This is a genomic window from Actinomadura terrae (assembly GCF_022751215.1).
Taxonomy (GTDB): domain Bacteria; phylum Actinomycetota; class Actinomycetes; order Streptosporangiales; family Streptosporangiaceae; genus Spirillospora; species Spirillospora terrae.
The window spans coordinates 452,702-510,372 of sequence record NZ_JAICDG010000003.1 but is presented as its reverse complement, the minus strand read 5'-3'; the positions used below and the strand labels follow the sequence as shown (position 1 = coordinate 510,372).

General features: G+C 71.6%; 49 protein-coding genes (1 of these 49 cut by a window edge). 24 read left to right on the top strand and 25 right to left on the bottom strand.

Going from position 1 to position 57,671, the window contains the following annotated elements:
* The first annotated feature begins 186 nt into the window (after positions 1-186).
* From K2F47_RS22200 to K2F47_RS22175, 6 genes are all read left to right on the top strand, one after another.
* Entirely contained in the window at positions 187-1,170 is a 984-nt protein-coding gene (locus K2F47_RS22200; protein WP_242906746.1) for an ABC transporter substrate-binding protein, read from the top strand.
* Positions 1,171-1,261: 91 nt separating this feature from the next.
* A complete protein-coding gene (locus tag K2F47_RS22195; RefSeq protein ID WP_242906745.1) occupies positions 1,262-2,002 on the top strand; it encodes an ABC transporter permease in 741 nt (246 codons plus the stop codon).
* A complete protein-coding gene (locus tag K2F47_RS41450; RefSeq protein WP_242906744.1) occupies positions 1,992-2,948 on the top strand; it encodes an ABC transporter permease in 957 nt (318 codons plus the stop codon). Before K2F47_RS22195 ends, K2F47_RS41450 begins: the two co-directional genes overlap by 11 nt.
* Positions 2,945-4,549, top strand: a complete 1,605-nt coding sequence (gene mdlC, locus K2F47_RS22185) for a benzoylformate decarboxylase (RefSeq protein WP_242906743.1) — start codon at positions 2,945-2,947, stop codon at positions 4,547-4,549. Before K2F47_RS41450 ends, mdlC begins: the two co-directional genes overlap by 4 nt.
* Positions 4,550-4,554: 5 nt before the next feature.
* Complete coding sequence (locus K2F47_RS22180) at positions 4,555-5,310, top strand: ABC transporter ATP-binding protein (RefSeq protein ID WP_242906742.1); 756 nt, start codon at positions 4,555-4,557, stop codon at positions 5,308-5,310.
* Between the two features lie 27 nt (positions 5,311-5,337).
* On the top strand, positions 5,338-6,480 hold the full coding sequence (locus tag K2F47_RS22175; protein ID WP_242907526.1) for an RNA polymerase sigma factor: 1,143 nt from the start codon (positions 5,338-5,340) through the stop codon (positions 6,478-6,480).
* Here K2F47_RS22175 and K2F47_RS22170 read toward each other — a convergent pair.
* The 8 genes from K2F47_RS22170 to K2F47_RS22135 form a co-directional block, all read right to left on the bottom strand.
* Positions 6,466-6,870, bottom strand: coding sequence for a hypothetical protein (locus K2F47_RS22170; RefSeq protein ID WP_242906741.1), 405 nt, complete (start codon positions 6,868-6,870; stop codon positions 6,466-6,468). The genes K2F47_RS22175 and K2F47_RS22170 overlap by 15 nt on opposite strands.
* Positions 6,871-6,889: 19 nt before the next feature.
* Positions 6,890-8,656 carry a bifunctional 3'-5' exonuclease/DNA polymerase gene (locus tag K2F47_RS22165; RefSeq protein ID WP_242906740.1) on the bottom strand — a complete coding sequence of 589 codons (1,767 nt, stop codon included), beginning with the start codon at positions 8,654-8,656 and terminating at the stop codon, positions 6,890-6,892.
* Positions 8,657-8,802: 146 nt separating this feature from the next.
* Positions 8,803-9,321, bottom strand: coding sequence for a DUF4234 domain-containing protein (locus K2F47_RS22160; RefSeq protein WP_242906739.1), 519 nt, complete (start codon positions 9,319-9,321; stop codon positions 8,803-8,805).
* 152 nt (positions 9,322-9,473) lie between these two features.
* Positions 9,474-11,027, bottom strand: coding sequence for a metallophosphoesterase family protein (locus tag K2F47_RS22155; protein ID WP_242906738.1), 1,554 nt, complete (start codon positions 11,025-11,027; stop codon positions 9,474-9,476).
* Positions 11,028-11,183: 156 nt separating this feature from the next.
* Positions 11,184-12,842, bottom strand: coding sequence for a monocarboxylic acid transporter (locus K2F47_RS22150; protein WP_242906737.1), 1,659 nt, complete (start codon positions 12,840-12,842; stop codon positions 11,184-11,186).
* Entirely contained in the window at positions 12,839-13,285 is a 447-nt protein-coding gene (locus K2F47_RS41445; RefSeq protein ID WP_308198440.1) for a DUF485 domain-containing protein, read from the bottom strand. The genes K2F47_RS22150 and K2F47_RS41445 overlap by 4 nt, the downstream gene beginning before the upstream one ends.
* A 506-nt stretch (positions 13,286-13,791) precedes the next feature.
* On the bottom strand, positions 13,792-14,721 hold the full coding sequence (locus K2F47_RS22140; RefSeq protein ID WP_242906736.1) for a diacylglycerol/lipid kinase family protein: 930 nt from the start codon (positions 14,719-14,721) through the stop codon (positions 13,792-13,794).
* Between the two features lie 4 nt (positions 14,722-14,725).
* Positions 14,726-16,297: an FAD-binding oxidoreductase gene (locus K2F47_RS22135; RefSeq protein WP_242907524.1), complete on the bottom strand. Its 1,572-nt coding sequence runs from the start codon at positions 16,295-16,297 to the stop codon at positions 14,726-14,728.
* Between the two features lie 50 nt (positions 16,298-16,347).
* Here K2F47_RS22135 and K2F47_RS22130 point away from each other — a divergent pair, with 50 nt between their 5' ends.
* The 4 genes from K2F47_RS22130 to K2F47_RS22115 all read left to right on the top strand — a co-directional run bounded on the left by K2F47_RS22130 (position 16,348) and on the right by K2F47_RS22115 (position 20,071).
* Entirely contained in the window at positions 16,348-16,953 is a 606-nt protein-coding gene (locus K2F47_RS22130; protein ID WP_242906735.1) for a TetR/AcrR family transcriptional regulator, read from the top strand.
* Positions 16,950-18,572 (top strand): glycerol-3-phosphate dehydrogenase/oxidase, encoded by a 1,623-nt coding sequence (locus K2F47_RS22125; RefSeq protein WP_242906734.1) that lies wholly within the window; start codon positions 16,950-16,952, stop codon positions 18,570-18,572. The genes K2F47_RS22130 and K2F47_RS22125 overlap by 4 nt, the downstream gene beginning before the upstream one ends.
* 46 nt (positions 18,573-18,618) lie before the next feature.
* A complete protein-coding gene (locus K2F47_RS22120) occupies positions 18,619-19,590 on the top strand; it encodes a ferredoxin family protein (RefSeq protein ID WP_242906733.1) in 972 nt (323 codons plus the stop codon).
* A 184-nt stretch (positions 19,591-19,774) separates the two neighbouring features.
* Positions 19,775-20,071, top strand: a complete 297-nt coding sequence (locus K2F47_RS22115; RefSeq protein WP_156215350.1) for a WhiB family transcriptional regulator — start codon at positions 19,775-19,777, stop codon at positions 20,069-20,071.
* Positions 20,072-20,323: 252 nt separating this feature from the next.
* Here the strand turns inward: K2F47_RS22115 and K2F47_RS22110 are convergent, their stop codons facing one another.
* The 3 genes from K2F47_RS22110 to K2F47_RS22100 all read right to left on the bottom strand — a co-directional run bounded on the left by K2F47_RS22110 (position 20,324) and on the right by K2F47_RS22100 (position 23,254).
* Positions 20,324-20,980, bottom strand: coding sequence for a phosphoribosyltransferase (locus K2F47_RS22110; RefSeq protein ID WP_242906732.1), 657 nt, complete (start codon positions 20,978-20,980; stop codon positions 20,324-20,326).
* Positions 20,981-21,051: 71 nt separating this feature from the next.
* Positions 21,052-22,038 (bottom strand): phosphotriesterase family protein, encoded by a 987-nt coding sequence (locus tag K2F47_RS22105; RefSeq protein ID WP_242906731.1) that lies wholly within the window; start codon positions 22,036-22,038, stop codon positions 21,052-21,054.
* Between the two features lie 55 nt (positions 22,039-22,093).
* Positions 22,094-23,254, bottom strand: coding sequence for a YihY/virulence factor BrkB family protein (locus K2F47_RS22100; RefSeq protein ID WP_242906730.1), 1,161 nt, complete (start codon positions 23,252-23,254; stop codon positions 22,094-22,096).
* A gap of 724 nt (positions 23,255-23,978) precedes the next feature.
* On the opposite strand from K2F47_RS22100, the gene K2F47_RS22095 reads away from it, so the two are divergent.
* From K2F47_RS22095 to K2F47_RS22080, 4 genes are read left to right on the top strand one after another with little or no spacing between them, the layout of a single operon-like run.
* Entirely contained in the window at positions 23,979-25,649 is a 1,671-nt protein-coding gene (locus K2F47_RS22095; protein ID WP_372490900.1) for a nitrite/sulfite reductase, read from the top strand.
* A 15-nt stretch (positions 25,650-25,664) separates the two neighbouring features.
* Entirely contained in the window at positions 25,665-25,829 is a 165-nt protein-coding gene (locus K2F47_RS22090; RefSeq protein WP_242906728.1) for an Insertion element protein, read from the top strand.
* Positions 25,826-26,536 carry a phosphoadenylyl-sulfate reductase gene (locus K2F47_RS22085; RefSeq protein ID WP_242906727.1) on the top strand — a complete coding sequence of 237 codons (711 nt, stop codon included), beginning with the start codon at positions 25,826-25,828 and terminating at the stop codon, positions 26,534-26,536. The genes K2F47_RS22090 and K2F47_RS22085 overlap by 4 nt, the downstream gene beginning before the upstream one ends.
* A complete protein-coding gene (locus K2F47_RS22080) occupies positions 26,533-27,279 on the top strand; it encodes a sirohydrochlorin chelatase (RefSeq protein ID WP_242906725.1) in 747 nt (248 codons plus the stop codon). The genes K2F47_RS22085 and K2F47_RS22080 overlap by 4 nt, the downstream gene beginning before the upstream one ends.
* Here the strand turns inward: K2F47_RS22080 and K2F47_RS22075 are convergent.
* Positions 27,276-28,007 (bottom strand): DUF1707 SHOCT-like domain-containing protein, encoded by a 732-nt coding sequence (locus tag K2F47_RS22075; protein WP_242906722.1) that lies wholly within the window; start codon positions 28,005-28,007, stop codon positions 27,276-27,278. The genes K2F47_RS22080 and K2F47_RS22075 overlap by 4 nt on opposite strands.
* A gap of 171 nt (positions 28,008-28,178) precedes the next feature.
* On the opposite strand from K2F47_RS22075, the gene K2F47_RS22070 reads away from it, so the two are divergent.
* On the top strand, positions 28,179-29,834 hold the full coding sequence (locus K2F47_RS22070) for an acyl-CoA dehydrogenase family protein (RefSeq protein ID WP_242906720.1): 1,656 nt from the start codon (positions 28,179-28,181) through the stop codon (positions 29,832-29,834).
* Here K2F47_RS22070 and K2F47_RS22065 read toward each other — a convergent pair.
* The 9 genes from K2F47_RS22065 to K2F47_RS22025 all read right to left on the bottom strand — a co-directional run bounded on the left by K2F47_RS22065 (position 29,773) and on the right by K2F47_RS22025 (position 42,981).
* Complete coding sequence (locus K2F47_RS22065; protein WP_242906718.1) at positions 29,773-30,165, bottom strand: hypothetical protein; 393 nt, start codon at positions 30,163-30,165, stop codon at positions 29,773-29,775. The genes K2F47_RS22070 and K2F47_RS22065 overlap by 62 nt on opposite strands.
* 111 nt (positions 30,166-30,276) lie before the next feature.
* Positions 30,277-30,834, bottom strand: coding sequence for a hypothetical protein (locus K2F47_RS22060; RefSeq protein ID WP_242906716.1), 558 nt, complete (start codon positions 30,832-30,834; stop codon positions 30,277-30,279).
* Positions 30,831-31,214 carry a hypothetical protein gene (locus K2F47_RS22055; RefSeq protein WP_242906714.1) on the bottom strand — a complete coding sequence of 128 codons (384 nt, stop codon included), beginning with the start codon at positions 31,212-31,214 and terminating at the stop codon, positions 30,831-30,833. Before K2F47_RS22055 ends, K2F47_RS22060 begins: the two co-directional genes overlap by 4 nt.
* 94 nt (positions 31,215-31,308) lie before the next feature.
* Positions 31,309-31,779 (bottom strand): hypothetical protein, encoded by a 471-nt coding sequence (locus tag K2F47_RS22050; RefSeq protein ID WP_242906712.1) that lies wholly within the window; start codon positions 31,777-31,779, stop codon positions 31,309-31,311.
* A 59-nt stretch (positions 31,780-31,838) separates the two neighbouring features.
* A complete protein-coding gene (locus K2F47_RS41440; RefSeq protein WP_242906710.1) occupies positions 31,839-39,473 on the bottom strand; it encodes an RHS repeat-associated core domain-containing protein in 7,635 nt (2,544 codons plus the stop codon).
* Positions 39,474-39,846: 373 nt separating this feature from the next.
* Positions 39,847-40,641 carry a transposase gene (locus K2F47_RS22040; protein WP_242906708.1) on the bottom strand — a complete coding sequence of 265 codons (795 nt, stop codon included), beginning with the start codon at positions 40,639-40,641 and terminating at the stop codon, positions 39,847-39,849.
* A 301-nt stretch (positions 40,642-40,942) separates the two neighbouring features.
* The gene (locus K2F47_RS22035; RefSeq protein WP_242906707.1) at positions 40,943-41,269 is read right to left on the bottom strand and encodes a histone-like nucleoid-structuring protein Lsr2; all 327 of its coding nucleotides are present in this window, start codon (positions 41,267-41,269) and stop codon (positions 40,943-40,945) included.
* Between the two features lie 195 nt (positions 41,270-41,464).
* Positions 41,465-42,346: a hypothetical protein gene (locus K2F47_RS22030; RefSeq protein ID WP_242906706.1), complete on the bottom strand. Its 882-nt coding sequence runs from the start codon at positions 42,344-42,346 to the stop codon at positions 41,465-41,467.
* Positions 42,343-42,981 (bottom strand): hypothetical protein, encoded by a 639-nt coding sequence (locus K2F47_RS22025; RefSeq protein WP_242906704.1) that lies wholly within the window; start codon positions 42,979-42,981, stop codon positions 42,343-42,345. The genes K2F47_RS22030 and K2F47_RS22025 overlap by 4 nt, the downstream gene beginning before the upstream one ends.
* A 170-nt stretch (positions 42,982-43,151) precedes the next feature.
* Between K2F47_RS22025 and K2F47_RS22020 the strand changes: the two genes are divergently transcribed.
* From K2F47_RS22020 to glgX, 6 genes are all read left to right on the top strand, one after another.
* Positions 43,152-43,985: an SAM-dependent methyltransferase gene (locus K2F47_RS22020; RefSeq protein WP_242906702.1), complete on the top strand. Its 834-nt coding sequence runs from the start codon at positions 43,152-43,154 to the stop codon at positions 43,983-43,985.
* Positions 43,986-44,105: 120 nt separating this feature from the next.
* On the top strand, positions 44,106-45,164 hold the full coding sequence (locus tag K2F47_RS22015; RefSeq protein WP_242906700.1) for a PP2C family protein-serine/threonine phosphatase: 1,059 nt from the start codon (positions 44,106-44,108) through the stop codon (positions 45,162-45,164).
* A gap of 200 nt (positions 45,165-45,364) precedes the next feature.
* The gene (locus tag K2F47_RS22010; protein WP_242906699.1) at positions 45,365-46,291 is read left to right on the top strand and encodes a hypothetical protein; all 927 of its coding nucleotides are present in this window, start codon (positions 45,365-45,367) and stop codon (positions 46,289-46,291) included.
* 151 nt (positions 46,292-46,442) lie between these two features.
* The gene (locus tag K2F47_RS22005; protein ID WP_242906698.1) at positions 46,443-47,006 is read left to right on the top strand and encodes a DUF4262 domain-containing protein; all 564 of its coding nucleotides are present in this window, start codon (positions 46,443-46,445) and stop codon (positions 47,004-47,006) included.
* Between the two features lie 39 nt (positions 47,007-47,045).
* Positions 47,046-47,633 (top strand): GNAT family N-acetyltransferase, encoded by a 588-nt coding sequence (locus tag K2F47_RS22000; protein ID WP_242906697.1) that lies wholly within the window; start codon positions 47,046-47,048, stop codon positions 47,631-47,633.
* A gap of 49 nt (positions 47,634-47,682) precedes the next feature.
* On the top strand, positions 47,683-49,785 hold the full coding sequence (glgX, locus tag K2F47_RS21995) for a glycogen debranching protein GlgX (RefSeq protein WP_242906695.1): 2,103 nt from the start codon (positions 47,683-47,685) through the stop codon (positions 49,783-49,785).
* A 21-nt stretch (positions 49,786-49,806) separates the two neighbouring features.
* Here glgX and K2F47_RS21990 read toward each other — a convergent pair whose 3' ends face one another.
* Entirely contained in the window at positions 49,807-50,205 is a 399-nt protein-coding gene (locus tag K2F47_RS21990; protein ID WP_242906693.1) for a hypothetical protein, read from the bottom strand.
* A gap of 155 nt (positions 50,206-50,360) precedes the next feature.
* On the opposite strand from K2F47_RS21990, the gene K2F47_RS21985 reads away from it, so the two are divergent.
* A complete protein-coding gene (locus K2F47_RS21985; RefSeq protein ID WP_242906691.1) occupies positions 50,361-51,122 on the top strand; it encodes a pyrimidine reductase family protein in 762 nt (253 codons plus the stop codon).
* Here the strand turns inward: K2F47_RS21985 and K2F47_RS21980 are convergent.
* Positions 51,104-51,802: a dihydrofolate reductase family protein gene (locus K2F47_RS21980; RefSeq protein WP_242906689.1), complete on the bottom strand. Its 699-nt coding sequence runs from the start codon at positions 51,800-51,802 to the stop codon at positions 51,104-51,106. The genes K2F47_RS21985 and K2F47_RS21980 overlap by 19 nt on opposite strands.
* Before the next feature lie 77 nt (positions 51,803-51,879).
* Between K2F47_RS21980 and K2F47_RS21975 the strand changes: the two genes are divergently transcribed.
* Entirely contained in the window at positions 51,880-52,971 is a 1,092-nt protein-coding gene (locus K2F47_RS21975) for an ATP-dependent DNA ligase (RefSeq protein ID WP_242906687.1), read from the top strand.
* Between the two features lie 64 nt (positions 52,972-53,035).
* Here K2F47_RS21975 and K2F47_RS21970 read toward each other — a convergent pair whose 3' ends face one another.
* A complete protein-coding gene (locus K2F47_RS21970) occupies positions 53,036-54,727 on the bottom strand; it encodes an alkaline phosphatase D family protein (protein WP_242906685.1) in 1,692 nt (563 codons plus the stop codon).
* A gap of 218 nt (positions 54,728-54,945) precedes the next feature.
* Between K2F47_RS21970 and K2F47_RS21965 the strand changes: the two genes are divergently transcribed.
* Positions 54,946-57,360, top strand: a complete 2,415-nt coding sequence (locus K2F47_RS21965; protein ID WP_242906684.1) for a HelD family protein — start codon at positions 54,946-54,948, stop codon at positions 57,358-57,360.
* On the opposite strand, the gene K2F47_RS21960 is transcribed toward K2F47_RS21965, so the two are convergent.
* Positions 57,351-57,671: the end of a sulfatase family protein gene (locus K2F47_RS21960; protein WP_242906683.1), read on the bottom strand. It continues 1,065 nt past the right edge of the window; only the last 321 of its 1,386 coding nucleotides appear in the window; its start codon lies off the right edge, out of view; it ends in the stop codon at positions 57,351-57,353. The two genes, K2F47_RS21965 and K2F47_RS21960, sit on opposite strands and share 10 nt — an antisense overlap.

Sequence of the window (57,671 nt, the reverse complement as noted above, 5' to 3'; positions counted from 1 at the left end):
ACCCGCAGGACACAAGACAGTCACGCAATCCGGAAGCAAACCACCCAAGACGCCCAACCCGCGATACTCTCCCCGAACGTGATCATCAGGCGCGGCGGGAACAGTGGCCACAGTCGTCCCCCCTGGCTCTTTCGCCCTGGTCAACCCGACCACGCCAGCATCTTCCCCTGATGAGATAGGAGTGCCATGAGGCAATCCGGACGTCGCTCTGCTCTCCTCGGTGCTCTTCTCCTGGTCGCCTCCCTCGCCGTCGGTTGCGGAGACTCCGACGACTCCTCCGGGAGTAGCAAGGGACTGGAAAAGAAGACACTGACGGTCGCGTCGCTGCCCCTCGTGGACGGCGCGGCCCTGCACATCGCGCAGAAGCAGAAGCTGTTCGAGGCCGAGGGCCTGAAGGTACAGATCAAGCCGGTCCAGCAGAGCATCCAGGCGCTGCCCGCCCTCGCCAAGGGCGACGTGGACGTGATCGCCGGCGCCAACTACGTCTCCTTCCTCCAGGCGAACGAGAAGGGCACGCTGAAGCTGAGCATCGTGGCCGAGGGGGCGACCCTCACCTCGAACATGATGAACGTGCTGGTCAAGTCCGACTCGAAGATCAAGACCGCGAAGGACCTCGAAGGCAAGAAGGTCGCGGTCAACATCCTCAACAACATCCAGTCGCTGACGCTGAACGCGATCCTCAAGGCGAACAACGTGGATTCCGCGAAGGTCAACTACGTGGCGATCCCGTTCCCGCAGATGGCCGCCGCGCTGGAGAAGGGCCAGGTGGACGCCGTCCACATCGTGGAGCCCTTCCTCTCCGACACCCAGAAGAAGCAGGGCGCGCGGGTGGCGGTGGACGGCGGCAGCGAGCCGGTGACCGGGCTGCCGATCAGCGGCTACGTCAGCACGCAGGACTTCACCAGCAAGAACCCCAAGACCGCGGCGGCGTTCCAGCGGGCCATCATGAAGGCGCAGGGCATCGCCACCGGCGACCGCAAGCGCGTCGAGGAGGTCCTGCCCGGCTACGCCCGGATCGACTCGCAGGTCGCCTCGGTCATCACCCTGCCCGGCTACCCGACCTCGCTGAACACCACCCGTATGCAGCGGGTCGTCGACCTGATGACCACCGCGGGCCTGCTCAAGCAGAAGCCCGACATGAAGACCATCCTCTTCCAGCCGACCGCCTGACGGCGGGACACCGGATTCACCCATGACACACCAGTCGACGTCGTCCCGCGGTCTCTCGCGCCCAGGCAAGTGGGCGCGGGGGGCCGTCGGGGTGGCGGTCCTGTTCCTCGCGAGCGAGGCCCTGGGGCGGGCCGACCTCGTGGACCGTTCCTACCTGCCCCCGGCCTCCACCGTGGTCGCCCGCGCGTTCGAGCTGTTCGGCGACGCGGAGTTCCTGCACAACGTGCGCGTCACGATCACCGCCTGGGGGCTCGGGCTCGGCTTCGCCATCCTGATCGCGGTGCCGCTCGGGCTGCTGTTCGGCAGCGTCCCGGCGATCAACACCGGCGCCCGCGCGATCGTGGAGTTCCTGCGCCCGATCCCCTCGGTCGCGCTCATCCCCCTGGCCGGGCTCGTGCTCGGCTCCGGGCTGGGCATGGAGGTGCCGCTCATCGTCTACGCGGCGAGCTGGCCCATCCTGTTCAACACCATGTACGGGCTCGACGACGTCGACCCCACGGCGAAGGAGACGCTGCGCACCTTCGGCTTCAGCCGCATGCAGGTGCTGCTGCGGGTGTCGCTGCGCAGCGCGGCCCCGTTCATCGCGACGGGCGTGCGGCTCGCCGCCTCGATCGCGCTGATCCTCGCGGTCGGCACCGAGATCCTCTCCGGCTTCGGCGAGGGGCTCGGCATGTTCATCGCCGACGCCGGCAACGTGCCGGACGGCACCCGCGACGTCCTCGCCGGGACGGTGTGGGCCGGCTGCCTCGGCCTCCTCAGCGACACGCTGCTCGTGCAGGCCGAGAACCGGCTGTTCCGCTGGCACTTCGCGCTCCGGAGCGGTGCCTCATGACCCGCGCTTCGAGCAGGACCGGCACTGCGAGCAGGACCGGCACTTCGGCGGGCCGGACCCCTACCCCGACGAGCGAGAGGAGTGGTGCCGCGTGACCACCGCGACCGCGACCGTGTCGTCCGCGCCGCGCGCCCGCGGCGGCGTCGCCGGGGCGCTGGTGCGGGGCGCCCTGCACCGCTGGCTGCCCCTCGTGATCCTCGTCGCCGCGTGGGAGGTCGCCACGCGGATCTCCGACAGCCCGTTCTTCCCGCCCCCGTGGGAGATCGCCAAGCACATGAAGGACCTGTGGTTCACCGGACCGGCGAGCCACCTGTTCCTCAACGGCGAGGCGACCGGCAACATCTTCCCGAGCCTCGGCCGGATGGCGCTCGGGCTGGCGGCGGCCACGGTCGCCGGGATCGTGCTCGGCATCGCGATCGGACGCTCCGAGCAGGCCCTCGCCTACCTCAACCCGATCATGCAGTTCGCGCGGGTGATCCCGCCGCCGACGCTGGTCCCGGTGTTCATCGTCCTGTTCGACCTCGGTACCCAGATGCAGGTCGCCTCCATCATCTTCAGCGCGATCTGGCCGGTCCTGCTGAACACCGCCGACGGCGTGCGGGCCGTCGACCCGGTGCAGATGGCGACGGCCGAGACGTTCCGGCTGACGGCGTTCGAGCGGATCCGGTTCCTGATCATCCCCTCGGCGCTGCCCAAGATCTTCGCGGGGCTGCGGCTCGCGCTGTCGCTGTCGCTGATCCTGATGGTCTTCTCCGAGCTGCTGCCCGGCACGAGCGACGGCGTCGGCTTCGAGCTGACCAACGCCACGAGCGTGTCCGACATGCCCACCATCTGGTGCGTCATCGTGCTCCTCGGCGTCCTCGGCTACCTGTTCAACACGATTCTGCTCGCGGTGGAGCACCGGGTCCTGTCCTGGCACCGCGGGGCGCGAAAGGCGGCTTCATGACGACCGGCTCCACCGTCCGGGACGCGGTGTTCGAGTTCTGCCGGCGGGCCGGGATGACCACGGTCTTCGGCAACCCCGGCTCGACCGAGCTGCGGATGTTCCGCGACTTCCCCGAGGACTTCGAGTACGTCCTCGCCCTCCAGGAGACGGTCGCGGTCGCCGCCGCGGCCGGGCACGCGCTCGGCACCGGCAACGCCGGGCTGGTCAGCCTGCACTCGGCGGGCGGGGTCGGGCACGCGCTCGGCGCCGTGTTCAACGCCTACCGCGACCGCGTCCCGCTCGTGATCTTCGCGGGGCAGCAGTCCCGCGACATGCTGCTGTCGCGCCCGTTCCTCGGCGCCGACGAGCCCGCGACGTTCCCCCGGCCCTACGTGAAGTGGAGCCGCCAGCCCGAGCGCGCCGAGGACGTCCCGGCCGCGCTGGCCGAGGCGTACCGGGTCGCGATGACGCCGCCGCGCGGGCCCGTGTTCATCTCCGTCCCCGAGGACGACTGGGACCGCCCGGCCGCGCCCGTCCCGCACCGCGAGGTCAGGTCCGCGTTCACCGCCGACCCGGCCGCGCTCCGCGAGGTCGCGGACGCGCTGAACGCCGCCCGCAACCCCGTGATCGTCGTCGGGTCCGGCGTGGACGACGAGGCCGCGCTGCCCCAGGTCGTGGAGTTGGCCGAGCGCCTCGTCGCGCCCGCGTGGATCAGTCCGCTGTCGGGCCGGTCCGGGTTCCCCGAGGACCACGCGCTGTTCCGCGGGTTCCTGCCCCCGGTCAAGGACCAGCTCGCCGCGCGCCTGGACGGGCACGACGTCGTCCTCGTCCTCGGCACGCAGGTGTTCACCTACCACGTCGCCAGCGAGGGCGACGTGGTCCCCGCCGGGGCGCGGCTGTTCCACCTCGACTGCGACCCCGCGCAGACGGCCTGGTCGGCGGTCGGGACCAGCCTGCTCACGACGCTGCGGCCCGCCCTGGCCGGGCTGCTCGACCTCGTCGAGAAGGCCGACCGGCCCGCGCCCGAACCGCGTCCGCGCCCCGACCCGCCGCGCGGCGGCGACCCGATCGACCCGGCGCTCGCCGTCGAGACCCTCCGCGACCTGCTGCCCGAGGACGCGGTGATCGTGGAGGAGATCCCGAGCCACCGCGAGCTGTTCCACGCCCGGATGCCGATCACCCGCTCCGGCGGCTTCCTCGCCTCCGGCAGCGGCGCGCTCGGCTGGGCGCTGCCCGTCGCGGTCGGCCGCGCGATGGCCGGGCACGGCGAGCGGATCGTCTGCGTCATCGGCGACGGCTCGATCATGTACTCGGTGCAGGCGCTCTGGACGGCCGCGCAGCTGCGCGTCCCGCTGACCGTCGTCGTCGTCAACAACGGCGGTTACGGGGCGATCCGGTCGCTCGGCCGCCGCATCGACATCGAGACGGTCCCCGGCGCCGACATCGCCGGCATCGACTACGCGGCCGTCGCCGCCGGGCTCGGCGTCCCCGGCCGGACGGTCGCCTCCACGACCGAGCTGGACGAGGCGCTCGCGCAGGCGCTCGCCCACGAGGGCCCCTACCTCGTGGAAGTCCAGGTCGAGCAAGGCGACCCCTCCCTCTACGAGCCCTGGGCGCGGTGATCAGAATGCTGGAGATTTCCGGGCTGGGCCACTCCTACGGTGGTTCCACCCCCGTCCTGAAAGGCATGGACCTCAAGGTCGCCGAGGGCGAACTCGTCACGATCGTCGGCCCGTCGGGCTGCGGCAAGTCGACGCTGCTGCGCTGCATCGCCGGGCTGATCGCGCCGAGCGAAGGCAAGGTCGTCCTCAACGGGACGCCCATCAACGGCGTCCCCGACGAGCTCGCGGTCGTGTTCCAGGACTACAGCCGCTCGCTGCTGCCGTGGCTGACCGTCCGCGACAACGTGGCGCTGCCGCTGCGGCGGCGCGGCGCGAACCGGGCCGAGCGGCGCGCGCAGGCGACCGAGGCGCTGAAGTCGGTCGGGCTCGCGGACGCGGAGTCCAAGTACCCGTGGGAGCTGTCGGGCGGCATGCAGCAGCGCGTGTCGATCGCCCGCGCGCTCGCCTACAAGCCGTCCTTCCTGCTGATGGACGAGCCGTTCGGGTCGGTGGACGCGCAGACCCGCGAGGACCTGGAGGACCTCGTCCTCCAGGTGCACCGCGCGCAGGGCATGACGATCCTGCTGGTCACCCACGACATCGACGAGAGCGTCTACCTCGGCGACCGCGTCGTCGTGCTGGCCCGCAACCCCGGCCGCATCCGGGACGAGCTGGCGGTCACGCTCCCGGCGGACCGCGACCAGATCGGCACCCGCGCCGACCCGGAGTTCGTCCGTCTCCGCGCCGAGGTGGGCGGCCTGGTCCGCGGCGTCGTCCACTAGCCTCGGCACGTGGACGACGCTCGGCACGTGGACGACGCGGAGCTGCGGCGCCTGGTGCCCGCGGTGATCGGCGTCCTCGTCCGGCGCGGAGCGGACTTCGCCTCGGCCGAGGACGCCGTCCAGGAGGCCCTGATCCGGGCCCTTTCCACCTGGCCGCAGGACCCGCCGCGCGATCCGAAGGGCTGGCTCGTCGCGACCGGGTGGCGCAAGTTCCTGGACGCCACCCGGGCCGCGGCGTCGCGGCGCGACCGGGAGCTCGCCGTGCAGGTCGAGCCGCCCGCCGGGCCGGCCCCGTCCACCGACGACACGCTCCGGCTCTACTTCCTGTGCGCGCACCCGAGCCTCCCGGCCGCCTCGGCCGTCGCGTTGACGCTCCGCGCGGTCGGGGGGCTGACCACCCGGCAGATCGCGGCGGCCTACCTCGTCCCCGAGGCGACGATGGCGCAGCGGATCAGCCGCGCCAAGCGCCGGATCACCGGGCAGCCGCTCGACCGGCCCGGCGACCTCGCCACCGTGCTGCGCGTGCTCTACCTCGTCTTCAACGAGGGCTACGGCGGGGACGTCGACCTCGCGGCCGAGGCGATCCGCCTCACCCGCCAGCTCGCCGCGCTGGCCGGCGAGCCCGAGGTCGCGGGGCTGCTCGCGCTCATGCTGCTGCACCACGCGCGCCGCGCCTCCCGCACCGGCCCGGAGGGGCTCGTACCGCTCGCCCGGCAGGACCGGACGCGCTGGGACACCGCCCTCATCGCCGAGGGCGTGGCGATCCTCCAGGCCGCGCTGGCCCGCGACCGGCTGGGCGAGTACCAGGCCCAGGCCGCGATCGCCGCCCTGCACGCCGACGCCCCCACCGCCGCCGAGACCGACTGGCCGCAGATCGTCGAATGGTACGACGAGCTGCTGAGGCTCACCGACAGCCCGGTCGTCCGCCTCAACCGCGCCGTCGCGGTCGGCGAGGCCACCGGGCCCCGCGCGGGCCTGGCCGCGCTCGCCGACCTCGCCCCCGACCTGCCCCGCCGCACCGCGGCCGCGGCCTACCTGCACGAACGCGCCGGCGACATCGCCCTCGCCGCCGACCTCTACGCCCAGGCCGCACGCGCCGCCACCACCGTCCCCGAACGCGACCACCTCACCCGCGAAGCCGCCCGCGTCCGCCAACTAGCCCGCCCCTGACCCAAGGCGACGCCGCATCCTCCGGAGCCAGGCGGGGCCACGTGTCCGCCGCGCGTTCGCGGCGCGGGTGGTCGGGCTGTGGTCGGGGGACCATGCGAAGAGGTGTTCCGCCAGGTCCGCGGGGGCGACGTGCAGGACGCGGCGGGCCATGTCGAACTCCTCGAAGAGGCCCGTGGCGAGCAGCGCGCGGGTGAGGGCCTCGTCGGCGTGCTCGACGGCGGCGCGCGGGCCGTCCGCGTCCAGCGTCGTGCGGAGCTGGAGGGTGTTGCCGGGGCCGTCCGAGGTATCGGGGCCGTCGAGGGCGGCGGCCAGCGCGCGGCGGGCGGCCTCCCGTTCGACCGTCTGGGCGCCCGCGTAGCGGACCTCGATCAGCACCGTGTAGGAGACCACGTCCCCACGATGCCACGGGTCACTTCGCGTCGGAGTAGCGGTCGACGGCGGCGGTCTCCATGGGGAACACGACGGAGGTGTCGCCGAACAGCAGGCGGCGGGCCTCCTCGGCGGCGGCGTGGACGGCGGCGGTCACCTCTCCCTCCAGCTCCGCCGGGGTGTGCACGATCACCTCGTCGTGCTGGAAGAACACCAGGCGCGGCGGGCCGAGCGCGGTGAGGCGGCGGCGCAGCGAGCCGAGCAGGGCCAGCGCCCAGTCGGCGGCGGTCGCCTGGACGACGAAGTTGCGGGTGAACCGGCCCCGGCCGCGCAGCGCCTGCGCGGCGGTCGCCTGCCTTCGCTCGCCCGCGTCGTCGTCGGGGTCGTCGGTGGCGGCGGTCAGCTCGCGCCAGCCGGCCGACGGCGGCGGGCAGGTGCGGCCGAGGCGGGAGCGGACGAGGTGCCCGTTCTCGCCCGCGCGGGCCGCGGCCTCCACGTACTCGAACGCGTCGGGGAAGCGGCTCTTCAGGACGCCGAGCAGGTGCACGCCCTCGCCCGTCCCGCCGCCGTACATGGCCGACAGCAGCGCGAGCTTGGCCTTGTCGCGTGGGCTGAGCGACTCGGGGTCGCGCCGGGAGCCCTGCTGGGGGGCCACAGCGCCGCCGGGGCGCTCCGGGCCGAAGGCGGGGGACAGCGCGGCGTACAGGTCGCCGTGGGCGGCGGCGTCGGCGAACGCGCGGTCGCCCGCGAGGGCGGCGAGCACGCGCGGTTCGAGCTGCGCCGCGTCGGCGACGACGAGGCGCCAGCCCGGGTCGGCGACGACGGCCCGGCGCAGGACGCGCGGGATCTGGAGCGCGCCGCCGCCGTTCGTCGCCCAGCGGCCCGACACCACGCCGCCGACCACGTACTCGGGACGGAACCGCCCCCCGGCGACCCAGGTGTCGAGCCATCCCCAGCCGTAGGCGGTGTGCAGGCGGGCGAGCTCCTTGTACTCCAGCAGCAGCGGCACGGCGGGGTGGTCGAGGCGCTTGAGCACGTGCGCGCGCGTCGAGGCGACGGGCAGCCCCGCCGCCGCGAACGCCTTGACGATCTGCGCCGGGGAGTCGGGGTTGACGTGCGCGCGGCCTTCAAAGCCGGCCCCGAAACCGGCACCGAAGGCGGCGTTGATCTGGTCGGCGAGCGCCTGGAGCCGGCGCGGCCGCAGCCCGCCGGACGGGCGGGGCCCGAGCAGTTCGGTGAGCAGCGCGTCGTGCTCGACGGCCGACCAGGGCAGCCCGTCGTGGCTCAGCTCGGCCGCGACCAGCGACCCGGCGGACTCGGCGGCGGCGAGCAGCGCGAACCCCTCCAGGGGGGCGATCGCCCGCTGCTGCGCGGCGTGGACGGCGACGACCTGCTCGATGTCGTCGGCGAGGTCGGGCGCGCCGGGGGCGTCGTCGCCGAACAGCGACGCCTGCGCGGGTTCCGCGCGCGGCGGCGGAGGGTCGGGCGGGACGGGGTCACCCCGCAGCCGCGCCCACGCGGCGCGGACCGAGCGCGGCTCCCCGTAGCGTCCCGCGTGGCCGAGCAGGAGCGTCTCGACGAGTTCGAGGTCGTGGCAGCGCGCCACCCGCACCCCGGCGTCCAGCAGCGCCGGGTAGAGCCGGGCGGTGGCGGGCCACACCCAGCGCGGCGCGTCGGACCGCTCCCGCGCGGCGATCTCGGCGACCAGGTCGGCCGCCCGCCACGCCGGGCCGGTGGGCGCGCCGTCCTCGGCGAAGGGCCGCAGCACTCCCCCGCCTCCGCCGTCGGCGGCCACCGCGATCCGCACCCCGCCATTGTGGCGGCCGCCTCCGACAGAATCGCGGACGGGCGCCGCGCGGACATGCGACGACCCCTCCGCGCCCGTGGGGGCGCGGAGGGGTTCGGCACGGATGGGTCAGGAGGCCAGGGCCGCGGCCTCTGCCGCCCGGAGGGTCAGGCGACCAGGGAGACCTGCTGGCCCGCCGGGGTGTCGCCGTAGCGGTCGACGACCTTGTTGAGCTGGAGCTGGTAGTACAGGACGCCGAAGCCGAGGATGCCGAGCAGGAAGCCCATGCCGCCGCTGCAGCTCGCGGGCAGCCCGGCGGCGCGCTGGGCCTCGGCGATGCGGCCGCCGAGCTTCACCCACATGACCAGCGGCCAGATGCCCAGCGTGATACTGCCGAACAGGATCGACAGCAGGGCGTTGGTCGCGGCGTTGTCGATGCGCCGGTCGTACTCGTGCAGCTCCTGGTGGACCTTGAAGAACCACACCATCCCGTAGATGCCGAACGTGATGATCGGCAGCCCGAGCCAGGCTCCGACGGGGTTGCGGCGCTTCATGTTGGCGCCGGCGCCGCGCGCGACGGGCGCCTGCTGCTGCTGGTGCTGCGGCGCCGGGGCGTAGCCGCCCTGGTACGCCTGCTGCTGCTGTTGCTGGTAGGGCTGGCCCTGGCCCTGCTGGGGGTAGCTCATCGCTCTCCTGAAGGACGCGGTCGTTTTCCGGCCGACCGTCCGTTACCGTTCACCCGTGTGGTGAGCCAAGACTGTAACGGTCGGGGACGCCGCCCGCGTCAAGATCACGATATTTGGCCGATATTCGCCGTCAAGATTATCCGATCTGAGACCTAGCGCAGCGGGATCGGCACCTCATCCTCGATGGGCGGTGACGTTTCGTGGTCGCCGCAGCCCGTGACGCCGAAGCATCGGATGCGCAGCTCGTGCTCCGTCACGTCCACCCGCAGGAAGTTCTTGAAAAAGGGCGGGGTGTCCCAGTCGGCCAGCTCCGACCGGAACCGCTGGGGGAGTTTGCGCACCGGAAGGCGGACGAAGCGCGGCCGGGGCCGGCCACCGCGCGGGACGCCGAGGAGCGCGGCGACGAAACGCGCGCGGGCCGACGGCGCGGGGCTGCCGTATCCGCGGCCCGGCTCGATGCCGAGGCGGTGCTGGACGGCGGCCGTCGCCTCCCGCGGGCTCAGCTCGAAGAGCCTCGGCAGCCGCAGCCACCGGCCGTAGAGCCTGCTGTAGCGCGAGAGGGAGTCGCCCCGGAGCGGGTAGCAGCGGAAGTCGGCCTCGTCCACGACGTGCGTGCGGGGGATGACGTGGGTCGCGTGCATGAACGCGCCGCCGCCGCCGGAGACGATGTAGTGCAGGACGCGGCCGTCGTCCAGCGTCACCGGGTAGTGCTGGTAGTTGTGGATGTCGCCGCCGATCGCCGCGACGTAGTGGTGCGCGGGGTCGCGGACGATCTCATCGACCGTCCCGCCGCCCTCGATCGGGCAGGGCCGGAGGTCGTCGTCCACGTAGAGCGGCTTGCCGGTGACCAGCATCTTGGGCTTGGGGCCCGCCGACACCTCGCGCAGCCACTCGCCCTGGTCGCGGTCGATGCGCCCGGTGATGCCGGTGTCGATGCCGACGATGCGCAGGGACGGGGTGTCGATCGCCCAGTACGGCCCCGGCTGGGCGGCCTGCTGGCCGGGCGCGCCCCGGTAGGTGCGCCGCGCCTCGGCGAGCACGCTCGGCTCGACCGTCCCGGACGCGCGCCAGAACAGGCGCGGCACGAAGGCCAGCGGCCCGCGCCACGGCGGCGGCGCGCAGTCGACGTCGAGGTCGCAGAACACGTGCAGGAAGCCGCGCAGCCCGTCGTACCAGTCGTGGTTGCCGGGGACGGCGTAGATGGGGGCGGGGTAGTCCTTGTAGGGCCGGAAGAACTTCGCCGGGTACTCCGCCGCGTCGCCCGCCGGGTAGATGACGTCGCTGGCGATGACCATGAAGTCGGTCCCGGCGGCGGCGTGCAGCAGCGGCGGGACGACCGCGTATTGCGACTTGTCGCCCTCGCCGGTGTCGCCGACGAGCACGAACGAGAACTCGGGCGAGGACCGGTGAACGGTGAACGCGGCGGGCGTCCCGCGTTCGCGGAGGGCGGTGACGCAGCGGCGGCGGATGGCGTCGGCCGGGTCGCCGAACAGGCGCGCGACCACGTCGTTGCGGGACCGCCACAGGATCTTCGGGCGGCGCCAGGAGAACCCCGGGACGCGGTCGGGCAGCAGCGAGTTGAACGTGCCCGGCGCGCCGCACTCCCACCCGGCCCCCGACTCGGACGTGCGCGAGTTGGCGGACGCCGGGACGCGCGGCCTTGGCACCGAGACGTCGTGCGCGGCGCCTTCCGCGGTGCCTTCCACTCCGTCGTCGGCCGCACCTTCGACGACGGCTTCCGCGGGATTCTCCGCACCGTCCTCTGCACGCAACAGAACACCTCCGGGGGCGGTGAGGGGGTGCTCACAGCCTGTCCCGGAGGTGTTCCGCCAGTCAAGCGACCCGGCCGAACCCGGCGGGGCTCAATGCGCGCCGGTTCCGGTCAGCGACCGGACCTCCAGTTCGGCGAACTTGTCGTCCGTGCGCTCCTTGGACAGGACGGTGCCGAGGTAGGCGCACAGGAAACCGATCGGGATCGAGATCAGGCCGGGGTTCTGCAACGGGATGGGCGCGACCGTGGTCTCGCTGAACAGCGCGTCCACGTTGCCCTTGGGCAGGGTGTCGGTCTTGCCGCCCCAGCAGATCGGGCTGAGCAGCACGAGCCCGACGGCCGCGACGAGGCCGCCGTAGATGCCCGCGACCGCGCCGACGGTGTTGAACCGCTTCCAGAACAGCGAGAACAGCAGCGTCGGCAGGTTCGCGGACGCGGCGATCGCGAACGCCAGCGCGACCAGGAACGCCACGTTCAGCCCGCGCGCGAAGATCGACAGGACGATCGCGACCGCGCCGATCACGACGGCCGCGTACCGGGCGGTCACGACCTCGTCCCGCTCGCTGGCCTTGCCTCGCTTGAACACGTTCGCGAACAGGTCGTGCGAGAACGAGGACGAGGAGGCGAGCGTGAGGCCCGCGACCACCGCGAGGATCGTCGCGAACGCGACCGCCGCGATGATCGCCAGGAAGATCGCGCCGCCGGTCGACCCCGCCCCGCCGCCGAGTTCCTGGGCGAGCTGCGGCGCGGCGGTGTTGCCGCCCTTGTCCTGCGCGGCGATCGCCTTGCCGCCGACCAGCGCCGCCGCGCCGAACCCGATGACCAGCGTCATCAGGTAGAACACGCCGATGATGCCGATCGCCCAGTTGACCGACGTGCGGGCCGCGCGGGAGGTCGGGACGGTGTAGAAGCGGATGAGGATGTGCGGCAGCCCCGCCGTCCCGAGGACGAGCGCGAGGCCGAGCGAGAGCAGGTCGAGCTTGGACCACACGGTGGTGGCGCCGTACTTCAGGCCCGGCTGGAGGAACTTGTCGCCCTTGCCGCTCTTGTCGGCGGCGTCGCTGAGCAGGTCCGACGGGTTGAAGCTGTACTTGGACAGCACCCAGACCGTCATGACGACGGCGCCGGTCATCAGCATGACCGCCTTGACGACCTGGACCCAGGTGGTGCCCTTCATGCCGCCGACGGTCACATAGAAGATCATCAGCGCGCCGACGGCGACGATCGTCCAGATCTTGGCGGCCTCGCCGTCGACGTCCAGCAGCAGGCCGACCAGCGCGCCCGCGCCGACCATCTGGGCCAGCAGGTAGAAGATCGACACGACGATCGTGGAGATCCCCGCCGCCGCCCGGACGGGCCGCTGCTGCATCCGGAACGCCAGCACGTCGGCCATCGTGAACCGGCCGGAGTTGCGCAGCATCTCGGCGACCAGCAGCAACGCCACCAGCCACGCGACCAGGAAGCCGATGGAGTACAGGAAGCCGTCATAGCCCGACAGCGCGAACAGGCCCGCGATGCCGAGGAACGACGCGGCGGACATGTAGTCGCCGCTGATCGCCAGGCCGTTCTGGAGCGGGGTGAACGCGCGCCCGCCCGCGTAGTAGTCGGCGGCGGTCTTGTTCTGCCGGGACGCCCAGAGCGTGATCCACAGGGTGAGCGCCACGAAGAGGGCGAACAGCACCAGCGAGATCGTCCGGTGCTCGTTGTCGGAGGCCGCCAGCACGGGGGCGGCGAGGTGCTGGGGGCTCACGCGCCGCCCTCCTCGGACTCGTCCTTCTTCGTCTCGTCCTTCTTGAGGCCCTTCGCGGCGGTCGCGCCCGCGCCGGTGCCCGCGCCGCCGGTGCCGGTGCCCGTGCGGGTGTCGCGCACGGAGGCCGCCAGCGGTTCGAGCGTGCCGCGCGCGTACCGCTCGTACAGCCAGGCGATGAGGAACGTCGAGACGAACTGGAGCAGGCCGAAGACCAGCGCCACGTTGATCTCGCCGAACAGCTTGTGCCCCATGAAGCCGCGCGCGTAGGCCGACAGCACCACGTAGAGCAGGTACCAGATCAGGAACGCCACCGTCATGGGGAAGACGAAACGGCGGAAGGCGAGGCGTAGCCGTTCGAACTCCGGCGACTGCCTCATCTGCGCGTAGGCCGCGTTGTCGAGCCCGCCTGAAGCGGACCCCGGCCCTGATGACTCGGTTGTCACGACCACCTCCGCCAAACGATCACACTGCGAATCTCACCGAGAATCGCGGCCACGATGCCCTACGAAGTTGGCCGATGCAGGCCAGATGGCCGAGAAGGTGGCGGAGGTGTGAGAACGGATACCCGCCCGATGCGACCCCGATGCTAGACCGTGATCCACATCACAAGATCGATGCGGTATGGGCCGCCCGCGCGACGGGGGCGGCGAGGCTCCGGATCGGGACGGGCCGGACATGCCGGACGCGCGATGCGCGCGCGGCTCCACGGGCCCGGAAAGTCGTGGGCGCCGACGCCACCCCCAGGGACGCCGGCGCCACCACGACGAGGGCGTCCGTGGTCATCATGAGTCCCCCCAGAACGGCGAACAGTCGCCTTCCCATGATGCCTCCACAGACGGCCCCAAGGTCCCGAAACGGGACGTTAATGACGCTATCCGGGGGCCCGTAATGCACGCGTAAATCGACCTAAACGCGGGGTCCAAATCTCGGATCTTTGTGAGACGGCAGGTCAGAGCGCCGTATCGGGGGCCGGGGCGAGCATCCTGAGCGCGCCCGGAAGCACCCGGACGGTCACCGGCAGCACGCCGGGCAGCTCGCCGTCCGCGCCGTAGGGCAGCCTCCGCCCGGACGCGGCGGACGGCCCCGCCAGCTCGATCCGCACCTCCCGCCCCCGCAGCACCTCGACCTCGGGGCGCCGGACGTGCGCGCCGTCCTCCAGCTCGCGCATCACGGCGAAGAACAGCGCCCGGGGCGCCCGCCGGATGAGGACGACGTCGAGCAGGCCGTCGTCCACGCGCGCGCCCGGGGCGATGTGCTTGCCGGACCCGTAGTAGCCGGAGTTCGCGGCGACGACGGTGTACCCCTGCCGCAGGTGCTCCGCGCCGTCCACGGTCACCCGGTAGTCCGCCGGGCGCCACGTCGCGATCGCGCGCAGGGCCCCGGCGTAGTAGGCGGCGGAGCCGCGCAGCACCCGGGCCCGGTTGGCGTTGTGGTTGGCGACCGCGTCCACGCCCGCGTAGACGCTGCCGAGGACGGCCCTCCCGTTGGCCTCGATGGCGTCGACGGCGCGCGGCGCCCCGTCCAGCAGTAGCGGGGCCAGCCGTTCCGGCTCGGACGGGACGCCGAGCTGCCGGGCGAAGTCGTTGCCGCGCCCGGCGGGCACGACACCGAGGACCGCGTCCGTCCCGGCGAGGGCGCCGCCGACGCGGCCGACCATGCCGTCGCCGCCGACCCCGAGGACGATCCGTCCGGCGCCCGCGGCGGCGCGCGCCAGCGTGGCGGCGTGCTCCAGCCCGCGGCTGTACTCGACCGCGACGTCGGCGCCCGCCTCGCGCAGCAGCCGGGCGAGCGGGATCAGCGTCCGGGCGGGCGCGGACCCGCCCGCCGCCGGGTTGACGATCGCGGTGAACGCGCGCCGGGACTCCTGCCTGGCCTCCATCGCGCTACTCCCCCGCCGCCGGGACGAGGACGCCGGGATTCAGGATCCCGGCCGGGTCGAGGCGCTCCTTGACGGCGCGCAGCAGCGACGCGCCAAGCGGGCCGATCTCCCTCGCGTACCAGTCGCGGTGGTCGGTGCCCACGCCGTGGTGGTGGCTGATCGTCCCGCCGCCGGCGAGGATCGCGTCGCAGGCGGCGCCCTTGGCCCGCGCCCAGTCCGCGACCGGATCGCTCCCCTGCGCGGCCACGACGGTGAAGTACAGCGAGGCGCCGGACGGGTACACGTGCGAGATGTGGCACATGACCAGCGGCGGCGTGCCCGCGCCCGCCAGCGTTTCGGTCAGCGCCCGCCGCACCGCCTCGTACAGGCCCGGGAGGCCCGACCAGAACGTCGCCGTCTCCAGCGTCTCGACGAACGCGCCCGCGTCGAGCAGCGCGTCGCGCAGGTAGGGGGCGTCGAACCGGCCCCGCTCCCAGCGGTCGCCGGGCGCGGCGCCGAGCGGCTCGCCGCCCGCCCGCGCCAGCACACGAGCGGCCTGTTCGCGGCGCGCGGCGACCGCCTCGGCGGTGCCCTCGAACCCAAGGACCGCCAGGCACCCCGCGTCGGACGCGGCGCCCACCGCCGAAGGGTCGGCGAGCCCCACCATGGTCTCGGCCTCGTCGCCGAGCCGGAGCACGGCGGGGAGCGGGCCGTCCTGGGCGAGCCTCCGCAGCGCGGCGGCGCCCGCGTCGAACGTCGTGAAGCGCCAGCCCTCGTAGGACCGTTCCTCCGGGACGGGGTGGACCCGCACGGTCACCGACGTGATCACACCCAGCGCACCCTCGGAGCCGAGGACGAGCTGCCGCAGATCGGGCCCTGCGGCCGACCTTGGCGCGCGGCCGAGGTCCAGCGTCCCCTCGGGGGTGGCGACGGTGAGCGCCACCACCATGTCGTCGAACCGCCCGTACCCGGCGGACGCCTGCCCGCTGGAGCGCGCCGCCGCGAACCCGCCGACCGACGCCCACTCGTAGGACTGCGGGAAATGCCCGAGCGTGTACCCGCGCGCGGCCAGCAGCGCCTCCACCTCGGGCGCCCGCAGGCCCGGCTGGAGGACGGCCGTGCGGGACGTCTCGTCCAGCGCCAGGAGTGCGCTCATGCGCCACAGGTCGAGCGCGACGAACGCGCCGCCGCGCGGGGTGAGGCCGCCGACGACCGAGGTTCCGCCGCCGAACGGGACCACCGCGATCCCCCGGGCCGCGCAGGCGCGCAGCACCGCGAGGACCTCGTCGTGGGAGCCGGGCAGGACGACCGCGTCGGGCGCGTCCGAGGCGTCCCCGGCGCGGAGCCGCAGGAGGTCGGAGGTGGACTTGCCCCGGGTGTGCCGGACGCGCGTCTCGGCGTCCGTGCGCACGACTGCGGTTCCGGCGAGGGCGTCCAGGTCGTCGGACGTGAGACGGCACGGCGGCACCTTCACGTCCGCCAGCGCGACGGGCGGGGCCTCGGCGGGACGCACCCCGAGCAGGTCGCGCAGCAGCCCGACCACTGGCTCCGGCAGCGGCGCGGCCCGGGAAGGATCGCCCCAGCCGCTCCACAGCATGTCCCGTTCCGCCACCGCGCCTCCCCGTTCCTGTGCTTACACTGTGACACATGACGTCTAACCGTCACAACAGCGCGGGCGGCCGGACCGCCGACGACGCCGTCCTGGACGCGGCGCGCGACTGCGTCCTGGCCGTCGGCGTGCGCCGCACCACGCTCACCGACATCGCGCGCCGCGCGGGCGTGTCCCGGATGACGCTGTACCGGCGCTGGCCGGACGTCCGGACGATCGTCGCGGACCTGATGACCCGCGAGTGGATCCGGATCGGCGCCGACGTCCGCCCGCCCGACGACGGCCGCGCCGTCCGCCCCCGGCTGGTGGACGGCCTGGTCGCGGGCGTGCGCGCGTTCCGCGCCCACCCGCTGCTCCGCAAGATCGTCGAGGTGGACCCCGAGCTGCTGCTCCCCTACGTCCTGGACCGGCTCGGCGCGAGCCAGCACGCGTTCCTGGAGCTGTTCGAGGAGTCCCTGCGCGCGGGCCACCACGACGGGACCGTCCGCAAGGGCCACCCCGCACGGCAGGCCCGCGCGGTGCTGCTGGTCGTCCAGTCGTTCGCCCTCTCAGGCCCGACGATGACCACCGACGACCCGGAACTGTCCCCAGACGCGTTCGACGCGGAACTGCGCGCCGTCCTAGACAGAATGCTCGCCCCATGACCGGGTCCTTCCTTGGTGGGGGGACGACCCCCCACGCCCCCCGGAACAGCCCTGTGCGGTCGTCGTTGAACGCAGCGCGCCGGAAGCGGGAGTTGGCCGCGCTGCCAGACGAGGTCGTGGACGTCCTCGTCGTCGGGCTCGGGGTGACCGGCGCCGGGGTGGCGCTGGACGCCGCGTCCCGTGGACTGTCGGTCGCCGCGATCGACGCGCACGACCTGGCGTTCGGCACGTCCCGCTGGAGTTCGAAGCTGGTGCACGGCGGGCTGCGCTACCTGGCGGCCGGACAGGTGGACGTGGCGCATGAGAGCGCCGTCGAGCGGGGCGTGCTGATGTGCCGTACGGCCCCGCACCTGGTCCGCGCGCTGCCGTTCGTGCTGCCGCTGACGCCGCTGGTGTCGCGCCCGCAGGCCGCGCTCGTCAGCGCCGGGACGCGGGCCGGGAACGTGCTGCGTCTCGCCGCCCGCACCCCGCGCTCGGTGCTCCCCGGCCCGCGCCGGCTGTCGGCGGTCGAGACGCTGCGGCTCGCACCCGCGCTGCGCCAGCACGGGCTGCGCGGCGGGCTGCTGTCCTGGGACGGGCAACTCGCCGACGACGCGCGCCTGGTCACGGCCCTCGCGCGCACCGCCGCCGCGCACGGCGCCCGCGTCCTGACCCGCTGCCGCGCGGTGGCGCTCGCGGGCGACGGCGCGCTGGTCCGGGACGAGTTGACCGGCGCGGAGATCACCGTCCGGGCGCGCGCGGTCGTCAACGCGGCCGGGGTCTGGGCGGGCGGCCTCGTGGACGGGGTGCGGCTGCGCCCCTCGCGGGGCACCCACCTGGTGGTGCGCGCGGAGGCGCTGCGCGGGCTCCAGACCGGGTTGCAGATCCCGGTGCCGGGCGCGCGGAGCAGGTTCCTGCTGGTGCTGCCACAGGGCGACGGCCGCGTGTACGCCGGGCTCACCGACGAGCCCGCCGAGGGGCCCGTCCCGGACGTCCCGCGCCCGACGGGAGAGGAGATCGGGTTCCTGCTGGACGTGCTCGCGTCGGCGCTGGAGGTCCCGCTGCGGCCCGCGGACGTGGTCGGCGCGTTCGCCGGGCTGCGCCCCCTGCTCGACACCGGGCGGGACGGCGACACCGCCGACCTGTCGCGGCGGCACGCCGTCCTGACCTCGCCCGACGGGGTCGTCACGGTCGTCGGCGGCAAGCTCACCGCCTACCGCCGGATGGCGCAGGACGCCGTGGACGCGGCGATCACCGCGCGCGGGCTGCACGCCGGGCCCTGCCGCACGGCGCGGCTCCCGCTGGTCGGGGCGGCGGACCCGGCCCGGCTCGCGGCGCTCGACGCCCCGCGCCGCCTCGTCCAGCGGTACGGGACGGAGGCGCCGCTGCTGGCCGCGCTCGCCGCCGACGATCCGGGCCTGCTGGAGCCGGTGGTCCCGGGCCTCCCGGTGCTGGGCGCGGAGCTGGCGTGGGGCGCGCTGCACGAGGGCGCGCTGGACGCCGCCGACCTGCTGGACCGCCGGACCCGGATCGGGCTCGTCGGCACCGACCGCGCCGCCGCGCTGCCCACCGCGCGGACACTCCTCCGCGCCCTCGGGGTGATGTCGCCCACCCCCATTGGCCCTGCGGAGGCTATTTAGGTTAACCTAACCTAAGAGGTCCAAGGATCGGGGCGGGGGTTTTTCGTTGACGCGTGGTAAGGGCTGCGCGCACTGTCCGGGAAGCCATACCGGCGAGCGGCCGTGCGCGGCGAGCGCGACGACGAAGGCGCGCTCCTGGCTTCTCATCGAGCACCCTGGCCCCTGGCCGGAGCGGATCGAGCAGCTCACCGACCCCGGGCCGGTCTCCTGTGGGGGGACGACCCCCCACGCCCCCCGGAACGGCCCAATCGCCGAGACCATCCGGGCCGCGCAGGCGAAGGGCATCCGCCCCCAGCTCATCCGCAGGTCGGGACGCCGTCGGCCCACGCCGCCGCTCCAGGTCTACGCCGTGTATTCGCACGGCGGCACGGTGTGGATGGAAGGCCGCGAGCTCACCGACCCCGCCGAGCTGGCCGAACTCGACCTCGACGCGCTCGCGGCGGGCGTCCGCCCGGGCTTCGGCGAGCCGACCCACGAGCCGGTCCTGCTGGTCTGCACGCACGGGCGCCGCAACGCCTGCTGCGCGCGGACGGGCGCCCCGCTGGCCCGCGCGCTCACCGCACGTTTCGGACGCCTCGTATGGGAGACCACCCATGTGGGCGGAGACCGGTTCGCCGCGAACCTGGTGTGCCTGCCGTACGGACTCTGCTACGGCAACCTCGACGAGGAGGATGCCGCGGAGGCGGTGCGCGCCTACCTGCGCGGCGAGGTCGTCCTGGACCGGCTGCGCGGGCGGGCCGGAATGCCCGAACCGGCGCAGGCGGCCGAGCACCACGTCCGCGCGTCCACCGGACGGCTCGGGCTGGGCGCCGTGACCGTGGAATCGGTCGACCCGGCACCGGAACCGCCGAACGGGACGCCCCGGTACTCGGTGGTCGTCACCAGTCGGCGGAGCCGTTACCGGGCACTGGTCGAGGCCGTCCAACTGCACCATCCGTGCGGACCCGACTGCGGCGAGAACCAGAGAACCCACGTTGTTAGGGAACTCACCCTTCTCAACGAGGCGGCCCTCGTGTAATCTCACGGAGGCCCCATTCGAGGGTCTCCCTGTCGCACGACCCCAGGTTTCCGGAGTAACCGGACGGGGAACAGAGCGGCAACTCCAGACGTTGGACCATTCGGCGCTTCTGACTCATGTCACCTGAAGCATGTCGAGCGTCCATGTCCCGAAATTGTTCGAAACCAATCAAGGTGGGTGTTCCATGGCTCAGGTACGTCGGCAGGCAAACCTCCCTCGTCCCAGCTGGGGCTGGCAGGACGCCGCGGCGTGCCGGGGGGAAGACCTCGTCCTCTTCTTCGGTCCCGACGGCGAGCGCCAGCCCGAGCGCGAGATCCGCGAGCGCAAGGCCAAGCAGATCTGCATGGGCTGCCCGGTCCGCTCGGACTGCCTCGACTACGCGGTCTCCCGGCCCGAGAAGTACGGCACGTGGGGCGGACTCAACGAAGACGAGCGCGCATCCGAGCGCCGTCGCCGGATGCGTCGCGCCAACGCCGCCTAGCCGGCCGTCGCGCCGGCGGCGGTATCGGCCGCCAGCCCGCGCGAACGCTCCCATCGCGCACCCCGGCACGCCACCGAGAAACGTCACGGCCCCGCCCCGCGGGGCCGTTTGCGTTGCCGCTGTCCACTCCTCCCCCGCGGCTCCCGGATTTCGCTGCTTTACCGCAAGCGGAGATGCCGTGAGGTCCTTTCCCGGATATTCGCACGATCCATTCCCGGCCACCTCGACGGCGGGCCTCGGCGGCGCGTCTCCTCAGCCCGCCTCCCGCGGCCGGGCGAGCCAGGCGACCACGTCGCCGTCGGTGAGCTGACCGAAGTCGCGGTACCACTCGCCGACCGCGTGGAAGCCGAGCGGCGCGGCGGGCACGACCAGGTCGTCCACCTCCGCCTCCAGCGACCCGACGGTCTCTGCGGCGGCCACCGGCACCGCGAGGACCAGCCGGGACGGCCCGCGCTCGCGGGTGGCCCGCACGGCCGCGCGGGCGGTGCCGCCGGTGGCGAGGCCGTCGTCCACGACCACGACCGGCCGTCCCGCCGTCTCCGGCAGCGGGCGGTCCCCCCGGTAGGCCCGGACGCGGCGCTCCAGCTCGGCGCGCTCGGCGGCCACGATCGGCGCCAGGTCGTCCTCGGTCAGGCCGAGCCGCCGCAGCAGCTCGGCGTCGAGCACCGGCGCGCCGCCCTCGGCGATCGCGCCGAGCCCGAGCTCGGGCTGCGGCGGGTAGCCGATCTTGCGGGTCACCAGGACGTCCAGCGGGCCGTTCAGGCGCCGCGCGACCGCGTGCCCGACCGGGACGCCGCCCCTCGGCAGCGCGAGCACCACCGCGCCGTCCAGGCCGAGCGGGACCAGCCACTCGGCGAGCACCCGTCCCGCCGACAGCCGGTCGGAATAGGGCAGTGACTTCCACCGCATGAGGTGCACCCCCTGGCAGTCGAGCACCTGTCGGGGTCGGTCCTACCCAGGATCGGGGCGCCGACGAGGCGTCAGGACGCGGCGGACCCGGCGGTCAGCCAGCGGAGCGGGTTGTCGCGCAGGACGGCGTCCAGGGTGGCGTCGTCGGCCCCGGCCGCGCGCAGGGCCGGGAGGAACACCTCGAAGAGGTAGCCGTAGCCCACGCCGCCGTTGCGGGCGACCTGGTCCATGCGCGCGACGCCGGTGCTCAGCAGCACCCGGTCGGCGTGCCCGGCCTCCAGCAGGTCCATGACGCCGCGGACGCGGGCGCCGATGGCCGCGTGGTCCTCGCCCGCGAGGCCGAGCGTCCCGAACGACACGTACGCGCCCGTCTCGGCGATCTTGCGGTGCTGGCCGGGGTCGTCCACGCGGTCCTGCTGGCCGACGGCGACGCGGTCCGGCGCCAGCCCGGCCGCGGTGAGGATCTCCAGCTGCGCGACGCCCGCGCGGCCGTAGGTCGCCACGGACAGCCCCGAGTAGCGGGCGGCCTGGGCGGCGGCGCGCAGGCACGCCTCCTCCGCCTCGGACGGCGCCTCGCCCCAGGTGCCGATCTCCCCGATCACGCCGGGCAGCGAGTTCGTCCCGTCCAGCCCGAAGCCGATCTCGGCGAGCAGCCGCTCGGCGATCCGCTCGACGCCCAGCGCCTCCCCCGCGTCGAGCGCCGTACGGACGTAGTCCGGGTGGAACGGCTCGGTGAACACGCCCGTCCCGGCGACGACGGCGACCCGCGCCCCGGCGCTGATCCGGGCGAGCGCGGCGGCGTCGCGTCCCATGCCCGAGCAGCTCAGGTCGACGACGAGGCCGAGGCCCGCGCCGGCGCGCAGGTCCGACAGCTCCCGCGTGACGGCCTTCTCCTCGTCCAGCCACCGGTAGGGGTCGGCCTCGGCCAGCCGGGGCCGCGCCGGCCAGCGCAGGTCCATTCGCAGGTGCTCGTGGGAGAGCACCGGGCCGGTGACGTCGGACGCCGCGATCGTGCCGGTCACGGTCCGGAGCCGGCCGGTCTGCTCACGAGGGGTCATGTCACGCGAGGTTACGACATGTTTAACCCATTCAGGACGGACCCGGACATAGTTTTTACCCGCGCCCGTCGCCCTCGACCGCCATCGGGTCCTCCGGCTCGTCCGGGTCCACCCGCCCCTCCCGGACGGCGCGCGCCCGCGCGGTCCCGGCGCTCGGCCACAGCCGGTCGATCTCGGCGTTCAGCGCGGCCCCGATCAGCACCGCGAGCGCCGCCACGTACAGCCAGGCCAGGACGGCGATCGCGGCCGACAGCGACCCGTACACCGACACGCCGCTGAGCGAGCCGGTCAGGTAGAGCCGCAGCGTGACACTGCCGAGGATCCACATCAGCAGCGCCACGACCGCGCCGGGCACCTCGCGCCACCAGGCCGTCCGCACCGGGACGCTCATGTGGTAGAGCGTCGCCAGGAACGCGACGGACAGGCCCACCACGAACGGCCAGTAGAACAGCAGCACGAACCCGGCGCCCTCGGGCAGCGCGTCCCGCACCAGCGCGGGCCCCGCCACCAGCAGCGGGATCAGGATCAGCATGACCAGCAGGCCGACCAGGTACAGGAAGAACGCGCGCAGCCGGGTCCGGATCACGCCGCGGATGCCCGACAGCCCGTAGGCGATCGTGATCGTGTCGACGTAGACGTTGGTGGCCCGCGACCCCGCCCACAGCGAGATCAGGAAGCTGACCGAGACGATGTCCGGGCTGCCGCCCTTGATCACGTCGTCGATCAGCGGGATGACGACCGAGTGGACCGCGTCCTCGGTCAGGACGGTCTGGGCGTGCTGGATCAGCCAGGCGCGGACGTCGGCGACGGTGCCCGCGCCGAGCGCGCCCCGGAAGTGCCCCATCGTGCCGATCAGTCCGATCACCAGCGGCGGCAGCGACAGCAGGGCGAAGAACGCCGCCTCGGCCGCCAGGCCCGTGACGCGGTGCCGGAAGGCGGCGACCGCCGTGCCCCGTACGAGCAGCCACGCCGTCCGCGCCGCCAGCCGGGTCCAGGCCCAGACCGCCGCGCGAACGCGCCTCAGCGGCCCGCTGAGCGGCCCGTCGGCCGGCTCCCCGGTGTTCGGGCTCGGTGCCCGCGACACACCCGTGCCCGTCCCACCCGTGCCTGTCTCATCCGTGCCGGACTCACCCGCGTCCGACGGCTCCTCGGGCACGCCCCCCGGGGCGGCGCCCCCGGCCGGCGGGACGCCCGCGGCGTCGGGGACGGTGGTCACACCGCCCCACCGTAGAGCGTTACCTGCCCGGTACATTCCGCATCGCCCATTTCAGTGATCCACTCCGCGCGTGGCGTGCCGTCCGCCCCCTGTCCCCCGAACGCATCGGGGGGCCTGCCGGCCCTCCGTTGTCCATCCTCGCGCCCATACCCTCTTCGACGTCCCGGAACGTCGGCCGGCCCATGATCATTTCCACCGCCGGCCCCGGCGGTGCCGGGCGGGCCCGAGCACCGCGGTCCGTCGGTGACAATGGAAGGGTGATATGCCAGTCGTGCCGGGATCGCCACCACGAGCAGTGCCGTGGCGGGTCGTGGTGCGACTGCCAGCACCTGCCCTCGCCCAACGCCCCGGAGAGCGGCGCCGGGCCGTCCGACCTCGGCGGGGAGCCCGGCCGACCGGCCGCCGGCGACGCCCCTCCACCGGAACCCGGGGTGAATTGGAGACGGCAGGGATGACTCTTCTCACGTGCGCCGACGCCGGGCGTAACTGGACAGCCCGCGAGACGTCGTGTCAGAGTCTAGGCATGACTGCTGCGGATCCGTTGCTGGCGAAACGCCGGCACGTCGACTTCCTGCGCGTCCGCAGCGCGATCTGTCGCTGACGCCCCGACCACGCCCTGCTCGACGGGCGCGTGGTGCATCGGCGTCATCCCTGCGATCACCCTGCTCAGTGCCGAGCCGGCTGTCCCATACCGCCGGTGCGCTACGCGTCCCTCACCACACAGATGAGGACGCGCGCCGTGCCACCCGCGATCAAGCGCAAGAAGAAGGGCGAGGGCCAGTGGGCCCTCGGCTATCGGGAACCGCTCAACAAGAACGAGGAGAACAAGAAGAACGACGACGGGCTCAACGTCCGCCGCCGGATCATCGACGTCTACTCCAAGGCCGGTTTCGACTCGATCGACCCGGCGGACCTGCGCGGAAGGTTCCGCTGGTTCGGGCTCTACACCCAGCGCCGGCCCGGCATCGACGGCGGCAAGACCGGCGCGCTCCCCGACGAGGAGCTCGACGACCGCTACTTCATGATGCGGATCCGGATCGACGGCGGCCAGCTCAGCGGCGCCCAGCTGAGCACGATCGCCGACATCTCCACCCGGTACGCGCGCGGGACCGCCGACATCACCGACCGGCAGAACGTCCAGCTGCACTGGGTCCGGATCGAGGACGTCCCCGCGATCTGGGAGGCGCTGGAGGCCGTCGGGCTGCACACGACCGAGGCGTGCGGCGACACCCCGCGCACGATCATCGGCTGCCCGCTCGCCGGGATCGCGGCCGACGAGATCATCGACGCGACGCCGCAGCTCCGCGACATCCACGACCGCTACATCGGCTCGCCGGAGTTCTCCAACCTGCCGCGCAAGTTCAAGACGGCGCTGTCGGGCTGCACCTCGCACTGCACCGTCCACGAGATCAACGACATCGCGTTCGTCGGCGTGGTCAACGAGACGGGCGAGACCGGCTACCAGATCTTCGTCGGCGGCGGGCTGTCCACGAACCCGATGTTCGCCAAGAGCCTCGGCGTGTTCGTCAAGCCCGAGCAGGCGCACGAGGTGTGGCACGGCGTCACCTCGATCTTCCGCGACTACGGCTACCGGCGGCTGCGCAGCCGCGCCCGGCTGAAGTTCCTCATGAACGACTGGGGCCCGGAGAAGTTCCGCGAGGTGCTGGAGAAGGACTACCTCGGGTACGCGCTGCCGGACGGCCCCGAGCCGGCCGCGCCGAAGGAGCGCCGCGACCACGTCGGCATCCACTCGCAGCAGGACGGGAACTTCTACGTCGGGTTCGCGCCGCGCGTCGGCCGCGTCAACGGCGAGCTGCTCGGCGCCATCGGCGAGCTGGCCGCCCGGTACGGCTCCGGCCGCGTCCGCACGACGATCGAGCAGAAGCTCGTCATCCTGGACGTCCCGGAGGAGAACACCGAGGCGCTCGCGGACGCCCTCGCCGAGCATGACCTCCAGGTGCGCCCCTCCACGTTCCGGCGGCAGATGATGGCCTGCACCGGCATCGAGTACTGCAAGCTCGCGATCGTCGAGACCAAGCAGCGCTCGATGGACCTCATGGACGAGCTGGAGAAGCGCCTCCCCGACTTCGACCAGCCGCTCACGATCAACGTCAACGGCTGCCCGAACGCGTGCGCCCGCATCCAGGTCGCCGACATCGGCCTCAAGGGCCAGCTCGTCGTGGACGAGAACGGCGACCAGGTCGAGGGCTTCCAGATCCACCTGGGCGGTGAGCTCGGCGCCACGTTCGGCAAGAAGGTCCGCGGGCTGAAGACCACCTCGGCGGGCCTCACCGACTACGTCGAGCGGGTGGTCCGCCGGTTCGACGAGCAGCGCACCGAAGGCGAGCGGTTCGCCGAGTGGGTGCGCCGCGCCGACGAAGCCGATCTGAAGTAACCGGGGGCAGCGGAAATGAGCGAACGTGCCGCGCCGTTCTACTGCCCGTACTGCGGTGAGGAGAACCTGGAGCCCCTGGAGGAGACCGGGGCCTGGTTCTGCCACGACTGCGTCCGATCCTTCTCACTGAAGTTCCTCGGTGTTGGAGCGCCCCAGACACACAAGGAGAACCCTCGGTGACTCTTCTGGAGACCGACAGACCCACGCTCGACCTTGAGGACATCGTCGAGTCCGCCGCGACCGCCCTGGAGGGCGCGCCCACCCTGGAGATCATCCGGTGGGCGGCGGCGACCTTCGGCGACCGGATCTGCCTGACCTCGTCCATGTCGGACGCGGCGCTGATCCACCTGGTGTCGAAGGTGAAGCCCGGCATCGACGTGCTGTTCGTCGACACCGGCTACCACTTCGCCGAGACGATCGGCACCCGCGACGCGGTGGAGGCCGTCTACCCGGTGAACGTGATCAACGTGACGCCGTCCCGGACGGTCGCCGAGCAGGAGGCCGCGCTCGGCCCGCGCCTGTTCGGCCGCAACCCCGACCTGTGCTGCCACCTGCGCAAGGTCGAGCCGCTCGGCCGCGCGCTGGAGGGCTACATGGCCTGGTTCAGCGGCATCCGCCGGGACGAGACCGCGAGCCGCCGCGACCGCCGCGTCGTCGAGTGGGACCGCAAGCGCGGCATGGTCAAGGTCAACCCCATCCTGGACTGGTCCCAGGAGGACATGGACAACTACATCGAGGACAACGGCGTGCTGGTCAACCCGCTGCACTACGACGACTACCCGTCGATCGGGTGCGCGCCGTGCACGTCCCCCGTCGCGCCGGGCGAGGACCCGCGCAGCGGGCGCTGGGCCGGGATGGGCAAGACCGAGTGCGGCATCCACCTGTGAGCACGCCCCTGGTCGCGGTGGCGCACGGCAGCAGGGACCCGCGCGCCGCCGCGACGGTCGCGGGCCTCCTGGAGGCCGTCCGGGCGCTGCGTCCCGGCGTGCCCGTGCACGCGTCGTTCCTCGACCACGCGCCGCCCGCGCCCGGACGGGTGCTGGACGGCCTGGCCCGCGACGGCGTGGACGAGGCGGTCGTCCTGCCGCTGCTGCTCACCGCCGCCTACCACAGCAAGACCGACATCCCGGGCGTGCTGGCGCGGGCGCGGAACCGGCGTCCGCGCCTGCGGACCCGCACGGCCGCGACGCTGGGCCCGCATCCGCTGCTGATGGACGCGCTGGAGCGGCGCCTCGCCGACGCGGGCGTGGCGCCCGGTGCGCCGGACACGGCGGTCGTGCTGGTGTCGGCGGGCTCGTCGGACCCTTCGGCCAACGCCACGATCCGGCGGCTGGCGCGGGAGTGGCGGGCCCGGGGCTGGTGGGACGTGGTCCCGGCGTTCGCGTCGGCGTCGCGTCCGTCCCCGGCGGAGGCGGTGGCGGCGTTCCGCGCCGCCGGGGCGCCGCGGGTGGCCGTCGCGTCCTACATCCTCGCGCCGGGCCACTTCGCCGACAAGGTCCGCGCGGAGTCGCTGGCGGCGGGGGCGGACGCGGTGTCGCCCGTTCTGGGGGCGGCTCCGGAGGTCGCCGAGCTGGTCGTCCACCGGTATGCCGAGGCCCTCGCCGTCCGGGCGGAGCAGGCCGCCGTCTAGCGGTCCCGGTCCTTCCACCAGGAGGCGATCGCGCGGCGCAGCGGCGCGTGGTGCTCGTCGTCCACGATCTTGACATCGCCCATGATCGCGTGGGCGACCACATGGACGACGGGGACCCGCGCGCCGGGCCGGGGCTCGCGGACCGCGACCCGCCGGTCGCCCAGCACCGCCCGGCCGCTCAGCTCGACCGTCACCCCGTCCGGCACGATGATCTTGATGTCGCCCATCACGGCGGTGGCGTACACCGTGACCTCTCCGGTGGGGACCTGGGCGCCGCGCAGGTCGAGCTCGACGTCGCCCATCACCGACACGGCCTCCAGCCGCTCGTCGATGCGGCCGACGATGCGCTCCTTGCAGTCCCCCATGATCGCGCTGAACTTGCGCTTGACCTGCACCGGCGCCGGGTTGGCGCCGGGCGCGCCCATGCCGGGCAGGTCGCGGGTGATCAGTTCCAGCTCGCCGCGGGTGACGGCGGCGTAGGCCGCCTCGGTCCGCTCGGTCAGCTCCTCGAAGGTCAGCCGGCCCTCCACCGAGGCGACGCGCAGCCGCTCGACCACGGCCTCCCGCTCGGCGTCCGACGCCCGGACCACGCCCACCCCGGGCACGGCCGCGGGATCGGTGCCGGGCCCGCCGGCGGTCTCCGGCACCGCTGCGGGGCGGGGTTCCTTCCGCAGGTCGGCGGGGCGGCTTTCCGGCGGTCGCCCCGGCTGCGGACTGGACTGACTCATGTTTCCGACGGTATGCCTTAGCGCCTCCAGGGCAATCCGCCGCGCGGACGAGATCGCCCCACCACTTCAGGAGGATGCCCCCGCACAGGGCTCGTGAGCACGGCCGACACCCCTTCCGAACGGCATTCTGTATTGTTCCGGGTGACACCCCGCATACCCGGAGGGAGCGCCGTGACCCACGAGGTCTTCAACCAGGTCCCCCCGCTCGACGGGCACGACGTGGCCGACGACCCCGCCCTGCTGGACGGCCTGGAGCGGGAGGGCGCGGACTGGGCCGTGCCCGAGGTGCGCGAGCTGGGCCGCCTGGCGGGCACCGGGCGCGCGCAGGAGCTGGGCCGCCTCGCCAACGAGCACCCGCCCGTCCTGCGGACCCACGACCGGGTCGGCAACCGCGTCGACGAGGTCGAGTTCCATCCGGCGTGGCACGAGCTGATGACGGTCGCGGTGACCCACGGCCTGCACGGTTCCGCGTGGGCCGACCCCCGTCCCGGCGCGCACGTCGCCCGCGCCGCCAAGTTCTACGTCTGGCGGGTGGACGCGGGCCACGGCTGCCCGATCTCGATGACGTACGCGTCCGTCCCCGCCCTGCGCCAGTCCCCGGAACTGGCCGCCCAGTACGAGCCGCTGCTGGCCCGCCCGGAGTACGACTTCGGCCTCCGCGCCCCGCTGACCAAGAACGCGCTGCTGGCCGGGATGTCGATGACCGAGAAGCAGGGCGGCTCGGACGTCCGCGCGAACACGACCGAGGCGGCCCGCCACCCCGACGGCACCTACCGCCTGACCGGCCACAAATGGTTCACCAGCGCCCCCATGTGCGACGTGTTCCTGACCCTCGCGCAGGCCCCGGACGGCCTCACCTGCTTCCTCGTGCCCCGCGTCCTGCCGGACGGGGAGCTCAACCCGCTGCGCCTGATGCGCCTCAAGGACAAGCTCGGCAACCGCTCCAACGCCTCGGCCGAGATCGAGTACGAGGGCGCACTCGCCTGGCGCGTCGGCGCCGAGGGACGCGGCGTCCGCACGATCATCGAAATGGTCAACATGACGCGGCTCGACTGCCTGATCGGCGCCGCGTCGGGAATGCGCCAGGGCGTCACTACAGCCGCCCACCACGCCGCGCACCGCAAGGCGTTCGGCAAATACCTCGCCGACCAGCCCCTGATGCGCAACGTCCTGGCGGACCTGGCGGTCGAGTCCGAAGCGGCGACCGTCCTCATGACCCGCCTGGCAGGCGCCACGGACCGCTCCGTCCGCGGCGACGAGAAGGAAACGGCGTTCAAACGCCTGGCCCTCGCGGTCGGCAAGTACTGGGTCTGCAAACGCTGGCCCGCCCACACGGCCGAGGCCCTGGAATGCCTGGGCGGCAACGGCTACATCGAGGAGTCGGGCATGCCCCGCCTGTTCCGCGAATCCCCGCTGAACTCGATCTGGGAGGGCTCCGGCAACGTGGCCGCCCTCGACCTCCTCCGCGCCCTGCGCGACCCCCGAACCCAGGACGCGTTCTTCGACGAGATCGCCCTCTCCCAAGGAGCCGACCCCCGCCTGGACGCCGCCGTCAAAGAAACCAAGCAAACCCTGACCGACACCGCGACACTGGAATTTCAGGCCCGCCGAGTGGCAGAACGCCTGGCCGTGACCCTCCAAGCATCCCTACTACTACAACACGGCCACCCAGCCGTGGCCGAAGCCTTCTGCGCCACCCGCCTGAACGGCGACTGGGGAACCGCCTTCGGCACCCTCCCCCCAGGCCTGGACCTCACTCCCATCATCAACCGCACCACCCCGAAAACTCCCACAGCCAGGGGTACTGCCAGCACAGAAGGTCGATGACACTACGGGACTGCCGCCGCAGATCTGCCCACTCCTGCGCGGAGAACGGCGCTTCGGCTGACCAGAGCGCACTCGGCCCATCGCTCATCTCATCCAGCAGACGATCGATCTTGCCTAGTTCCTCCAGAAGAGCCCGATCATCGGGCCGCGATTCAAGATGCTGGCTGGCACCGGGGTACACGTCATAGAACATCAGCGCCAACTCGTCAACGCTCACGCGTTCCGCGGTCACATAACCGACCTGCTGTTCGGCATCTCGCGCAAGCCACTCCAGCGCGTGGAGAAGCGGCCGAAGATAGATCAGATCACAATCCTCGTACGCTTCGCCCACCCGACAAGACCTCCGATCGCCCCGCCCCACTCCCGGCACGACCTTGATCGCCACGAGAGCAGCGACATGCCGCGCTCGGCGGCCGTCAGCAGAGCCCGTGTCGCGACGCCATCATGCCACACTCGCACAATGCAGGACCGCCCGAAGAAAGCCATCGGCTTCCACCTGCTCGCCGGCGATGACCTGATGAGCATAAGTAGCCACGAAAATATCTATGTCTACGCAATACTTAGGATTGGCCACACCAGTAAATCCCGCTATGACATGCCTTTGATAGGCGATATTCCGCTTCCCCGATACGAACATCGTCCACCGGAGCCCTGGACTTCGCGAGATGATGACGTCACCCAGATCCAGGGCAATATCGTTCACCACCGCGTACCAGATATTCTCCAGCCGCTCAGGCCGGTCCGGATTCGCTTGCACGTTGACGCGGAACCAGTCATTCAGGTCTTGTATCGCCTGATCGTCCACACCACACCGCACCTCGTTGGCTCGCAGGAGGCTTCGCAACTCCCGTATTCGAGCCGCCTTCTCCCCCATGAGGTGATTGAACTCCTCCCGCGCCTGCTTCCGCGTCAGGTCACCGAGAAGCCCTTCATGAAGGGGCATGTAGGGACCGTAACCATCCCAGCCGACCATCAACAGCTCACGATCCTCATAGATCAAGGAGTCGGCGTCGGCGAGACGGGCGCCAGCGAGCGGCAGGCACCCACCGCCTTGGCCACCACCGGGTCAGCGGTGTCGAGAACCAACGGCTTGCTCAGCGGCGGAAACTTCGTCACCCCGTTCTGCTGCAAACACTTCCCATACGCCGAGTCGGCGTACGTGAAACTCCGCTCCTTCGCCAGCCGAGGCCCTCCGACACCAGATGATACCGCTTTTGGCGGTCCCGCCTCCTCTTTGACTTCATGTGTCTTATCTGCCCGACCACTCTCACCAGACAACGGGAATGTCGCGATAATCACCACCACCAAAGCCGCAAGGATTGCCCACCACCAACCCCCAATAGCGCGCAAACTAGAATAGAGAAGGCGCTTGAAACTCACTGTCAAAATGTCCCCGCATCAATTTTAACGTTTACAGACAGCATGGAACCGATACAATGTTGACATTAACCGACAGGGATCCCTCGCTTCGACATTATGCTACATTTTCACAATGTCGGACCACCTGAAGGAAATAATCGACTTCGACTTGCTCGCCGGCGATTATCTGGTGAGCATAGGTGGCCACAGCGATATCAATATCCACATTGTATTTTGGATTGGCCACGCGGGTGAAACCTGATATGACATGCCTTTGATAGGCCATATTCTTCTTCCCCGCCACGAACATTATCCACTGGAGGCGCGGGCTTCGCAAGATTATTATGTCACCCAAATGCAATGCAACGTCGTTCACCACCGCATACCAAATATTTTCTAGACGCTCAGGTAGATCCGGATTTGGCTGAACGTTGACGCGGAACCAGTCGTTTAGATCTTGTATCGACTGATCGTCCAGTCCGTAGCGCACCTCGTTAACTTGGAGAAGGTTTCGCAACTCCTGTATTCGCGCTGACTTCGCCCCCATGAGATGATTAAACTCCTCCCGCGCCTGCTTTCGCGTCAACTCGTCAAGGAGACCTTCATGTAGTGGAACATAGGGCTCATAACCATTCCAGTTAACCATTAATAGATCACGATCTTTACTCCGGCATTCCTCAGTGCCTCTTCGAGCTGCCTCGTCGGCCCCTTTTTCCCAGTGACTTTACTTTCACTAAAATGCCACTCCACGAACTTCACTGGCGACGATGGATCCTTCAGCAGTTCGATATCACGTTTTAGTTCCTGCTTTTCCCGTGCTCCGTATGACGTGCGTCCCACCTTTGACTCAATTGCCTTTCCGCCTGGCGTAAAAATGTCGATAACCCGACGCCCACTGGCTGCGCTAAGCGAATACTCTCGCTTCGAACCAGGATATCTCACTGCTATTCTATCAGATGCAGCATTTCCTGCTGCTCTATTCCGAGTTACCTGCGCCTCCTTTTTGATGAATCTATTGATCAATGGGCACTTGACTAGCGCCTTTTTGAGGGGGCCCCAGGCCTTTTCGAGGCCTTTTTGGCTCCAGCGGGCTATTTGTGGGGGGATGATGGGTTTGATGGCGCGGAAGGCTCCGCCGAAGGCGGGGCCTGCGAGGCCCCAGGCGGCGCCCGTTCCGAAGTCGTTGAGGGCGTCGTAGCCGCCGTAGCCGCCGTTGCTCGTGCCCCAGCCGTACATGAGGTTGCCGGCTCCGCCGGCGAGGGCGTAGCCGCCGAGGCGCAGGATCGTGCGGGCGGAGGAGCTGAAGCCTCCGCCGAACGCGCCGGCGAGGGCGCCGCTCCCCGCGGCCCAGGCCGCGTCCTTGCTCCACCAGTCGCCCGTGCTCAGCCCGTGGGCCGCGTAGCTGAGTCCGCCACCGACGATCGCGCCGATGCCGACTCTCGCGAGGAACCCGAACTCTCCGCTCGGGTCGGTGACGACGGCCGGGTTGTTGTAGCCGTAGTGGTAGGTGTTGGTGAACGGCGTACCGGCGGCGGCCTTGACCGGGTCGGTGGCGGTGAAGGCGCCGGTGGCCGGGTTGTAGTCGCGGGCGCGGACGTCGTACAGGCCGGTGACGCCGTCGAGGTACTGCCCGTGGAAACGCAGCGGGTTGGCGGTGTAGGTGCCGGTCGTCGCGATCGGGGAGCCGAACGGGTCCTGCTCGCCGGAACCGACGAGGGCCAGGCCGCCGCCCTGCTTCGCGGCGGCATCGGTGATCGATCCCTGGTAGTCGTCGAGCAGCCAGGTCGGTGGAGCGTTGGCCGGGGCGTCGGTCAGGGCGGTGCCGAGCGAGCTGACCGGGTCTTCCCACCACTGGTGGGTGACGGTGCCGTTGGCATCGGTTTCGGCGATGCGTGTGGCCAGATCCCCGAGGCCGTCCCATTGCCAGCCTGCGTCCCTTACGCCGTTGATGGCGCGGCTGGTGCGGTTGCCGTTCTCGTCGTAGGCGTAGGTGACGTTGCGTCCGTCCTCGAGCGTGACCTGTTGCAGGTTGGCGTCGAGGCCGTAGACGAAGTTCCTGGTGGCGGTACCTGTCTGCTGGGACCGCAGGTTCCCGTTGTCGTCGTAGGTGTAGCGGGTGGTGGCTGGACCGCCTTCGGTGGCGCTGTCCTGGATGGGCCGGTCGTCCGGATCGAAGGTGGTGTAGGTGCTCGTGGTTCCGCCGCCGGCACTGGCCGGTTTACGGGTCGTCAGGCTGGTGCGGTTGCCGCTGGGGTCGTAGCCGTAGGCCGTGTAACCGGAGTCGCCGGTGCACTGGCCGCCGATCGCCTGGCAGTACTTGGTGAGGCGCCCGTCATCGTCGTAGTCGTAGGTCGAGGTCGTGGCGGTGGCGCCGCGTGTGGTGGTGACGGTCGAGGGAAAGCCGCGTTCGTTCCAGGCGATCTTGTGGGAGACGAGCGGGGTGTCGCCCTGGACGTGGCGTAGGTCGGTCAGACGTCCCGCGCGGTCGTAGGTGCGGTCGGTGGTGGGCCCGTCCTGGCGGGTCGTGGTCTTGAGCGCGCCGGCCGGATCGTAGGTGTAGTCGACCTTGAGGGGCGTGGCGCCGGTCAGGGTGGTGGAAGCGACGCGGCCGTCCGTGTCATAGGTGTAGGACTGCGCCCGGTTTCCCGGAAGTGTGCGTTTGACCAGCTTGCCGTTCGCATCCCAGTCGTAGACGAACAGCTCGCCGTCCCGGGCGAGTTTGGTGACGCGTCCGTCGCCGTCGTAGGAGACCTTGGTGGTTTTCGCACCGGACGGGCCGTTCTGCGTGATCTCGACCGGGCGGCTCGCCGCGTCGTACCGGTACGCCAGGTCGGGGCTGCCGTCGTCGTAGTCGACGGAGGTCGGGCGGCCGACGCTGTCGTAGCCGTACTTGATCTGCCCTGTCGGCAACCTCTTCGAGGTGAGGCGACCGGCGGGGTCGTAGTCGTAGGTGGTGGTGCGGTCGCCCGGCGTCGTCTCGGTCTTGAGCCGGCCGGCGTCGTCGTAGGTCAGTTTGGTGATGCCACCGCGGGGGTTCTTGAGCTGGGTGAGCTGGCTGCCCTTGTCGTAGGTGTAGGTGGTGACCGCCCCGGTGGGGGTGGTGACGGACTGGACGTTGCCGAGCGCGTCGTGGGCGAAGGTCGTGGCGTGGCCCGCGGCGTCGGTCGTCTTGACCTCCTGGCCGGCCGGGTCGTACTCGGTGCCCACGCTGTGGCCGAGCGGGTCGGTGACCTTGGTGCGTTGGCCGCCGGCATCGTAGGTGAAGACGGTCCGGTAGTCGTTCGGATCGGCGCCGGCGACGTTCCCGCGCGGGTCGACGGTGGCGAGGAGTTGCCCGTCGTCGTCGTACTCGTGCGTGGTGACGGCGCCACCGCCGGTCTCGGTCCTGCGGAGCTGGCCGGCCTTGTCGTAGGTGTTGGTGACGGAGAGGCCGCCTCCGGTACGGGTCTTCTCCCGGCCGAGAGGGTCGTAGGTGATCGTGGTCTCGGCACCGTCGGGCGCGACGGTCTTGGTGATCTGCCCGTTGTCGTCGTAGCTGTTCCTGGTCTGCGCGCCGTCGGGACCGGTGGCGGTGACCGGCTGGTTTCGCAGGTCGTAGGTTGTGGCGCTGACCAGGTACTTGGCGGGGTCGTTCGGGTCGACCCGCCGGGTCTGGATGGCGTTGTCGGCCGCGTCGTAGATGTAGGTGGTCGTGTCGCGGCGCTTCTCCTCGGCCGAGGCTCCCTCGGCGTTGCCGATCGGGCCGGTGACCGACACGAGCTTGCCCTCGTCGTCGAAGACGTAGGTGGTCCTGCCGCCGTCCGGGCCGACGGTGGCGCTCTTGCGGCCTGCTCCGTCGTATTCGTAGCGCGTGACACGGCCGAGCGGGTCGGTTTCGGTCAGCGGGTCGCCGTTGTCGTTGTAGGTGAACTTGGTGATGCCGCCATCCGGCGCCTTGGCCTCGGTCAGCTGTCCGGCGCCGTCATAGGTGCTGGTGGTGACGCGCCCGAGCGGGTCGGTTTCGGTCAGTTCCCGGCCCGCGAGGTCGTAGGTCCACCTGGTGGTGTACTTGGCGGGGTCGGCACCGCTGACGTTGCCGAGGGGGGATGTCTCGGTGAGTTTGTTGTGGGCGTCGTCGTAGGTCCAGGTGGTGACTTTTCCGCCGGGGCTGGTCTGCTTCACCAGGTCGCCCGCGCCGTTGTAGTCGAAGGTGGTGGTGCGGTCCAGGGGGTCGGTGGACGTCTTCACCTGCCCGGCGGCGGTATAGGTGAGCTTGGTGGTGCCGCCGTCCGGGTTGGTCGTGGTGGCCAGCCGTCCCCGGTCGTCGTAGTCGTAGGTGGTCTTGTTGCCGAGCGCGTCGGTGTGGCTGGTGACCCTGTTACCGGAGTCGTAGGTCCATTCCTCAAACGGCGGGGACTCGTCGTCCGGCTCCGCGGGAAGGGTGCGCTTCAGCAGGTTCCCGCGCTCGTCATAGGTGGATTTGGTCAGCGCCTGGTTCGGATCGTTCTCGGCGATGACCTCGTTGTTGGCGCCGTAGTAGGTGTTGGACGTCCGGCCGTCTGCTCCCACCTGGGAGACCAGGACGTTGTTCTGGTAAATGTCCTGGCGGGTGGTTCCGTCGGGGAAGGTGACGGTGGCGGTCTCACTTTCGGCGTCCCAGGCGAAATTCGTCGTCGCGCCGGAGGCGTCCTTCTGGGACGTGACCCGCTTGGTGGCTGGATCGTAGGTCGTCCGGGCGGTGGTGCGGCCGAGCGCGTCGGTGATGCCGTTGACGAAACCGGTCGACGGGTCGTAGGAGAAGGTGGTCGTGGCACCGGTGACGTCGGTGAAGCTGGTCAGCCGCGCTTTGCCGGCGGATTCGGTGTACCCGTAGGAGATGGATCGGCCGTGGCCGTCGGAGACCTTGATGATCTTCCCGGCGGCGGCGCCATCGGTGCCCCAGCCGACGGTGAAGGTCTGCCCGAGGTGGTCGGTGAGGGTGGACAGGCGCCCACCGGAGTAGACCAGAGCGACCCCGTGGCCCTGGTCGTCGAAATCGTGCGTGAGTTGGCCGCCGGAGTTGAACCGGAGGATGTCACCGTCGAGATTCTTCAACTGCCAGCCGTCGGCCAGTTCGGTGAGTGTGGCGGTGATGGCGGGGTCGATGGCCTTGTAACGGCCGCTGTCGTCCTTGGCGAACTGCGACTGACCGCCGGTGCCGTTGCGGTAGGTGACGACCTCACTGGTCACGCCATCATGGGTGACCGTGCCCTTCGCGATACTCGCGTTGTAGGCGAAGGTCCAGCCGGGTGACAGTGGGCCGTCGGTCCCGTCGAGGCTGTTGTAGGTCCGGGTCCACCCGAGGCTCTTGCCCAACCCGTCGACTTCGAGGTCGTCGAAGTGCTCCATCAGCGCGCCGGTCGCGGTGTTGACCGGGTCCGCGGCCAGGCGGGTGTTGACCATGCCCGAGCCGTCCCAGCAGGAGCACCCCCATGTCTGCTGGAGCTTCTGCGGGTGCGGGCCGCCGTAACCGGTCAGGCTGATGGAGCGCAGGAAGACACTGCTGCCGGAGAAGGTCTTGTCGGCGACGATGCCGCGCCCGCCGGTGTAGTCCATGGTCTCGTTGTGCGCCCAGTCGGCGATGGGGTCGCCGTTCTGCTCCAGGTGCTTGAACTTGGAGCCGTCCCAGCCGAACTGGTAGATCCGCTTCCGGTCCTTGTAGTAGGGGTTGAACGGCTCGGTCTCGGAGTTCACCTGCTTGAGCAGGTGATTGTTATGGAAGACGTTGTTCGGGCCGGACGAGCCCGACCACTTGACGGCCTTCTTCCCGGCGGCCCACCAGATGGGATACCACTGCGAGTCGTCGGGATCGGACCCGCCTTCGTCACCGCAGTTGGAAGTGCAGTTGGCCGGCCGATGGGCATAGGGAACCGAAACCTCGTTGAGCTCGAAGAGGTTGTTGCGCTCGTAGCCGCCGTGCAGGTTCAGGTCCGAGTCGAAGCTGTTGCCGATCGCGACGTTGCCCGCCGCGGACCACTGGAAGGTGAAGTGACGCAGGTTCCGCGTGGTGTTGCCGGCGTAGAGCGAGTCCCAGACGCGGGAGCCGCGGAAGTACCCGTTGCCGCCCTTGCCCTTGTTCCAGGCGCCGTCCAACCGGTTGTCGACGATCGAGAGGTTCGCGGCCTCCTCGGTGACGATCGGGTGGGACCCGGTCATGTCCGAGCGGACACCCTCGACCCAGGAGTTGGCGGCCCACTTGAACACGATGCCGTGCATGGCCGCGTCCGGCGCCATGTTGCCGTAGTTGTTCCTCGCCTTCTCCTTGTCCAGGCCCGGCATGTCCTGGGTGAAGGCGAAGTTCTCGAACCCGACGTTGGTGACCAGGTCGACGATCGGGGAGACCTTGGAGTCGAAGACCTTGCCGTCGATGGGGTCGGAACCGTCGGCGGTGGAGTTGATCGGAACGTCGAACTCCAGCGGCTTGTCCAGGGTCAGGGTGCGCGCCAAGGGGTCGCCGGCGGTCACCATCATCATCTGCTGCCGCATGTGCAGGTTGTCCAGCTGGTGTTCCGTGGGGAGCGCCTTCATCTCCTCGTAGAACTTCTTGCTGTTGGCGACCCGGACGTTGACCATGCCGCCGACCTTGAAGGTGTCGAACACGGTGATCGGCGAGTTCGGGTCGAGCTGGATGACCTTGTCGCCCTTGCGGGCGGCATAACCGGTATCGCCGGCCTTCGATCCGAGCTTCACGCCCGCGCGCCAGTGCACGTTGACGCTGCCCTCGTACAGGTCCTTGCGGTTGGCCGGGGCGTTGTCATAGGCGGTCTGGTACTCGGGGGCCACCTTCCGGGACTGCACGCGGAACAGGCCGCGGCCTGGCCAGATCCACCCGCCGCTGGCGTTCTCCTCGCCTGTCATGGCGTCGAGATCCCAGCGGCTGCCGTCTTTGGTGATCTTGTCGTAGCGGGTGTTCTCGTCCGGCCGGAAGACGATCTTCGTTCCCGTGTTCCCGGTTCCCTGGCCGCGGATCCGCAGATAGTCGGCGTCCACCGAGATCTGCCGGGTGACGTTCAACGTGCCCTTGGGGAGCTGGATGATGGACATCTTCAACTGCGAACCCGTGGGCGAGCAGTTCTTCTTGATGTCGTCGATGGCGCGCTGGAGCCCGGAGGTGTCATTGCCTCCGTCGTCGGGGACGACGTGGTAGTCGTTCTCCAGTTCGGTGGCGGTGATGCGGCACTGATCCTCGTCCCGCAGGTACTGCGAGGAGTCCGGCAGCACGCTGCCGCCGCCGTATCCGACCTTCGACCAGTCGTAGAGGCCCTGGACCTTGTTGCGCCTGTTGTCGACCGTGGTCCACAACCGCTTCAGTGCCGGCCCCGGCGCGACGCTGATCTTCGCCGGCACCGCTTCCGGCAGCTCCGGCGGGTCCCCGGGCTTGCCCACCGTGAAGTTGGCAACGACCTCCAGCGCGAGACCCTGGCCGCTCGTCCATCGGGCTTTGAGCTTGTGCGCACCCTCCGCCGCGTTCACCTGCCATTCGTACGGCGCCGAGGTGTCCTTGCCCGCGTAGGAGTCGTCCACGAGGAACGTCACGCCGGCGGCATCGACCGTGTCGGCCTGGGCGAGGGTCGCGGTGAACGGTGCCGGGAGCGTCGCCCCGTCGAGCGCGGCGTTGTTGGCCTGCAGATACGGGTTGGCCGAGGAGGTGACGGTGAAGGTGGCCGACGTCTCGGTCTGCACCCCTGCGTCGTTCTTCCATCGGGCCTTGAGCTTGTGCGCCCCGGCGCCGGTGACGACGGTGTACTCGTATGGCGCGGAGGTGGCCTTTCCCGCGTAGGAGTCGTCCACCAGGAATGTCACGCCGCCGGCGTCGACCGGGCCGGTTCCCTCGACCACGGCCCTGAACGGCGACGTGACCGAGGCCCCATCGAGTTTCGCCCCGTTCACCTTCAGGACCGGCGTGTTCGTGTCACTGACGGTGAAATTCGCCACCGTCTCCACGGTCTTCCCCGCTGAATCGATCCAGCGCGCCTTCAACTTGTGCGCCGTGGCGTCGGCGATGGTCCATTCGTACGGAGCGGCGGTGTCCTTGCCGGCGTAGGAGTCGTTGACCAGGAACGTCACGCCCGCGCTGCTCACCGTTCCCGGGTCCAGCACCGTGGCCGTGAACGGTGCCGGTAGCGTCTTCCCGTCCAGCGCCGAGCCGTTGACCGCGAGTTGCGGCCCTTCGGCCCAAGCGGCATTCAACTCGGCGGGGATCGTCAGCAGAACGGCCAGTAGCACCGACAGTGCCGCAGCGAGCGTACGACGGAAGGCCACCAGGGCACCCTTCGGCCAGACGAGCGCGCGAGACGCTCGTCATCCAGTTTTCAAGCGGGGGGTGAGGTCCTTCCGCTCAGAAAGGACCGTCGTCAAGACAACGGGTCTGCGGTCACCCGGGCGAGGCGAGGAGAAGGGATGGTGACTGCGAGGTCGCTGAGTCGTTCACACCATGCCCCTCGGTGTAGCCCTGCTTCGTCCCCACCCCGGCCTCCGCTCCATGATCGGCCCGAGGTCAAGGATCAGCAGTTGCGTTCCGTCGTACAAGGGGTCATTGAGAGCCCAATGCACGAAAAGGGACATCTCGGTACATAAGCCAAGATATTTAGCTCATTCGGGCATTCTGCGGAGGAGGGGGAGACGGTTCCGCGAGTCAGCGAACCACCGCGAAGAACGCCCGGCTCAAGGCCGTGACCAACGCCGATGGCACCGGCTCGGCGACCGAGGCGGGCCCGTCAAGGCCCCGGGCGGCGAGATCGGTCAGCAGCGCCGTCCATGCCTCCACCGAGTCGGCGGCTCCTGGGGACAGGCCGAGGAAGGACGGGTCTCCATCGCCCGACACTCCCCCGACCGCGAGAACGGGACCACCGTCGACAACGTCCGACACGGCCAGACGCCCAGGAACGAACCGCAGTGAACCGAGGTCCATCCCCTCCAGCCGACGACGTCCCCACGCCTCGCAGTCAACGACCATGCGATGGCTGACTCCCTGGAGCAGCACCGTGGAGGCCACGGCGGCGGGCAGCCCGAACGCGCGGACGAGCGCTTCGTGCACCTCCGTGGCGTCGAGGCGTCTGACATGCGAGGTGACGAACAACCGGATCAGCGGTTCGACGTCGATCGTCTGCATCCCGTAGATCCGCGAGACGAAGCCGCCCTGGCCGCCCCGCAACCGCGGCCACCACAGGCGCACCGGGCCGGCGGTCGTCTTGATGACGACGACGCGGTGACCGCTCCGCACGACGGGAGCCACGCCGGCACGCCCGACCGTGCGCTGCTGGCCGGTGTGCCGGCCCAACTGAAGTGTGACCTCGGCGTCGAGCGCCATCTGGAGCAGCACTTGGGCCCCTAGCCGGCCCAGTTCAGGAATCACTTCGACCTCTGTTTGACTCTTGTCAAACAGAGAGTCAATACCCTCGCGCAACCGGGTTATCGGACGGGCCTTCATCGAACACTCCCAGGCGACGTGTGGACATCGGCCACGAAGCGGCAATGGGACCCGAGACCAGATCCGCGGGTGGACAGTAGCCGACGGTGACTGAAAGATCAACTACTGGTGCGGCAGACGGTCGGGTGGAAACCTCCGGGAGCGCTGCCGCGCCCGGCGAGGGGCCGGGCCGGGGGCGGCTGGGCGGCGGGCGAGGGCGCGGCCGTTGGTCAGGGGCCCTCGCCGAGCGCGGGGAGCAGGGGACCGCGCCCGCCTCGTCGTGGAGCCTTCCTGCCGGCCGCGCCCTCCGCCGGGTGGTGGGTCAGTGGGCGGCCTCGTACTGTTCGATCACGGTCGCGGGGATGCGGCCGCGGTCGTTGACCTTGATGCCGGCGGACCGGGCCCATTCGCGGATCTCGGCGCTGCGCTCGCGGTTGCCGGCCCCGCGGCCGGCACCTCTGCGGGTTCCGACAGCGCGGGCCCGACGGGCATTGTCCTTGTAGGGCGCGAACGCCTTGCGTAGTTTGGCCGCGTTTTTCTTGTTCAGATCAATTTCATACGACCGGCCGTCGAGGGCGAAGGAGACGGTTTCCTCCGCCGCCCCGCCGTCGAGGTCGTCAACCAGGAGAACCTGGACCTTCTGCGCCATGAGCAACTTCCTCCCACTCGGTTTCTCAGTTCGAGAGTAGCCGATGATAGGCGAGCTTTCCCATTTGCAACAGCCTTACGCCGATGAACGGGCGGAGTTCAGTTAGCACAGTTCCTCGGGCGGGCGTCCGCGAAGCAGCCGATATGCCCGGAAAGCCCGGCCACCGGGACGGGTGCGGGGCTCTGACGAGGGCGTTCAGGTGCGGGAGAACTCCAGCCGCAGATTGTCCTTCTCGCTCAGCACCATCACCGTGCCGCCAGGGGCCCAGCGGTCGGAGACCAGAAAATAATGGCCTCCGGCATGGGCGAGCAGGCGCAGGCCGCCATACCGGTAGCCGTAGGCGGCGTTCTTGCCCGGAAGCTCGGTCTCGGTCACCCCGGGGGCGGCCAGGAACAAACGCTTTGGGCTGTAGACGGTGACCTCGTTCTGCCGGTGAATGCCCATGACGAGCCTGTCGGCGAGGGCATTGCCTTGCAGGGTCGCGTAGTTGGAGGTGCCCCAGAAGAGCATCACGACGACGGCCACCGCGACGAAAGCGTGGAGCAGTGACTCCTTGTCTGCGGGCGAAGTCCCGCGCAACTGCGTCCCGTAGAAAGTGAGCAGCAGCCCCGCGCCGATACTGAGCGGCCAGCCGACGTAGGCGACCTCCCGCCCGCCGTCGAAGGCGAACGCGCGGGCCGTGAACCCGAGCGCGTAGACCGCGAGCGGGAGCGCGAGCCAGGCCACCGCGAGGAACCTGAGCGTGCGGCGGACGAGGCGGTCCTCCGGCCCCCGGTCGCGGACCCTCGGGGCGAGCACGCGGTCGGCCTGGAGCCACCCGAGCCCGCAGACGGCGACGAGCAGCAGCAGGACCAGCGCCGGGCGCACGCTCCGCAGCAGGTAGTCGCGCACGGACTGGCCGAGGACGCTCTCCTCGATCCCCACCCGGTCGGCCATGACGTAGTTGCGCTGCCAGCCGAAGTACACCAGCAGCGCCGTCAGCACGGACACGTTGGCGATCAGCCCGGCGAGCCAGCGCAGCACGCCCGGCCCGACCCCCGCCTGCTCGGACGGGGGCTCGGGGGCCTCCTCCGTCAACTCGGCTCCGCCGACGGGGACGGCTCGCCCGTGACCGGCGGCGACTCGCCGGTGGGCGGGTCGTCGGGGCTGGCCTCGGGCGAGGGCGAGTCCGACTTCTCCGACCCGGGCTGGACGGCCGGGCAGTCGGCGAACGAGGACGGCGGCCGGTGCCGCAGCACGCTCCCCGCCACCGTGTAGAGCTGGCACTGGAACCAGTTGTCGTTGTATCCGGGCCACTCGTAGGTGTCGAAGATGTTCGACGCCGTCGTCCGCTCGCCCTTGCACAGGGCGATCCCGACCCGCAGGAGCGTCTTGTCGCCCTCGTCGCTGAGGGTGCCGCCGCTCTCGCTGTAGGAGTCGAGCTCCGACTGGGCCGCGCCGCAGTCGCCCGCCCGGATCGACAGGTAGATCGTGCCGAACGCGACCGTGAGGCCGGGGTCGCCGTCCGGGAGGCTCCAGGGGTACTCCTTCCCGCCGGAGCCGGACCCCTGCCCGGAGCCCCCGCCCGCGCTCCCCTGGCCGGTGCCGGGCGCGCCGACCCCGGAGGGCCCGCGGGCGGGCGTCGCCGGTTTCGTCTCGGGGCTCTCGACGGCCCCGCAGCCGAGGGCGAGCGACAGGGCGCCCGCGACGGCGCCGATCCGGAGAAATCTCATGGCCACCGCCCCGCGTAATCCGTATACCGGAGAGTAGTTCGTCCGACACGCCCGTGGCCGCGATGGCCGGAGCGGGACGCCGGGATGGCCGAACCGGGCCACGACGACCACCTTGGCGGGATAGCTTCCGTCGGGCGGGATATTGGCCACCATGCCCTGAGAGAAGCGATATGGACACCCGAGACATCCCCGACGACGTCCCGACCTCCGCCCGCGTATACGGGTGGGCGCTCGGCGGTAAGGACAACTACCAGGTCGATCGGGAATTCGCGCTGAGGACGGCGCCCGCCTTTCCCGAGAGCATCGACATCACCCGGCAGAACCGCCTGTTCCTGTACCGGGTCGTCCGCCACCTGGTGGTGGAGGCGGGCATCCGGCAGTTCCTCGACATGGGCTGCGGGCTCCCGACGGACGCCAACGTCCACCAGGTCGCGCAGCAGTTCACGCCGGACGCGCGCGTCGTCTACGTCGACATCGATCCCATCGTCCTCGCGCACGCCCGGGCGCTGCTGGCCGGGGACGGCTCGACCGTCGTGATCACCGCCGACTTCCGCGACCAGGAGGCCGTGCTCGGCCATCCGGAGGTCGGCCGCCTGATCGACTTCGACGAGCCGCTCGCGGTGCTGTTCCTGTCGGTCGCCCACCACCTGGTGGACGCCGACGACCCGCGCCGCGTCCTGCGGACGGTGCTGGAGCGCGCCGCGCCCGGCAGCCACCTGGCGTTCTCGGAGATCGTCTGCTCCGACCCCGCCCGCGCCGCCGACCTCGACGCCCGGATGGCCGCGGCCGGGATCCCGTGGCAGACCCGCACCCGCGCCGAGGTCGACGCCCTCCTGGATGGCCTGGAGCCGGTCGAGCCCGGCCTGGTCAACGTGGTCCACTGGCGGCCCGACCCGGGCCAGCCGCCGCTGGCGCCCGTCCCCAAGGAGCTGGCCGCCTTCGCGGGCGCGTCCAGGATGGGACGGGACTTCTGCGAGTACGGCGGCCTCCTCCGCCGGCCCTGACGCGGCCCGGACACGCCCCCGGCGCCGCCCTGCGGTCGGCGGAGGTGCTGCGCGGCGCGTGCCGTCGGCGACACTAAGCTGCACGTGAGGGGCGGGACGGTCGCGGACGGAGGTGGGCAGTTGGGGCGACGCCATGGTTCCCCGCTGACGATCCTGCCCTTCGCGATGATGGCGCTCGTCGCCGCCGTCGACCTGTCCGCCGGGCCGGGCGTGGGGTACCTGCCGCTGCTGTCGCTCGGGCCCGCGTTCGCGAGCCTGGCCGGGGGCGTACGCCGGACGGCGTGGGTGGGCCTGTTCGCGATCGCGCTGTGCGCGGGCCTGGCGCGGCACGACGAGATCATCGGCACCCGCGCGGGCGACGCGACGTTCATCTCGGTCGTCGGGGTCACGGCCGCCGGGATGCTCGCCGCCGCCTACCGGGAGCGCAACGAGCGCGAGCTGGCCGACGTGCGCACGATCGCGGAGGTGGCGCAGCGGGTGCTGCTGCGGCCGATGCCGCGCCGGGTGGGGCCGGTCCGCGCGGCGGTCCGCTACCTGTCGGCGTCCGCCCGGGCGCGGATCGGCGGGGACCTGTACGAGGTGGTGATGACCTCACGGGGCGTGCGGGTGATCGTCGGCGACGTCCAGGGCAAGGGGCTGGACGCGGTGGAGACCGCGGCGGTGGTGCTCGGCGCCTTCCGCGAGGCCGCCTACGACGAGCCGGGGCTGCCCGAGGTCGCCGACCGGATCGAGCGGGCGCTGGCGCGGCAGCTCACCAGCGAGCAGTTCGTCACCGGCGTGCTCGCCGAACTCGACTCCGGCGGACGGCTCACGCTGCTCAACCGCGGCCATCCGCCGCCGCTGCTCGTCCGCGCCGGTCACCCGGTGCGGCCGCTCGACCCGCCGGAGCCGGCGCCGCCGCTCGGCCTGTCCGGGCTCGTCGAGGAGGCCGCCGCGCCCTTCTCGGTGGGGTTCGCGCCCGGCGACCAGGTGCTGTTCTACACCGACGGGGTCGTGGAGGCGCGCAACGACCGGGGCGTCTTCTACCCGCTGGCCGAGCGCGCCGACCTGCTCGTCGGCGCCGATCCCGAAACGGCGCTCGACGCGCTCCAGGCGGATCTGCTCCGGTACGCGGGCAAGCCGCTCGATGACGACGCCGCGATGCTGATGCTGACGACGGAACCGTCCATCACCGCCTGAGCGCGGGTGCCCCGGCGAAGGTGAATCCGGCCCGTCCCCGGGGCCTTTTCGACGCGTACTGAAAGCGCGCTGAAATTCCGATCATTGACTCAACCCGGCGCCCGTCATGATCCTTGGGACCGGCACGACAAGCCCCCCGCCACGTGCCACGGCAAGCGCGCGCATGCCGACCGCTCCGCCCCCCGCCAAGGAGTAGCCCCATGCCGCGTCGAAGCATGCTCACGTGTGCCGCGCTAGCCACCCTCACGGTGGCTCCGGTGGTCGTCCCCACCGCCGGAGCCACCGCCCCCGCCGCCGCGATGCCCCCGGGACCCCCGGCGCCCGCCGCGTCCCCCAGCCCGGACGCGCCGAAGTCCGGAACCGTCACCGAGGCCCGGCCGTTCGCCCGCACCCCCGGGAGCGAGAAGGCCGCGCGCGCCTTCCGCGAACTGCACGGCCTGCGCGTACGGCGCGCACAGCTCCACCATTTCTGGGGAGTCGAGCCGACCGCCGCGAGCCACGACGGAATGATGGCGACGCAGAGCGTCGACACGTCCTACCGGGTGTCCAACAGCGCCGACTTCACCTACACGCCCACCATCAAGGCGGCCGGGTCCTGCATGGAGGTCACGACCGTCTATTCCCAGGCCGTCGGGAACGAGATCTGGGCGTGGGACTGGTGCGGCGGCAACGGGCCCGCCAAAGAGATCAAGATGGACGCCGCGTTCCTCCAGACCTACACGCAGGTCGTGAACGGCCATCCCGCCTACAACATCCAGCTCGTCAAGACGGGCACGAGCGGGAACGCGTGGTCGGCGTACCTCTACAACTACAAGACCAGCAGCTGGAGCCTGTTCTACAGCAAGTCGGGAAGCGACACGAGCCAGCTCACCTACGGCTGGAACATCTTCGAGGTGTACGCCAGCCGCGACGCTTCCACCGGGAACGCCTACTACTGCAACGAGGCCAAGAACGTCGTCTTCGAGAGCAGTTCCATCCAGCTCCGGCAGAACGGCGCGTGGCGTCCCGCGGGCGCGTCCGACTCCCCGTGGCAGCCCACCGCCGAACCGAACCCGCGCGACTACTGGTGCCCGACGCTCAAGTTCGTGCGCGCGGGCTCCAACGACCACTGGATCGTCCGCCAGTAGCCACGGCCGCAGAGGCGCGACCAGCCATAGTTCACGGATTTGTTAGGAAGGTGTCCTGACCGGCGCGGATACGTGCGGTAGGTGAAGGGACGGCTACGCACGGGCCCCCCGGGACGAGCCGGCGGCGTGAAGAGATCGTAAGCTGAAGGCCATGCCCGACGGTCGTCCCCCCTGCGCGTGCGTGATCTGCCACGACCACGGCGACCGCGACCGGCTCGACAACTTCCGGCTCCGCACGATCGTGCACATCACCCAGTACGGGTGGAGCGTCGTCCTCGTCCAGCCGGAGGGCGACGTCCCCGGCTGGGCGTACACGATCGGGCTGTGGCACAGCCACCGCTCCCCCGAGCTCGCGATGTTCGGCGGCGACGTGTACGAGACGGAGGAGACGCTCAACGCCCTCGGCCGGCGCGTCGCCGAGGGCGCGGAGCCGTCCAACGGCGAGCGGCGCGACGACGTCGTCCGGGGGCGCCCGGCGGCGTTCCGGGCCGTCGACACCCGCTGGTACGACGCGCTGTTCTCCGGCGCGGTCTCGTTCTACCGGCGGCCCCCGCTGCCGTTCCTCCAGGTCGTCTGGCCCAACGCGGAGGGCCTGTACCCCTGGCAGCCGGGGACCGAGCTGGAGTTCCGGCACACGCAGCCGTGGCTGTGGCTCGCGCCGTCGCAGCACTCCCAGGGCGTCTGGACCGGCCGCCTGCGCGCCACGGGGCGCTGACCGGCCGTTTCGGGACGCGCACGCCGTAGGATCGGCGGGGTGTTCGGGCCGATCGCCGAGACCATCACGACGCCGCGTCTCGTCCTGGAGCCGCTGGCCGTCCACCACGCGGACGAGATGGCCCCGGTGCTGGACGACCCGCGCCTGCACCGCTACATCGGCGGCGAGCCGCTGACCGTCGAGGAGCTGCGCGCGCGGTACGCGCACCTGGTGGCGGGCCCGGCGCCGTTCCACCAGGAGGGCTGGCTCAACTGGGTCGTGCGCCGCCGCCGGGACGGGCAGGCCGTGGGCTACGTCCAGGCGACCGTGGCGCCCGCGCGGCCCGGCTACACCGTGGCGCCCCCGGCGGACGGCTCGACCGTCACACCGTCGGACGCCCGCAACGCCGCGTCGGTCGCGTGGGTCATCGGCATGCCCTACCAGGGGTTCGGCTTCGCGACGGAGGCGGCGCGGGCGCTGGTCGGGTGGCTGCGCGCGCACGGCGCCGCCGAGATCGTCGCGTCGATCCATCCGGACAACGCCGCGTCCCGCGCGGTGGCGGCGCGGCTCGGGCTGCGGCCGACCGCCGAGACCGACGACGACGAGATCGTGTGGCGCCTGCCCTATGGAGTGTCGCCGCGCGGGTAGGGCGGGTACGTCAGAATCGACCGGCGACGCCGATGGGCGAGGGGGGCGGATGGACGAGGCCGCGGAGGTTTGGCCCGGGGACGCGTACCCGCTGGGCGCCACCTGGGACGGTGCGGGGACGAACTTCGCGCTGTTCTCCGAGGTGGCGGAGCGGGTGGAGTTGTGCTTGTTCGACGCAGGTGGCGCCGAGACGCGGCGCGACCTGCCGGAGGTGGACGGGCTCGTCTGGCACGGGTACCTGCCGGGCGTCGGCCCGGGGCAGCGGTACGGGTACCGGGTGCACGGCCCGTACGAGCCCGCGGAGGGGCACCGCTGCAACCCGGCGAAGCTGCTGCTCGACCCCTACGGCAAGGCCGTGGACGGTGCGCTGCGCTGGCACGAGTCGCTGTTCTCCTACCGCTTCGCCGACCCGGCGGCGCTGAACGAGGACGACAGCGCCCCCTACATGCCGAAGAACGTCGTGGTGAACCCGTTCTTCGACTGGGGCGACGACCGGCCGCCGCGCACCCCCTACCACGAGAGCGTCATCTACGAGGCGCACGTCAAGGGCCTGACGAAGCTGCATCCGGAGATCCCGGAGCAGCTGCGCGGCACCTACGCGGGCCTCGCGCACCCGGTGATGATCGAGCACCTGCTCGGGCTCGGCGTCACGGCCGTCGAGCTGATGCCCGTGCACCAGTCGGTGCCCGAGCACGCGCTGGTGGCGCGGGGCCTCGGCAACTACTGGGGCTACAACACGATCGGGTTCCTCGCGCCGCACAACGGCTACGCCTCGGCCGGGAGCGGCGGGGAGCAGGTGGCGGAGTTCAAGGCGATGGTCCGCGCGCTGCACGCGGCGGGGATCGAGGTGATCCTGGACGTCGTCTACAACCACACCGCCGAGGGCGACCACCTCGGCCCGACGCTGTCGTTCCGGGGCATCGACAACGCCTCCTACTACCGGCTGCGCGACGACGACCGGCGCTACCACCTCGACTACACCGGCTGCGGCAACTCGCTGCACGTCCGGAACCCGCACGCGCTCCAGCTCATCATGGACTCGCTGCGCTACTGGATCCTGGAGATGCACGTGGACGGGTTCCGCTTCGACCTGGCCTCGGCGCTGGCGCGGGAGTTGCACGACGTCGACCGGCTGTCGACGTTCTTCGACCTCGTCCAGCAGGACCCGGTCGTCTCGCAGGTCAAGCTGATCGCCGAGCCGTGGGACGTGGGCGAGGGCGGCTACCAGGTCGGCAACTTCCCGCCGCTGTGGACGGAGTGGAACGGCAAGTACCGCGACACCGTCCGCGACTTCTGGCGCGGCTCGTACGCGACGATGCCGGAGTTCGCGTCCCGGCTGACCGGCTCCTCGGACCTGTACGAGCACAGCGCGCGGCGGCCGTTCGCGTCCATCAACTTCGTGACCTGCCACGACGGGTTCACGCTCGCCGACCTCGTCGGCTACGACCACAAGCACAACGAGGCCAACGGCGAGGAGAACCGGGACGGCACCGACGACAACCGGTCCTGGAACTGCGGGGTCGAGGGCCCCACCCGCGACCCGGCCGTGCTGGAGCTGCGGGCGCGGCAGCGGCGCAACCTCCTCGCGACGCTGTTCCTGTCGCAGGGCGTGCCGATGCTCTCGCACGGCGACGAGATGGGCCGCACGCAGCAGGGCAACAACAACGCCTACTGCCAGGACAACGAGCTCGCCTGGGTGCACTGGGACGACCCCGGCGACATGGAGTTCGTGCGGACGCTGTCGCTGCTGCGCCGCGACCACCCGGTGTTCCGGCGGCGCCGGTTCTTCACCGGGACGGGCACCGGCGCCGCCGCCGACATCGCCTGGCTGACCCCGGCGGGCGAGGAGATGACCGACCACGACTGGCAGGCGGGGTTCGCCAAGTCGCTCGGCGTGCTCCTCAACGGCGACGCGATCACCGAGCCCGACCCGCGCGGCCGCCGCGTCCGCGACGACTCCTTCCTGCTGCTGGTCAACGCGGGCCCGGACGCGGTCGGGTTCACGCTGCCCGGCGGCGAGTACGGCGAGCGCTGGGAGTTCGTCCTGGACACGGCCGAGCCGGACGCGCCGGGCGAGCGGCCGAACGCCAAGGCCCGCGACGACCTGCGCGTCCTTGGGCGCTCCCTGCTCGTCCTGCGGCGCCTCGACTGAACCCCCCTCATCCCGCTCGGATCATCTGGCGTGGACGATGACGGTGAGGAACACCAGCACGACGGTCACGGCGGCGACCGCCCCGTGCGCGGCGACGGCGGCGGCCGGGAACGCCTGCTCGGCGCCGCGCGCGTGGCGTCCGCCGCGTCCGACGAGCCAGCGGGTGAACAGCATGAACCCCTGGAAGGCGACCACGAGCAGCGCGGCGAACGCGGACCAGGCGCACCAGGCGGCGCCGGTGAACAGGTAGGCGATCCAGACGGCGAGCCCGGCCAGGGCGACCGTGGGGTGCCCCACGAGGACCAGGATCGGGAACCGGGTGACCTTCGTCGACCGCCCGCCGTTGGCCATCCAGACGACCAGCAGGTAGCCCCCCACCGTCGCCGCGAGCACCCACGCCGTGAGTGCGGCGAACTCCACGTCCGCTCCCTTCGGTGCGGTTCTCGTCCCCGTGGCCCGCGGTCACAGTGTGACGCGGCGGGCACTCCCCCATGACTGATTCGTACAGATTGCCGCACCCGCCGTCACGTCGCCGGTCAGTGAGATGACGGGCCGGGCGGTAACTTGTGACCCCTATGGACACCTTGGACAGCACCCCGAAGACTCCCTCGGACACCGTGCGCACGCTGTCGCCGCTGCCCGGTCCGGCCGATTTCGCCGAGTACTACGCCCCGCCCGAGCAGGGCCGCCACCTGCGCGCGAACATGGTGGCCAGCCTGGACGGCGCGGCGCAGCTCGCCGGGCTCGCCGGCGGCCTCGGCAACCCCGCCGACCGGTTCCTGTTCTCGCTGCTGCGCGGGTTCGCGGACGTGGTGATCGTCGGCGCCGGGACGGTGCGGGCCGAGGGCTACGGCCCGGTCCCTCCCGACGAGAGCTGGGAGGGGCTGCGCGAGGGCCTGCCCCCCGTCCCGCCGCTGGCGATCGTCACCCGCACCCTCGACCTGGACTTCGACGCGCCCGTGTTCACCGAGGCGGTGGCGCCGACGATCGTGCTGGCGCCCGGCGGCGCCCCGCCGGAGCGGCTGCGGGCGGCCCGCGAGCACGCCGAGGTGATCACGGCCGGGGAGGCCACGCTCGACTTCGCCGCCGCCGTCGCGGAACTGGAGGCGCGCGGGCACCGGCGGATGCTGTGCGAGGGCGGGCCCTCGGTCCTGTCGGGGTTCGTGGCGGCCGGGCTGCTCGACGAGCTGTGCCTCACGCTGAGCCCGCTGCTGCTGGCGGGCGCCGCGAAGCGGATCCTGAACGGGCCGCCGCTGCCTGACCCGGACGAGCTGGAGTTGGCGCACGCCCTCCAGGACGACGGCTTCCTCTTCCTGCGCTACACCCGCAGCAGGTAGCGGACGAACAGCACGCCCTCGTCCAGGTAGAGGGCGGCGGGTTCGAGCGGGACCTCCGCGGCCAGGCCGCCGAGGAGGCGGGTGTGGCGGGGGCCGCCGAGCAGGACCGGCGCGATGTTCAGGCACAGCTCGTCGACGAGCGACGCGCGGACCAGCGCCGTGGACAGCGCGGGCCCGCCCTCGCAGAGCAGGCGCTCGTGGCCGAGGTCCTCGCGCAGCGCGCGGATCGCGGCGGGCAGGTCGATCTCGTCCTCGCCCGCCGCGACGACCCCGATCCCGGACGGGACGCCGGACCGCGCGCGCTCCGTCGTCACGACGATCGTCGGCGTCTCGGCCTCGGTGAACAGGGGAAGCGACCAGTCCAGGTCCAGGGAGCGGCTCACCACGACGATGGGGGCGGGCGGACCGCCCCGGCGCGCGCGCAGGTCGGGACGGAGCCGCGCCGGGCCGAGCCGTCCCGTCCGGACCGTTCCGGCGCCGACGAGGATCGCGTCGGCCAGGGCCCGCAGCGTCCGGAAGACGCGGAAGTCGGCCGCGCCGCCGAGGCCGTCCGTCCAGCCCTCGGCGTCGGTGGCCGAGCCGTCCGCGCTCACGACCATGCCGACCCGCAGGCCGGGGGCGTCGCCGTAGGCGTCGTAGGGATCGACGCTGGCGGCGGGCTCTGGGTGCAGGCGGCGCATGCGCGCCAGCGTAGCCAATGACCGTTTCCGGCCCCCCGGCCTGCCCCTTTGTCGGTGGCAGGGCGCAAGATGGGGGCATGGACCTGCCGATCAGTCCGCCGCTGTCGCCGATGCTGGCCAAGGCGGTCAAGACGATGCCCCAGGGCGACCTGCTGTACGAGCCCAAGTGGGACGGTTTCCGCTGCGTCGTCTTCCGCGACGGCGACGAGGTGGAGCTGTCCAGCCGCGGCGAGAAGCCGCTGACCCGCTACTTCCCCGAGCTGGTGGAGGCGGTGAAGCGGGAGCTGCCCGAGCGGTGCGTGGTGGACGGTGAGATCGTCCTGCGCAAGGGCACGCGCCTCGACTTCGACGGCCTCCAGCAGCGCATCCATCCGGCGGCGTCCCGGATCAAGCTGCTGTCGGAGGAGACGCCCGCCTCGTTCGTGGCGTTCGACCTGCTGGCGATCGGCGACGAGTCGCTGATGGAGGTGCCGCTGGGCGAGCGGCGGCGGCGCCTCGTGGAGACCCTGGCCGGGGTGAAGGCGCCGGTGTTCGTGACGCCCGCGTCCGACTCCTACGAGCTGGCGCTGCGCTGGTTCGACGAGTTCGAGGGCGCCGGGCTGGACGGCGTGATCGCCAAGCCGCGCGACGTCCCGTACACGCCCGACAAGCGGGTGCTGTTCAAGGTCAAGCACGAGCGCACCGCCGACTGCGTGGTCGCGGGCTTCCGCTGGCACAAGTCGGGGCCGATCGTCGGCTCGCTGCTGCTCGGCCTGTTCAACGCCGAGGGCAACCTCCAGCACGTGGGCGTCGCGGCCTCGTTCACGATGAAGCGCCGCGCCGAGCTGGTCGAGGAGCTGAAGCCCTACCGGATGGAGGACCTCGACGGCCATCCGTGGGCAGGCTGGGCCCAGCAGACCGAGGCCACCGCCGACCGCATGCCGGGCGCGATCTCCCGCTGGACGGGCAAGAAGGACCTGGCCTGGGTGGCGCTGCGTCCCGACCTGGTCGTCGAGGTCGCCTACGAGGCGATGGAGGGCGACCGGTTCCGGCACACCGCGCGGTTCCGCAACTGGCGTCCCGACCGGACGCCGCGGTCGTGCACCTACGAGCAGCTGGAGGTGCCGGTCGCCTACGACCTCGACGACATCTTCACCGGCTCGGCCACGAAGGCCCGCGCCGACCGCTGAGATCCCGGCAGAACGGCCGGGCCGCGCCCCCAGCGGGGACGCGACCCGGCCGCGGTGGGGTGGGTCAGGGCTGGGTCTCGTTGCGGATCGTCTGGTCGATGACCGCCTGGTCGGACTGGGCCGACGCCGACGCCTTCGCCGCGGAGTAGGGGCGCAGGTAGGTCTGCTTCAGGCCGGGGACGCGGTCCTCGATGACGAAGGTGGCCTTGGTCGAGATCTCGGCGCCGGGCGTCCGCACGGTCGGGAGGGTCTTGAAGTCGGCCTTCATCTCCTCCTTGCCGATCCTCGTCATGACGTAGCCGCGCTGGTTGTTGTAGAAGCGCAGGTGCTTGTTGATCTTGAGGTAGGGGTGGTCGGCGGGGTTGGAGTCCTTGCCGTCGCCGGTGCTGGTGACGGAGGTGCAGACCAGCTCGGAGCCGACGGTCGCCGAGTTCGGGTCGTCGTAGTTGGCCTTGAGCTCGCTCGCCCAGTGCGCGTGGACGTCGCCGGTGAGCACGACGGCGTTGCGGACCCCCGCGTCCACCCATCCCTTGGTGATGCGGTCGCGGGAGGCGACGTAGCCGTCCCAGGCGTCCTGCGAGGTCTTCTTCAGCGGCCCGGCGTCGCTGTCGCGCTGGGCGAAGAACACCTGCTGGCCGATGACGTCCCAGCGGGCCTCGGAGCGGCGGAACCCGTCGATCAGCCACTTCTCCTGCCGCTCCCCGGTGATGGAGCGCTTCGGGTCGTTCGCGGCGTCGCACACCTTGTTGCCGTCGCCGCACGCCTGGTCGTCGCGGAACTGGCGGGTGTCGAGCATGTGGAAGTTGGCGAGCTTGCCCCACTGGATCCGCCGGTAGATCTGGATGTCCGGCCCGCGCGGGACGGACCGGCGGCGCAGCGGCATGTTCTCGTAGTACGCCTGGAACGCGGCGGCGCGGCGCTTGGCGAAGTCGGCGGGGTCGGGCGTGTCCGAGCCGTCCTCGGGGACGTCGTCGGCCCAGTTGTTCTCGACCTCGTGGTCGTCGAAGACGACGAGCCAGGGCGCGGCCTCGTGCGCGGCCTGGAGGTCGGGGTCGGTCTTGTACTGGGCGTGCCGCAGCCGGTAGTTGGCGAGCGTCACGGTCTCGGGGCCCTCGTGGTCGCGGACGTTGCCGCCCGGGATCGTGTAGACGCCCTTCTTGTACTCGTACTGGTAGTCGCCGAGGTGCAGGATCAGGTCGGGGTGCTCCTCGGCGAGCCGCCGGTAGGCGGTGAAGTAGCCGTGCTCGAACTGGGAGCACGACACGAAGCCCATCGCGAGGGCCGGGCCGAAGGAGTCGGCGCGGGGCGCGGTGCGGGTGCGTCCGACCGGCGAGACGTGGTCCCCGGCGCGGAAGCGGTACCAGTAGTCGCGGCCGTGGCGCAGGCCGTTCAGCTCGACGTGCACCGAGTGCGCGGCCTCGGGGCGGGCGAGCGCGGTGCCGCGCCGGTCGATCCGGCGGAACCGCTCGTCGGAGGACACCTCCCACTGGACGGGGACGGGCCGCGCGGGCATGCCGCCGAGGCCGTCCTCCGCGTGCGGGTCGACGGCGAGGCGCGTCCAGAGGACGAATCCGCTCGGGTCGGGGTCGCCGGAGGCGACGCCGAGCGTGAACGGGTCGCCGGCGAGGGCGCGCGACCGGAGGGGGGCGGCGTGGGCGGTCCCGGGGACGCCGCCCACGGCGGTGGCGGTGCCGACGGCGAGGCCGCCGGCGACGAGGAAGGATCTCCGGTTGAGCTGGGGCGCGGAGTCGGCCATGTGAAACGCGACCTTTCGGACGTCTGGCAGTAAACGCCGGAAAGCCTCGTGAAGATCGGTGACCGGGAGGCGCCGTACGGATGACGGCCGCCGCAACAGGAACGATCTGTTCGGCGGCACGAGGGGTCGGCGGCACGAGGGGAAATGGGGTGATAAGGTGGCGACTTACGAACTGCGCACACCAAACTCCATCCTATGAACAGGAGTGTAGCCGAGGCATGGGACTCCGTCAACCGGATGCTGTCAAGCCCGAGGGCCCGGAATTTCCGGGCGGGGCGCGCGAAGCGGCCCTGCGCGCCGAGCAGGAGCACGTGACCCGCGTGTACGAACGGCTCGACGCCGAGCGCGCCAAGGCCGAGGACGCGCTGCGCCGGGGCCCGGCGGCGGGGGGCGGGAGCGCGTTCCAGGCGAGGCTGGAGAGCGCGGTCGCCACCGACGAGGCCGCGCGGCGGCTGGCCAGGCTGAGCGGCGTCGAGCAGGGGCTGTGCTTCGGCCGGATCGACCACCGCTCCGATGCGGACGGCCCCGGCGACACCTTCTACGTCGGCCGGATCGGGCTGCGCGACGACGACCACGAACCCATGCTGATCGACTGGCGGGCGGAGGCGGCGCGCCCGTTCTACACGGCGACGCCGGGCGCGCCCGGTACCCTCGCGCGGCGCCGCCACCTGCACCTCCGCCAGCGGGAGGTCGTCCGGCTGGACGACGAGGTCTTCGACCTGGAGGGACTGGCCGAGTCCGAGCGCGGCGGGATCGTCGGCGAGGCGGCGCTGCTGGCGACGCTGCGGCGCGGCCGGACGGGCCGGATGAGCGACGTCGTCGCCACCATCCAGGAGGAGCAGGACCAGGTCATCCGCTCGGCCCTCCAGGGCGTGCTGGTCGTCCAGGGCGGCCCCGGCACGGGCAAGACGGTCGCGGCGCTGCACCGCGCCGCGTACCTCCTCTACACCCACCGGGACGTGCTGGAGCGGCGCGGCGTCCTCGTCGTGGGCCCGAACGCGACGTTCCTGCGCTACATCGAGCAGGTGCTCCCCGGCCTGGGCGAGACCGACGTGGCGCTGGCCACGGTCGGCGAGCTGTACCCCGGAGTCAGGGCGGCGACGTCCGACTCACCCTCCGTAGCGGTCGTGAAGGGCGGCCTCGCGATGGCGGGCCTGGTCGAGGCGGCCGTGCTGGACCGGCAGCGCGTCCCGGCCGGGGGGCTGAGCGTCGAGTCCGACGGCCTGACCCTGCACGTCGAGGAGGCGGCGTGCGCGCTGGCCCGCGACCGGGCCCGCGCGCTGCGGCTGCCGCACAACCTCCAGCGGCGGCGGTTCGTCCACGACCTGCTGGAGGCGCTCGCGGTGAACCGCGCCGAGCAGTTCGAGCGGATCGTGGACGAGCCGCTGGAGGAGATCCTGCGCGCGGGCCAGGTCCCCTCGTGGCTCCAGGAGCTGCTCGACGAGGCGGAGGACACGCCGCTGCTGGACGAGGCCGACCTCCGCATCGCCAAGGAGGGCCTCTGGCACGAGCCGCTCGTCCGGGAGGCGATCGACGCGCTGTGGCCGGAGCTGACTCCGCAGCGGCTGCTCACCGACCTGTTCGCCGACCCCGAGGCCCTCGCGCGGCTCGGCGCGGACGTGCCCGGCGTCGAGCTGCTGCACCGGCCGCCCGGGTCGCCGTGGACGACGTCCGACGTCCCGCTGCTGGACGAGGCCGCCGAGCTGCTCGGCTCCGACGACTCGGCCGAGCGGGCGCGGCGCCGCGCGGAGGCCAAGCGGCGCGAGGCGGACGAGCTGTACGCCCGCGAGGTGATCGAGACGACCGGCGCCGAGACCGTGGACGCGGCGCTGCTCGCCGACCGGCACCACGACGAGGGCCCGGCGCTCACCACGGCCCAGCGCGCCGCCGCCGACCGCGAGTGGGCCTACGGGCACGTGATCGTGGACGAGGCGCAGGAGCTGTCGGAGATGGCCTGGCGGGCGGTGATGCGCCGCGTCCCGACCCGGTCGCTGACCGTCGTCGGCGACATCGCGCAGACGGGCAGCGCGGCGGGCGCCGCGTCCTGGGGGCAGATGCTCGACCGGTACGTCCCGGGCCGCTGGCGCGAGCAGCGGCTGATGGTCAACTACCGCACCCCGGCCGCGATCATGGAGGTGGCACAGGACGTGCTGGCCGCCGTCGCGCCGGGCGAGGTGCCGCCGGTGCCCGTCCGCGACGACGGCGCCCCGCCGCGCGCCGTCGAGGCGACGGTGGCCGAGCTTCCGGCGCTGGTCGCCGCCGAGCTGGCCGAGGTCGCCACCGGGCCGTCGGCGGGCGGCGGCGTCGCGGAGGGACGGCTCGCGGTGATCACCTCGGCGGCACGGCATCCCGGCGTCCTCGCCGCGCTGCCGGACGCGGCCGTGGGCGCCACGCCCGAGGCCCTCGACTCCCCCGTCGTCGTGCTGACCGCCGGGGAGGCCAAGGGCCTGGAGTTCGACTCGGTCATCGTCGTGGACCCCGCGGGCGTCCTCGCCGAGTCGCCCAAGGGCGGGCAGGACCTCTACGTGGCGCTGACCCGCGCGACGCGCCGCATGACGGTCGTCCACCAGGGGGATCTGCCCGCGATGCTGGACCGCCTGGCGCCGGGTCAGGAGGCGGCGGGTCAGGAGTAGGGCAGCAGCTCCTTGTCGATCTCCTCCCAGCGGTTCTTCAGCCCGTTGAAGACCTCGGGGCGGCGGTGCGCCAGGTCGGCCTGCTCGCGGGGGTCGGCGGCCAAGTCGTAGAGGGCGCCCGGGGCGGACGGGGTCGCGCGCAGGTACTTCCAGCGGCCGCGGCGCAGCGCCCGCGCCGTCCGGGTGCGCCAGAACAGGTCGTGCCCGGGCGCGCGCTCGCCGCGCAGCAGGTGCCCGGCGAGGCTCCGGCCGTCCAGCGGGTGGGACGCGGCGGGCCGCACCCCCGTGACCTCCAGGATCGTCGCCGTCCA

Excerpts from the sequence above, each read along its gene's own strand:
- mdlC (WP_242906743.1), top strand. The coding sequence starts at position 2,945 with ATGACGACCGGCTCCACCGTCCGGGACGCGGTGTTCGAGTTCTGCCGG.
- glgX (WP_242906695.1), top strand. The coding sequence starts at position 47,683 with ATGGACGAGGCCGCGGAGGTTTGGCCCGGGGACGCGTACCCGCTGGGC.
- K2F47_RS22090 (WP_242906728.1), top strand. The coding sequence starts at position 25,665 with ATGAGCGAACGTGCCGCGCCGTTCTACTGCCCGTACTGCGGTGAGGAG.
- K2F47_RS22160 (WP_242906739.1), bottom strand. The coding sequence starts at position 9,321 with ATGAGCTACCCCCAGCAGGGCCAGGGCCAGCCCTACCAGCAACAGCAG.
- K2F47_RS22180 (WP_242906742.1), top strand. The coding sequence starts at position 4,555 with ATGCTGGAGATTTCCGGGCTGGGCCACTCCTACGGTGGTTCCACCCCC.
- K2F47_RS22125 (WP_242906734.1), top strand. The coding sequence starts at position 16,950 with ATGACCGGGTCCTTCCTTGGTGGGGGGACGACCCCCCACGCCCCCCGG.
- K2F47_RS21970 (WP_242906685.1), bottom strand. The coding sequence starts at position 54,727 with ATGGCCGACTCCGCGCCCCAGCTCAACCGGAGATCCTTCCTCGTCGCC.
- K2F47_RS22200 (WP_242906746.1), top strand. The coding sequence starts at position 187 with ATGAGGCAATCCGGACGTCGCTCTGCTCTCCTCGGTGCTCTTCTCCTG.
- K2F47_RS21965 (WP_242906684.1), top strand. The coding sequence starts at position 54,946 with ATGGGACTCCGTCAACCGGATGCTGTCAAGCCCGAGGGCCCGGAATTT.
- K2F47_RS22035 (WP_242906707.1), bottom strand. The coding sequence starts at position 41,269 with ATGGCGCAGAAGGTCCAGGTTCTCCTGGTTGACGACCTCGACGGCGGG.
- K2F47_RS22130 (WP_242906735.1), top strand. The coding sequence starts at position 16,348 with ATGACGTCTAACCGTCACAACAGCGCGGGCGGCCGGACCGCCGACGAC.
- K2F47_RS22115 (WP_156215350.1), top strand. The coding sequence starts at position 19,775 with ATGGCTCAGGTACGTCGGCAGGCAAACCTCCCTCGTCCCAGCTGGGGC.
- K2F47_RS22140 (WP_242906736.1), bottom strand. The coding sequence starts at position 14,721 with ATGGAGGCCAGGCAGGAGTCCCGGCGCGCGTTCACCGCGATCGTCAAC.
- K2F47_RS21980 (WP_242906689.1), bottom strand. The coding sequence starts at position 51,802 with ATGCGCCGCCTGCACCCAGAGCCCGCCGCCAGCGTCGATCCCTACGAC.
- K2F47_RS22135 (WP_242907524.1), bottom strand. The coding sequence starts at position 16,297 with ATGCTGTGGAGCGGCTGGGGCGATCCTTCCCGGGCCGCGCCGCTGCCG.
- K2F47_RS22005 (WP_242906698.1), top strand. The coding sequence starts at position 46,443 with ATGCCCGACGGTCGTCCCCCCTGCGCGTGCGTGATCTGCCACGACCAC.
- K2F47_RS22025 (WP_242906704.1), bottom strand. The coding sequence starts at position 42,981 with ATGAGATTTCTCCGGATCGGCGCCGTCGCGGGCGCCCTGTCGCTCGCC.
- K2F47_RS22095 (WP_372490900.1), top strand. The coding sequence starts at position 23,979 with ATGAGGACGCGCGCCGTGCCACCCGCGATCAAGCGCAAGAAGAAGGGC.
- K2F47_RS22040 (WP_242906708.1), bottom strand. The coding sequence starts at position 40,641 with ATGAAGGCCCGTCCGATAACCCGGTTGCGCGAGGGTATTGACTCTCTG.
- K2F47_RS22110 (WP_242906732.1), bottom strand. The coding sequence starts at position 20,980 with ATGCGGTGGAAGTCACTGCCCTATTCCGACCGGCTGTCGGCGGGACGG.
- K2F47_RS22010 (WP_242906699.1), top strand. The coding sequence starts at position 45,365 with ATGCCGCGTCGAAGCATGCTCACGTGTGCCGCGCTAGCCACCCTCACG.
- K2F47_RS22020 (WP_242906702.1), top strand. The coding sequence starts at position 43,152 with ATGGACACCCGAGACATCCCCGACGACGTCCCGACCTCCGCCCGCGTA.
- K2F47_RS22075 (WP_242906722.1), bottom strand. The coding sequence starts at position 28,007 with ATGAGTCAGTCCAGTCCGCAGCCGGGGCGACCGCCGGAAAGCCGCCCC.
- K2F47_RS21975 (WP_242906687.1), top strand. The coding sequence starts at position 51,880 with ATGGACCTGCCGATCAGTCCGCCGCTGTCGCCGATGCTGGCCAAGGCG.
- K2F47_RS21985 (WP_242906691.1), top strand. The coding sequence starts at position 50,361 with ATGGACACCTTGGACAGCACCCCGAAGACTCCCTCGGACACCGTGCGC.
- K2F47_RS22105 (WP_242906731.1), bottom strand. The coding sequence starts at position 22,038 with ATGACCCCTCGTGAGCAGACCGGCCGGCTCCGGACCGTGACCGGCACG.